The sequence below is a fragment of the Candidatus Amarolinea aalborgensis genome (assembly GCF_900491745.1).
Taxonomy (GTDB): Bacteria; Chloroflexota; Anaerolineae; order SSC4; family Amarolineaceae; genus Amarolinea; species Amarolinea aalborgensis.
In genome coordinates this window covers 287,586-345,256 of sequence record NZ_UETR01000004.1, presented here as the reverse complement: position 1 = coordinate 345,256, position 57,671 = coordinate 287,586, and the positions used below count along the sequence as shown (strand labels likewise).

The window sequence follows — 57,671 nt, the reverse complement described above, 5'->3', positions numbered from 1 at the left end:
TTGCGCCGACCGGCCGCGCGGTTGCCGCGCTGCAGGCCGAAGGCGTACCGGTGGAAGATATTTTTCTCACCGGCAACACGGTAGTGGACGCGCTGCAGTCCATCGCCGCGCAACCGTTCACGCCCGACGCGGCGCTGAGCGCACAACTGCCGCAAGCATCAGGCCGCCGCTTGCTCCTCGTGACCGCGCATCGCCGCGAGAACTTCGGCGCGCCCTTTGAATCAATCTGCCAGGGCCTACGGGCGATCGTCGAACGCAACCCCGATGTTGAATTGGTCTATCCCGTGCACCTCAACCCGAACGTGCGCGAGCCTGTCTTTCGCCTTCTGGCCGGGCGCGCACGCATTCACTTGATTGAGCCGGTCGAGTATCGCACACTCGTCTACCTGCTGAAGCGCTGCACCCTGGTCTTGACCGATTCGGGCGGCATTCAGGAAGAAGCCCCGGTATTGGGCAAACCGGTGTTAGTCCTGCGCCGCGACACCGAGCGACCGGAAGGCATCGAAGCCGGCAACGCGCGGCTTGTGGGCACCGCGCAGGCAGACATCGTGCGCGAAACCGAACGGTTGCTGCACGACGAAGCCGCGTACCGGACGATGTCTCAAGCGGCCAGCCCCTACGGCGATGGATGCGCCGCGCGCCGCATTGTGGACGCCATCGTAACCCGCTTTGGGCTTGCGGCGTCTTCCGAGTAGCCGAGCTGAACATCCCCCCTTTGTACGCCTGTGAGACGAGTCATCATGGAGCTTCCAACCACACCAGTGGCGCGGCCGCGCCCGATGTATGACCTGAGTAAACGCTGTTTCGACGCCGGCGTCAGCGCGCTGCTCCTGGCGCTGTTGGCGCCGCTGTTCTTGCTCATTGCCATGGCGGTCAAGTTGACTTCGGCTGGCCCGGTTTTCTATCGCTGGCAGGTGGTTGGCCTGGGCGGACGACCGTTCACTGGCTACAAGTTCCGCACCATGGTGGTCAACGCGGACGCGTTGAAAGCCCAGCTCTTAGCCGCCAACGAAATGAGCGGGCCGGTTTTCAAGATCAAACGCGACCCACGCATCACGCCAGTGGGGCGATTCTTGCGCAAACTGAGCCTGGACGAACTGCCGCAGTTGTGGAGCGTGCTCAAGGGCGACATGAGCCTGGTCGGGCCGCGGCCGCCTCTGCGCACCGAGTACGTGCAGTTCACGCCCTGGCAGCGCGCCAAGCTCAGCGTCAAGCCAGGCATCACCTGCCTCTGGCAGATTGGTGGGCGCAACCGCGTGAGCAATTTCGATGAATGGGTGCAGCTTGACCTGGACTACATCGCGCAGCGTTCCTTTTGGTTCGATCTGTGGATTCTGCTGCGCACTGTACCTGCGGTCCTGTTCGGGCGCGGCGCGTACTAGCCGCCGATCACAACATAACCCCATGAAAATGTGCTCACTTCAGCTTCCTGTGCTAAAATGAAGGTGGGCATCTACGGACGGGAGAGGATGGCACTCTCTCGTTCTTTTTGCTTGCACGACGGCGACTTGGTGCAATTCGCGGAATTACGATCGAGAAACGGGTGGATACAACGGTCTTGTCTGGGACAGCGCAGCTTCACTCAGTGCGCCAGGAGCAGGAATTCTACGAGGGTGTCTATCGGCAGCAGGATGACCTTTCGGTGCTGTTGGCGGAACCGCTGAGCATACGTGAAGTCTATGCGCTCGATCTCCTGGGCGATTGTCGAGCGCAAATGGTGCTGGATGTAGGCAGCGGCGGCGGCCGTCACGCCGTTGAAATGGCGCGTCGGGGGGCGGTTGTGCTGGCTACTGATGTGGCCGTGAAAGGCCTGCAGCAGGGTCGCGCGCTCGCCAGGCTGGCCGGGCAACTGCAGCAAATCCATGGCGCCAGCATGGACGCCCACCGGTTGGCGCTTGCCGACGGCGCCGTGCACCTGGTTTTTGGCGCCCAGGTGCTGCACCATCTAGATTGCGCACAAGCCGGCGCGGAGATTGGCCGGGTGCTCAAGCCAGGCGGCCGCGCGGTTTTCATTGAGAACTCGGACCGCAACCCGGTGCTCCGATGGGCGCGGCGCCATCTGATGGGTCGTTTTGGTTTTCGCCGCTACGGCTCGGCTGCGGAATCCCCCTTGGACGACGCTGAGATTGACGAATTCTGTCAGTATTTTGGCGGAGCGGTGCAGGTTCACTTCCCGCAGCTCTGCTTGACAGTCTTGTTGGCCCGTCACTGGCTCAATTTTCCGTGGGCCGTGCGCTTTTTCATGACACTCGACCAGTGGCTTGAACGGTGGATCCCTGCCCTGCGGCCCTGGAGCTTTCTGCAGGTGCTAGAATTCACGAAAGCACCATCAAACAACCCGACAGGTGATGAATGAACGTCTTAGTAACAGGCGGGGCCGGCTTCATCGGCTCGCACACCGTTGATCTCTTGTTGACGCAAGGTCACGCGGTGCGCATTTTCGACAACCTGACGCCTCCCGTGCATCTCAATGGGCAGCTGCCTGACTATGTGCCGGCGGCCGCCGAGTTTGTGCTGGGCGACGTGCGTGATCGCAGTGCTCTGAACAAGGCCTTGCAGGGCATGGATGCCGTGATTCACCTGGCGGCATACCAGGACTACTTGCCTGATTTTTCCAAGTTCTTTCATGTCAACACCGTCGGCACAGCCTTATTGTATGAGCTCATTGTCGAACAGCGCTACCCAATCCAAAAAGTCGTTGTGGCGTCATCGCAGGCTGTCTACGGCGAAGGCAAATACCGCTGCCCGCAGCACCAGGTGCAATACCCCGGTCCGCGGCCAGAAGAACAACTGCGCGCCGGCCGCTGGGAGCTGACCTGCCCGGTGTGCGGAGGTCCGCTTGAATGGCAGCGCACCGATGAAACCCATGTCAACCCCCACAACCAATATGCCATTTCCAAATACACCCAGGAAATGATTGCGCTCAACCTGGGTCGCCGCTACCAGATTCCATCCGTTGCCATGCGCTTTTCCATTACCCAGGGGCCGCGCCAATCGTTTCGCAACGCCTATTCCGGCATCTTGCGCCTGTTCACCATGGCCCTATTACATGCGGATGCGCCCGTGGCTTACGAAGATGGTCGCCAGATGCGAGATTATGTCAATGTTTCCGATGTCGCGCGTGCGATCGCACTCGTGCTGCAAGACGCACGCGCAGACTACCGCCCCTTCAACGTCGGCGGCAAGGAGGCCATCTGCGTGATTGATTATGCGGCCGCCGTCGCGCAGATCATCGGCCGCGACCTGGAGCCCCAGATTCCAGGTGAGTTTCGCCTCGGCGATACCCGCCACATCGTGTCCGACATCGGCCAACTGCAGACGCTCGGTTGGCAACCCAACGTGCCCTTACAGCAAACGATTCACGACTACGTCGCCTGGGCGCGGTCGCAGCCCACGTTTGCCAACTATTATCAGGAAGCCAGCCGTATCATGAAAAAACTCGGCACGGTGCGGTCTGTCGCGTGATTACATCCGTTAGCCGCCGCGGCTCTCTGCCCATGACGTCATTGGACGTTGACGTGCAACAACCCGAATATACGCAGCAGCTGCTTCTGTTGGTCAGCCGACGCAGCCTCACGAGCGAAGAAAGCAAGCAGGTGTTGGCGTCCATCGAACGCGGGGTTTCGTGGCCGTTTTTCTTTGAACTGGCGCAGGCGCACGGCCTGTCGCCGCTCGTCTTTCATAACCTGCGCACGCTCAACGCCGCCGGCTCGGTGCCGCTGGCGGTGTGGCGTCAGTTCGAGGCCAGCTACTACAGCACCTTGGGCGACAATCTGCTGCTGGAATCTGAACTCTTCCGAGCCACAGAGCAGCTGCGCAGCCGGCAGATTGATTTTCTGCTCCTCAAGGGCATTGTGCTCGGCGCGCTGCTCTATCCCGACCCGGCCTTGCGCCCCTCTGCTGACCTGGACATCATGGTGCCCACAGCCCAGGTCGAGGGCGCTCGCCAAGCCCTGGAAGAGTTGGGCTACGGGCTGCAGCCCGGTCGCCAGCTCGGCTTCCAGTTGGCGCACAGCTATGATCTCCCCTACGTGTACCAAACCGCCAGCGGCCAAGGCGTACTGATCGAGCTGCACTGGAGCCTGGCCGAACCAGAGCTTTTCAATCTCGACATCGCCGCCCTCTGGCAGCGCGCGCAAACCTTTGCATATAACGGTCACAGCCTGCCCTCCCTATCGCTTGAGGACATCCTCTTTCACCTGACCATTCACATCCGCAAGCACCGCTACGTTGGGTTGCGCTGGTTGGTGGACGTCAGCGAGATGCTGCGCACCTTTGGCGCTGACCTGGACTGGCCCTACCTCGTCAGCCTGGCGCAGCAGGCCGGGGCGCGCACCCTCCTGTACATGACACTGCAGTTGGCGCATGATGTCATGGGCGCGCCCGTGCCGCCCCCCATTCTCGATAGACTGCGCCCCGGTCGCGCGCGCCGTTTTCTCCTCAAACCCTTTGTGGATGCGCAAAACTTGATGCGCATCATCCATGAAGACAGCGCAGAATGGAGTTGGCTCGGTTTGGGCCAGATTCTGCTGCTTGATCGGGGCCGCGCCATGCTGCATGATGTACAGCATCGCTTCGCACCCCCCATCAACATCTTTCCCGGCCACCAACGACATGATCACCCTGGCCTGCTGTATGCGGGCTGGTTCTACGCCAGCCGCCTGGGTCTCATCCTGGGCCGCATGGGTCGCGCCGGAGGTCGGCGGTTGTGGGTTGGGCTGCGCCGGCGATGGGGGCGTGCCTGAGGCGGCGCTATGCTGATTGCTCGTTCACCAGTGCGCATTAGCCTGGCAGGCGGCGGGACCGACCTGCCGGCTTACTATTTGCGCTACGGCGGCGCCGTCATCAACACGGCGATCAACCGCTACTTCTACGTCATCCTCAATGTCAATGACAGCGACACCCTGCAGATCACCTCGTCTGATTACCAAACCTTCTATCGCCACGACCCCGACGCAGAGTTGATGAGCGAAGGTTCTCTCAGTCTGCCGCGCGCGGTGTTGCATCACTTTGGCGTCACCCGCGGCCTCTCGATGTTTCTGGCCTCTGAGGTGCCGCCTGGCACTGGCCTCGGCTCATCCAGCAGCGTCACCGTAGCTCTGGTCAAGGCCGTCAGCGCCGCCTGCGGCTGGACGATGAGCAAGCACGAGATTGCGGCCGAAGCATGTTACATTGAACTGCAGAAACTCGGCATGCCCATCGGCAAACAAGACCAGTACGCCTCTGCGTTCGGCGGCATCAACTATATCGAGTTTCAAGGAGAAAGCGTGCAGGTAACGCCGTTATCCCTGTCCCTGGAAACCTGGCAGCGCCTGCAGCGCAGACTGATGCTCTTTTTCACCGGCAGTTCACGCAACTCAACGGAAATCCTGAGCAAACAAAGCCGTTCCAGCAAACACGACGATGCGCAGGTGATCAGCGCGTTGCACAGCGTGAAGGCCATGACCGCGGAGGTCAAGGTGTGTCTGGAGCAGGGCAAGCTGGACGCATTTGGCGATCTGCTGGATCAAAACTGGCAGGCCAAGAAACGCTTCGCGCCGGGCGTTTCCAACGCCAAAATTGATGAGAGCTATGCGCAGGCGCGCGCCTGCGGAGCCTTGGGCGGGAAGATCACGGGCGCGGGCGGCGGCGGCTTCCTGATGCTCTACTGCGAAGAAGGCCATCAAACGCGCGTCACCGAAGCCCTGAGTGGTTTGGGGCTGCAGCGCATGGATTTCCGCTTCGATCAAAACGGCGCCCAGGTGCTCATGAACAGCGGGCTGCAGCTTCATTCGCCCCTTGCGCACCTGCGCCACCGCGCACGTCTGCACCAAGAGTAACGATCATGTCACGTCGTGAACGTATGCTTCTGGTTCTCATTTTGCTCGCCTTGGATGCGCTAATGATTGGCGCGGCCTTGATGGCGGCCTATTACGTGCGCATTGAAAGCGGCTTGCTGCCCGCGCGCAACTTCAGTCCACCCAACGAATACATGCGTTCCAGCCTACTCTCGATCCCTTTGTGGATTTTCATCTTGGCCCTTCATCGGCTCTACGATGCGCGCTTGCTCCTCGAAGGATTGCAGGAGTATTTCAAGGTGGCCGCGGCCTGTACCTACGGCCTGTTTGCGCTGGTTCTCACGGCCGTGTTCACCAGCCCTGGCTCCGCCTTGCCCGCGCGCGGCTGGCTGCTGCTGGCATGGTTCTTCTCGATCGCCTTCCTTGTCCTGGCGCGCTTCACCGTACGCCGCGTCATCGTGCTCGTGCGCAGCCGCGGTCGCTTCGTCACGCGCGTCCTGATCGTCGGCGCCAATGCTCATGGACAAGCGCTGGCGAGTCAATTCCGCACCGTGCCTGGCGCACGTCTCGAAGTCGTCGGTTTCCTGGACGATTTTTTGCCCCTGGGCGCGCACGTCGGCGAAGGCATCCACGGCGCGACGCTCGAAGTCATCGGAACGCCGGCCATGCTGCACGAAGTGGCCCGGCGTTACGGCGTCAAAGAAGTCATCGTCATTGCCACGGCCGTGGCCTGGGAGACCTTTCAGAACTTGATGCAGCAGGCCGCAGCGCCCAGCGATTTCGAGATTCTGCTCTCGCCCGGCACCTATGACATCCTGGCGACCAGCGTGGAGGTCAGCTACCGCGACTTCGTGCCCCTTCTGCGCGTCAACACAATGCGCCTGACCGGTTTCGATGCATTGTTCAAATCAGCCATGGATATCAGCCTTGGGCTGATCGCCTCGATCATTCTAGCGCCAGCGGCGCTCCTGTTGGCGGTCGCGATTCGCCTGTCTACCCATGAGCCGATCCTGGAGAGTCACGAGGTTTGGGGTGTACGCGGCAGTTCGTTCATGACGTATAAATTTAACACCCGCTTTGGTCGCCCCGGTCTGCGATCTCCAATTCCTGATCCGACCGCCTCGCCGCATCCACTGGCTCGCTTCATGCTGCGCCTGGGGCTTGACAAGTTGCCGCAGTTGATTAATATCATGACCGGACGCATGAGCCTGATCGGCCCTCGCACCATTGCCCGCAGTCGCGACATCCTGGTTGAGCCGACCCTCGCGAACCTGTTGACGATCAAGCCCGGCATCACCGGTCCCTGGGCGGTCGGCGGCGAACGCGGCTTCGATGAAGAGATGCGCCTGACCAATTACTACATTCGCAACTGGACAATCTGGATGGATTTGCAGATCCTGCTGCAGACCGTGGTGCGCATTCTGCGCGGTGAACGCGCCAAAGCTCAACTTCCCCTGTCTGAGGAGGATTACCCAACATGACCGACTTGCACGATGTTCACAACCAGGCTGCACAGTATGTAGCAGATGTTCAAAGTCTCATGCACGAGCTGCCCCTGGCCGCGGTGCCGCCCGTGGTCGAGGCCCTGCTCAACGCGCGCGCGCGCGGACGGCACGTCTTCGTTTGCGGCAACGGCGGCAGCGCAGCCACCGCCTCTCATTTTGTCAACGACTTGAACAAGGGCACAAACGTCGCCGGCAAACGTCGTTTCCGGGCCGTCGGTCTGGTGGACAATACGCCGCTGCTGATGGCCTGGAGCAACGATACGGCCTACGAACACGCGCTGGCCGAGCAGGTGGTCAACTTCGTTGAACCCGGCGACGTGCTCGTGGCGATCAGCGGCAGCGGCAACTCCCCCAACGTCCTGCGCGCAGTCGAAGTGGCGCACGCGCATGGCGCGATCACGGTGGGTATGACTGGCTTCAACGGCGGCCAGTTGAGATCGCTGGTTGACCTGAGCCTTCATGTGCCCAGCCTTTGCATGGAACAGGTGGAGGATGCGCATATGATCCTGTGCCACACCCTCACGGTGACGCTGCGCCGCGCCATCGCCGCTGAGTAAGGATCATGGCCGATCAGAATCGCGCCAATGGCTGCCGTCCGGCCATCTTCCTCGATCGCGATGGCGTCATCAACGAGAACCTTCCCCACTACGTCAAGTCGTGGGATGACGTTCATATCCTGCCCGGCGTCCTCGATGCGCTGCGCACCCTGCGCCAGACGCCATTTGCCGTCGTTGTGGTGACCAACCAGTCGGCGGTCAACCGTGGTTTGCTGACCCTGGCCGTGCTGCACGACATGCACACGCGGCTGCAAGCCGTCATTGCCGAAGCGGGCGGGCAGTTGGACGGGATCTTTTATTGCCCCCATCGCCCGGATGAGGGCTGTGCCTGCCGCAAGCCGCAGCCCGGCCTGCTGTTGCAGGCTGCGACCGCGCTGCACCTTGACCTGGCGCGATCCTACCTGGTCGGCGATGCCATTACCGACCTGGAAGCCGCCCTGGCTGTGGGGGTTCAGCCTCTGCTCGTGCGCACCGGCCGCGGCGCCAATCATGCCGCGCTGCTCGATACACAAACCCGCACCCTCTGTCCTGTGGTCAACGATCTCAGTCAGGCTATTGCCTGGATCCTCGACCGTTCCCGCAACGGCTGATCTCTGCCCCGGCTCCATTACCTCATCAACATCGCCGCCAATCCCGCGGCCGCGCCGCCCATCAGCAGCCAGGTGGCCGGAACCCGCCAGCGAAACAGCAAGAGGGCAGACGCCAGGCCCAGGCCGACGGTGAACCAGTCTGTGAACGCCGCGCGCGCCAATTGCCAGGTCACCGCGGCCATCAAACCGAGCGAGGCCGCATTGGCGCCGTCCAGCAGCGCGCCGGTCCACGGCGACGCGCGCAGTCGGGGAATCAATGGCCCGCTGAGCGCGACAAAGACAAAGGCGGGCAGAAAGATGCCGATCGTGGCCAGGACAGCACCGGGCGCGCCGCCCAGCAGATAGCCAATGAACGTGGCTGTGGTGAAGAGCGGCCCTGGCGTGATTTGTCCCACGGCAATGGCATCAATGAGTTGTTGATCATTGAGCCATCCCAGGCGCAGCACGAAATCTGCACGCACAAAGGCAAACAGCACATAACCGCTGCCGTAAAGCACCGAGCCAATCTTGAGGAACGTCAGAAAGAGCCGTGCAAAGGTAAATGGCACAGGAGCCGCAGCCATCCAGGTCAGCCCCCAGGGAATCGCCAGCGCGCCGAGCGTGCGTGCACCCAGGCGCCAATTGCGAATGAGCATGACGACGAGGATGAGGCCAAAGAGCAGCGCCAGCTCATTGACGCCGAGCAGGGCGAGAAGCAGGGCCAATCCCGCGGCGGCGACCGTTACCCAGTCGCGCAGCGCTTTTTGACCTAGAGACCACAGCGCCTGCGCCACGATCGCGATAATGACTGGTTTGATGCCGATCAGCAGCCAGTTGATCTGGGGCGTGGCGCCAAAACGGACATAGACCGCGGCGAGCGCCATGACCGCCAGCATGGCCGGCAGGATGAATCCGGCTCCGCCGGCGAGCAGCCCCAGCCAGCCCGCGCGCAGGCGTCCAATATGAATCGCCATCTCGGTGGAATTCGGCCCTGGGATCAGGTTGGTGGCGCCAAGGAGATCAAGAAATTCCTGGTCATCCAGCCAGCGGCGGCGGCGGACGATTTCATCATGAAACACACCGACATGTGCAGCCGGGCCGCCAAACGCGGTCAGACCCAACTTGAGAAACACAAGGAACACGTCGCGCAGGCGCAGTGATAAATTCTGCGTGGATGACGGCGTCATTTGTCTGCGATCTCGACCTGCGGCGAACCGGCGCCGCTCATACGTGCAATCCGTTCAAAACGGTCTGCAGATCGGCGGGCAAGGGCGATGTGAACTCGAGATAAGCGCCATCGGATGGGCGGTGAAAACCGAGGATGTGGGCATGCAGGAATTGGCGTGGGCAATCAATGCGCGATTTGCGGTGTCCGTAAACCGCATCAGCCACGAGCGGAAATCCGATGAATTGAAAATGAACACGAATCTGGTGCGTACGGCCTGTGTGCGGCGTGGCTTCCACCAGCGTAAAGCCTTCATAGTAGGCGCGCACACGATAATCGGTGACAGCCGGACGCGACTGCTTGCTCTCCTGGCCGCTGATCACCGCCATGCGCTGGCGATTGCGGGGATCACGGCCAATAGGGGCGTCAATCGAGCCCTGGCGCGGCGTCAGAATACCATCCAACAGGGCCAGGTAAACCTTATGCACGGACCGCTCTTTGAACTGACGCTGCAGTGCGCGGTGCGCCTGGTCATTCTTGGCGACCAGGATGAGGCCTGATGTATCTTTGTCGAGACGGTGAACGATGCCGGGGCGCAGTTCGCCGCCGATGCCAGCCAGATCGGGGACATGGTAGAGAAGCGCGTTGACCAACGTGCCGCTCACGTGACCTGGCGCGGGGTGCACGACCAGGCCAGCCGGCTTGTCTACCACTAACAGGTCGGCGTCTTCATAGACGATAGTGAGCGGAATATCTTCTGGCACCAGGTCTGCAGGGATGAGCAGAGGCATGTCCAATTGGACTACATCGCCAGCCTGCACGCGATAGCTGGCCTTGGCTACGCTGCCGGCGATCGTAACGCGACTTTCGGCGATCCAGCGCTGAATGACAGAGCGCGAGTGCTCGGGCAAAGCACTTGTGAGCCATTTATCGAGGCGCTCACCCGTGCGCTCCACGGTGAGGATCAGCGGCTCAAGTTCATCTTCGACAAGAATATCAATCATTTATTGCTCAGTGCGCGCCTGGCAGCGAAAGCACATGGCGGCGTAAGGCAAGGCTTTCAGGCGGGCAAAATCAATCGGGTCTCCGCAGCGCTCGCAGAATCCATAGGTGCCGGCGGACATGCGAGACAACGCCCGTTCAACCTCCACCAGGGTGCGTTTGTGCGACTCGTTCAGCGTCAGTGCAGCAGCCTGCTCAAACGCTTCTGTGCCATCATCAGCCATGTGATTACCCAGGCCTGGATTGTAACCGCGCGCCGCGACCTCGTAATGAGAGATTTCCTCTTTCAGTCGCTGGCGCTCCATTTCCAGCAGCCGGCGTAGGCGGGCATCATCACGTGTCATAACACCTCCTGGTAGGGGGGAGAAGACGACCACATCGAACGATGGGCATGATTTTACTCGCGCGCCAACTCCCTGTCAACATAACTGTATTGCGCCGGCCATGGTTCGAAATTCACTGTTCGAAAAAAGAAGGGGACGCAGGCAAATGCGTCCCCCTCGTGATCATGCCTCTACCGCGTAAACCGTCAGATGGATGGCTACGCGCTCAAAAACGCTGTTAGGTTCGACGCCGTCGCCCACATGATAGGCAAAATCGGTAATCTCGCCTTCCAAGATGAGGGTTTTGGCTTCGATGGTGAAGACCTGGTTGAGGGCAGCAAGCAGATTATCGCCTTTGTCGGCCAAACGTGCTTGCAGCGCTGGCGTTTGCTGCGCATACTGGCTGGCGAGCACGGTCGTCACGGTGCGAATATCGCTCTTGTCGAAGAGCCACACTTCCAGGGCGGTAGCCTGCGTGGATTCCCGATCGAGAGCGGCTGCAATGCCCATCCCGCATTCGCCGCGATACCCGGCGCCCGCGTCTCCTTCTACGACAAATGCCTCGTCGTAGTCCGTATCGCCGCGGTGATACGTGGCTTCGAACTCGGCCAGTTTCTTGCCAGGAACCAGGATCGAACCAGCCGGTTGTGGCTCAGACCGGGCAGCAGGGGGAGACGGCGCCGCGGTGGGGGGGATGGGGATGTCAGAACCTGGCGGCGGCGGCGCCGGTCGGTAGCCGGTTGCCGCGTTTGCGGCAGGCGCCGCTTGTGGATACGCGCCAATTTCCTCGCCCGCGTCATCCACGAAGTCGTCCGTGAAGTCATCATCGGTTTCGTCTACGGCGTCGTAGGCAAGCGGCGTGGCAGGGCGCATGTCCATCACGGGCAGCGGCTCCTCGGGCGGAAGATTGGCTTCCAGCACAGGGGTCGGCCGGCGGCGCGAAACAATCCACCAGGCCAAGAGACCCAAACCTGCGCCGATGATGGCAACGCCAAGCAGTAAGACAAGCAGCGTGATCAGGCTGCTGTTCGACTCGATGCTTCCCTGCGCCGGGGATGCCGTTGGCGTGACCTGTTTGGTTGGCGCGGCGGCCGGCGCGGCCCGTATCGCCGCCACAAGAGCCTGCACCGTCTGCGCCTGTCGGCCGCGATTTTCAGCTTGATAACGCGCCGCCAGCCGATCAAGCAGGACGCCTGCTTCGTCTGGCTTCCATTCGTTGAGACGTGTTTGAGCCAAACCCAGATCGCCGTTGGCCGCGAAAGAGTCAGCCACGGCCGACAGGTAGTTATTCAGCGCGCCTTCTCGCAAGTCACGCAGGTTGGCGTTTGTCCACTTAACCGGGAACAGTCCCCAGCCCAAGACAAACAGACCGACGAGCAGGCCGGCGATGAATACCGTGAGAAGCGTGAGCCAATGACGATTCGTGGTGAGTCCGTTCATAGGGCGGTGTTTCCTCCTGTTCCTTCCCGGTTCGAACGTAGTTGTGACTGTTGGGCAGAGCATCGGGCGGGCAACTCCGCGACGCGCACGGGTCAGATCACAACCTGCATCAAGACATGGTCAACGCCATAATGGCTTTCTGTGCATGCAGACGGTTTTCGGCTTCGTCATACACCACACTCTGGGGGCCGTCAATCACACTATCGGTCACTTCGATGTTGCGGTCGGCAGGCAGACAGTGCATGTAGATGGCGTCGTCCTTGGCCAAGGCCATACGGCGATCGTCCGTTATCCAGTTCGTATATTTCTTGGCGATTTCGGCCGCCTGCTTGCCGTCTTCCGTGGTCAGCAGACAGCCCCAGCTCTTGGGATAGACCACATCAGCGTCGGTAAAGGCTTCGTCCATGTCGTGCGTGATGCTGAAACTGCCGCCGTAGCGTTTGGCATTGTCCTGCGCCTCTTGCAGCAGATGGGGCATCAACTTGTACTCCGGGGGATGCGCCAGCACCACATCCATACCAAAGCGGCTCATCTGGATGATGAGAGACTGCGGTACGGAGATGGGCTTGACGTAGCTGGCGGCGTAGGCCCATGAGACGGCGATCTTCTTGCGCCGGAGGTCTTTGCCCTTCTTCTCCATAATGGTCATGAGGTCGGCCAGGATTTGGAAGGGATGATAGACATCGCACTGCATGTTGAGCACGGGAGAGCGGCTGGCCGCAGCCACCTCACGGAGGTACTTGTTGCCAAAGTTCCAGTCGCACTGGCGGATGGCAATGCCGTCGAAGTAGCGGCCGTAGATTTCGCCAATCTCCTTGGCCGTGTCGCCGTGGCTGATCTGCGTCGTCTGCGACTCGATGAAGGCCGCATGGCCCCCCAACTGCGCCATGCCGGCCTCGAAAGAGCCGCGCGTGCGCGTGCTGGTAAAGAAGAAGAGCATCGCCAACACCTTGTCGCGCAAATAGGCATGGGGCAGGTTCAAAGCCCGCATTCGCTTCAAGTCAAACGCCACATCAAGCGCCGTCTCGATCTCTTCGCGCGTCCAGTCGGTGTCGCCGATGAAGTCGCGTCCACGTAAGTTCGTTTGCATAAACTCGCAATCTCCTGTTAGGTAGTTGCCACTGACGAGTGTTCTCGCTGTGCAGGAGATGGGCCTGCACCACCGCTATTCTTAGCATCTACTGGTGTTGCCTCATAGTCAACGACCGTTTCTGGGACGTTGGTCTTGGACAGAGATTGCCAGGTCATAACGTCAGATGTTAGGTACCTGGTCAAAGAAGCTTCGCTCAGCAATACAAAATCCGTGATGGGGCGATGACCGTCGTTTGTGCCCACGATCTGCACTTTTGTGTCGGCCAGATCGAACAATGAAGGCGTAGCCTGTTGTGGGGCTTTCTTGTCTGTGCCGTTAACGCCCGTCCGCAGGCTGACGAAATCTCCCATGCGCTCAGAACCTGTGGTAAACCGGCGCAGAGTTGTGGCGATAGCTTCGCGGCTGTTGTCAATGCCAATCCAGCGTCGCTCCAACTGACTCGCTACAGCCAACGTTGTACCTGAGCCAGCGAAACAGTCGAGCACTAGATCGCCCGGATTGGAGGAAGCTTCGATGATGAGACTGAGCAAGTTGGGGTTTTTTTCTGTTGGGTAGCCGGTAACCTCGATATTCTGATTATGAGCGTCGCGGAAGTCTAGCCAGATGTCTTGCACTGGCACGCCATCGCTTTCGTCAAGATAGACCTTACGGCGCGGGTTGCCTGTTGGCGACCAGTAGATCTCACCCCGCGCATCCATTTCTTCGAGCGTTTTAGGCGTATACTGCCAGTGCTTACCCGGCGGCGGTGACATCCCACGCCAGACCTGTCCAGTCTCGCCGTTACGAACGCCTGGCGCATGGATGGGGACTTTTTTATAGCGACGGCCGCTCCGTTCCTCGACATACTGATATTCTTTGGCAGATCTTTCCGGCGTCCATCCCTCTAGAGGGCGATGCCACACGTACGAATCAGTCTTGGTGTAGAAAAGGAGAAAGTCAGCCACATTCCCGAATGTCTTACGGGTGTAGTTTTTGGGGTTGCACTTCTTGCGCGTAATCCAATTGCGGAAATTGCTGACGCCAAAGACCTCGTCCATCAACACCTTGACGTAGAACGCCATATTGTCATCCAGGTGGACATAGATCGAACCATTGTCGGCCAGCAACTCGCGCAACAAAATGAGCCGTTGACGGACGAATTCGAGATAACTGGCGCCCGTAAGCAGATCAGCATACGCATCTACCTGATTGCGGGATTGGAATACCCCGCTGGTAGCATAGGGGGGGTCAATATAGACCAGTCGCACGTGACCGCGTACCGTTGGATCGCGTAACAGAGAGGCAAGGATTGGCAGATTGTCCCCGAAATAGAGGCGATTGTGGGATGTGGCTGCCTGAGATCCGGTTTCAGGCCATAGTGGAATCAACTCACTTGGCGGAGTCAACAAGATGTCGTGTGTAGGCAGTTTACCAGGATAGGCCAGCATCACATTCCCACCCTCAGGAGGTCGGATGGCATGTTGTTGCGCTATTGAACTCTGACGAGCCTTTGATATTGCGGTAGCCATGATAACGCGTTTATTCCGCCTCTAGCCAATCACGTGTGATGCGTTCGGGTACCATACGCAAAGTCAGGACACGCACCTTACCTGGCCAGCGATCTTCGAGTGCTGCATAATCGTCCCACATCGAACCCAAGAGCAATCCAGGGCCATCATTGATGAAAATGACCTTGGTTTTCATGAATCTGGCTCGTGCATACGTAAGAATCTCGTCTGCGCAATTCTTATACCCGCCTGTTCGATCATCTTCCTGACCGCCGCCGCGATCCGAATCGTAGTGTGCCAGGCCGATAGCCAGAACCTCGTCTTGATCTTTGATCAGAAAGTCCACAGGGCGTTGGGGATTGGGATAATCTTTATAGACACTCCCCAGCCTGATGTCTTTGCCTGCTCGTTCCGGTCCGTAGATCGTAAAATACGGGAACGTGGAGCGGAAAAGGGAAAAAATTCGTTCGGTGAGATCGTAGCCTCTCTTGCCCCGATCCTTGTATTCCCACAGCAGGGCACACAGGGCCTCATCCGGCAAAGGACGACTGTTGAAGGCAGCCTGAACTTCCTGAATCGGGCGAAACCCTTTGCCAAATCGGTCGCAAATTTCCTGCACCTTCGTTTTTTTCTTGAGCATCTCCACTGGCGTCTCGGGGCTGACGTATTTCCGAAACACGCGAGCCAGTTGAACACGCATCCAACTATCTGACACTCCTGCAATGGTGGTCAAGAGCCTGACAGACGACTCTGAAGATCGAACGATCTGCCCAAACAGGGTCAAAACTGGCGTATACAGGGTGCAGGCATCCTGCAAGATGTCTGGATAGAACTCGCCAGTTGCCAGCGTAATCCAGTTGTGACCCTCACGTTTGTAATCGGAAAAGCTGGCTCCCGGTTGCATGTTCTCACTTGTTCTCGCATCCCGAATCGAACGTATTATAGCAGTATCGGCAACAGAGCATAGAATTCTGTGGCCTTGACTACGTCAGCGAAGCTGTTGCTGTCGTTGACGGTGTGTGCGGTGGTCTCATCGCCAGGGCCAAAGCCGATGCTCGGAATGTTGGCCTTGCCCATCCAGTAGACGCCGTTGGTGCTGAAGTCCCACTTGCTGGTGGGCGCGGCGGGCAGCCCAAGCGCGGTGCGCGCGGCCTGACCGGCCTGCACCAGGACATGGTTCTCATCTAGCGCCCAGGCCGGATAGTACTTGTCCACGGGATAAACGAAACCGGTGTAACTGGGAATGTCGTAGTAGAGCATCTCCACCTTGATGTCGCCCGCGGCCTGGTTGGCGGCTGGGATCAAACGCTGAACCTGCGCAATCGCTTCGTCCTTTGACTCGCCAAAGGTGACGCGCCGATCAATAAAGATAGTCGCCTCATCGGGCACCGCGTTCAGGCTGGCCGTCTGCACCCTGATGTCTGAAACCGTGATCTTCCCATGTCCCAGGAACGGATCATCGCCTAATTCCGGCTCCAGGTCGCGGATGGCGGCAATGACCGGCAGCAGTTTGTAGATGGCGTTGTCGCCCAGGTGATTGGAAGCCGCGTGCGCGCTGCGGCCCTTAGCCACGACCTTCATTTCCACGCGGCCCTTGTGCCCGCGGTAAACCAGCATCTTGGTTGGCTCGCCAATCACGACAAAATCGGGGCGGACTTTGGGGTCCACCTCGACGAAGGTATTGGGAGCAATGCCATCGCAGTCTTCTTCCATATTGCCGAACATATAACAGGTGAATCCGTCGAGCAGGCCGAGGTCGCGGGCAATAGCCAGGCCATAGACCATACCGGGCGTGGAGCCTTTTTCGTCGCCGGCGCCGCGGGCAAAAAGAACGCCATCTTCCACCTTGCCCTGGAAGGGGTCCCATTGCCAGGCGTCAGGATCGGCAATGCCCACGGTGTCAATGTGGGTGTCATAGACAATCACACGCGGGCCATTGCCGATGCGGCCCATGATGTTGCCCATCTTGTCGAAGCGCACTTCATCATAGCCCAGCTTTTCCATTTCCTGGGCGATGCGTTTGCCGACCGCTTCGATCTGCCCAGCGATGCTGGGAATCGCGCAGATCGCACGAAAGAAGGTCCTGATGGATTCCTGCTGCGCGGCCACGCGCTTTTGAATTTCCGTCACCGTCGTTGGTGAAGGCTGCTGCACCATAGTCGTAATCCTCACTTCCGAAGTGTTCATGAGCAGAGGGATTGTACAAACAACGCACAACGTGCGCTGCTTTTACAGACATATGATACATTGTAGCACGAAGCGCGCAGGCGGTCAAAGAAGATTGAGGATAAGGGCTAGACCAGGATGACGGTGGTCGGGAGAACCATACTGCAAGTAAGTGCACGCGAACAAAAGAGCCAGCCGTGGAAGGCTGGCTCTCTGGCTGGCGGGGAGGGCGGGATTTGAACCCGCGACACCCTTGCGGGTGTACCCACTTAGCAGGCGGGCGCACTAGACCGTGCTATGCGACCTCCCCAGATTTGCGCCTGGCGGAGGGAGAGGGATTCGAACCCCCGGTGACGCTGAGCGCCACAACGGTTTTCAAGACCGCCGCCATCAACCGCTCGGCCATCCCTCCAGACGCCTCTCGTCAAGCCCAACCAGTATACCATTGCACTGGGTCACTGTCAAAAATTCCGGCCGTTCGGTCAGCGACCATGCCATGACTACCGAATCACCTCGGCGCCGCCCATGTAGGGGAGAAGGACGTCTGGCACCACGACCGAACCGTCAGCCTGCTGGTAGTTTTCCAGCACGGCGATGAGCACACGCGGCAGCGCCAGCCCCGACCCGTTCAGGGTGTAGACGTGCCGCGGTTTGCTGTTGACGTCCGGCCGGTAGCGGATATTGGCGCGGCGCGCCTGAAAGTCGGTGAAGAGCGAGCAGGAGCTGACCTCCAGCCATTCGTTGACGCCTGGCGCCCACAACTCGACATCGTATTTGGCGGCGGCCGAAAAGGCCAGGTCGCCCGTGCACATCTGAATGATGCGATGCGGAATCTGCAAGCGGCGGGCAATATCTTCAGCGTTATCTATCAGCTTCTGCAGCTCGGCCTCGCCCTGCTCTGGCTCGACAAATTTCACCATTTCCACCTTGTCGAACTGATGACCGCGCTTGATGCCGCGCACATCGCGACCCGCGCTCATCTTCTCACGGCGGAAGCAGGGCGTGTAAGCCACGTGGTAGATGGGCAGCGCGCCTGGCGGCAGGATTTCATCGCGATAGAGGTTGGTCACCGGCACCTCAGCCGTGGGGATGAGCCAGTAGTCTTCCTCCGCATCATGATACAGGTTGTCGGCAAACTTGGGCAGATTTCCGGTGCCCACCAGGCACTCAGCTTTCACCATGTAGGGCGGATAGATCTCGGTATAACCGTGATCCATGATGTGCACGTCAAGCATCCACGTAATCAGTGCGCGCTGCAAACGGGCGCCGAGGCCTTTGAGCACGTAGAAGCGTGAACCAGACAACTTGACGCCGCGCTCGAAGTCTAAGATGCCCAACGCTTCGCCAATTTCCCAATGCGGCCGAGGCGTGAAATCAAACGCGCGCGGCTGCCCCTCCACACGCGAGACCAGGTTCTCGCTGTCGTCCTTGCCCACCGGCACCTGGGGCAGCGGCAGGTTGGGGATGCGCAGCAGGGCATCGCGCAGCGCCGGGTCCACCTGCGCCAGGCGCTCTTCCAGCGCTTTGATGCCATTAGGCAGGTCGGCCAGCTCGGCCTTGAGGGCCGCGGCCGCCTCAGGCTGTCCCTCGCGCAGCAGTTGCCCGATGCGCCGACTGTCGGTGTTGCGGCGTGCGCGCAGGTTCTCCAGTTCGACGAGAATCTCGCGCCGCTCATCGTCCAGCGCCAACGCCCTGTCCACGGGTGCGTCAAACGCCTGCAGGTCTTGCATGGCCTGCTTGACCATTTCCAGGTTGTCACGAATGAATCTGATGTCTAGCATTGCTTTCCTCTTTCCTTCCATCACCCCACGCCAGCCAGGCCGTCCGGCACGTTGGCTACGCGGCGATGCGCGCCTGGCCCCACGCGCCCATTGCCTCCCTGCGACGGGCGCATGTCAGCCTGACCGGCGGGCAAAATAGGACGCGCACCTCATCCTGCCAGGACGAGGTGCGCGTTCGTGGTGCCACCTGGATTTGCTGCGCCGCAGCGCAGCCTCTGCGCATCAGCTGCCTGATGCCGGCCCGCTAACGTGGGCGATTCCGCTCATGCGTACTCTGCCGCCGCGCATGGCCCGGCATTTCTGATGAGAGCCTGGGAGGGCTTTTCACCGTGCATGTGCCATCGCCTCACACCTACCGGCGATTCTCTGTGGGTCACAACGCAGGCTAATCGTCTCCGTCTTCGCTGTTATGCCATTGTTGGCTTGATTTTAACAAGAGTTGTCCGCTCTGTCAAGGCAACGCCCAGCCAAAACAGGCGCTGACCAACTGCACATCGTCAATGTCCACCGTACCGTCGTGATTGGTATCTGCCGCGGCGACGTAGCATGCGTCCCCGCTGCTGCATGACCAGGCGTTGGCTGCGGGCACGATGTCGCCCGTCACATCCACGTGGTGGTTGCCGTCAATATCGGCTACACTGCACAAATACTGCGTGCTGGCGGTCTTCTGCAGCGGATTATCCAGGTTGCTGCGAATGGGCGCGCCGATCGGGCCAGCCGTCGGCGGCTGAATGACGCCAGCAAAGACAATGCCCAACATTCCCGTAGGGTTGGTGATTTCCGTGCCGGACTCGCCGTAGGAACCGCTGGAACCTGGATCGGCGCCTTCGGTGCATGTTCCCGCCGTGCTGTTGTCACGGTAATAATGCGCTCGGGTCCCGCCAGTTGCCGTCAAGCTGTCCAGGATCACCACGCTGCCCTGGCTGCCGCTGTACTGCACCCAACTGCGCGGCGCGCCAGTGATGGCGGCGCCAGGCGGCGACCCATTCACCGGATCGGTGCTGCCCGCGGAGTCATAGTAAGTCGCGGGCGCAAACGCGCTCTGGTTCGGATCACGCAGATCAAAGGTCACCCGCATATAGGTGATGCTGCACACATTGGGGTCGCTCGCCAGCGCGCTCAGATCAAGGCTTGACGAGACATACAGGCTGCTGCGATAGAACAACGTGGGCGTCACGGGGCCGCCGCCCACGATGCGCACCGGGCCATCCTTCGTGGGCTCCAGATCGAAGTCGGGCGGCAGATATTGTGCAAGCTGCTCTTCACACAGGTACTGCGCAGGAAAACAAATGCCCAAGATGCGCGGCCGGATGCCAATACGGATATGTGTGCGATCCAGAATGTCCTGCGGAGTCGGCGTATATTTCTTGATGCGCAGCTTTTCCAGCCCTGGATGCCAGCCGCTGCTGCCAGGCGCCAGCGGCGACAGGCCCGCCAGGTAATCCGAGGTGTCGAAGGTCTTGTCTACCGTGGAATAGGCCACATAGTCGGCCGGCGCCAGCGCCAGGGCATCCTGACTGCGCACGATATAGGCATACGCCGCGTTGGCGGGATTAGCCGGATCAGCCACCTTGACCTCGACCCGCGGCAGCGTCAGACGATCGCTGGTCAACAGCCAGGCCCACGCTGGCGCTTGATCGCCGAGGTCACTAACCATGAAGGCGATCTCGTCATTCGCGTCGAAGGTCGGAATCTGGTCTGTGGTGGTGTAGTAACCAGACGCATCCACTTCATCCACCTGGAACGGAATGATCGCCCAGGTGGTGGTGGCCGCATGGTAAACATAGACAAACAGGTCGTTGACATCCGCGCCGACCAGGGCGCTGGCCTGACTGCCGTTCACCGCCACGCCCTCATACGAATCGGGCGCGACGCGTGCGTTGGGGGAGCTGGCAAGCACGCCGCTAACCGCCAGCAGGAGGAGCAGCAGAACCGCAGCAGGCAGCCAGAGCCTTATGCGGCGTGGCCGATTGCGCAGCGCAGACGGGGGCGACTGAGGTTGGAGCATCGTCATCATCATCTCGGATTCCTTTCTGCCTCTAATGATCGGCCTGCAGCGATTGATTCAAGTTCGCCCAGGCATCTGCAAATGATTGATTAGCCAATTTGTCCAGGTCCACGCGCTGGCGTTCCGCGCGAATAGCGGCGGCCAGCGGACTGGCGGGATCAGCCTTCTCAAAGCCGTTCAAAACTGCCTGCAGGTGACCAATGGCAGCCGGCGAGATGGTCAAACGAGCCGCGCGCTCATTCTTGGCGGCCAGCGCCTCCAGGCCAGGCGTCACCTCGACCAGAAAGGCCGCCATCTCGTGACGCAGGGATGGGTCTTGCGCCAACAGGCGCGCCATGGCAGCTGTGTGCTGATAGTATAGGTCAATCAGATGCTCGCCGGCCGGGGCGCCGCGCAGCACCTGTTCGCGCGTGCGGTACATGATGATCGCCGTGCGAATGGCGTCGGCCGGCGATTTGAATGCAGCCTCGTCGGCCACAGTCGTCTGCACCGCGCAGCCGCCGCTGGAGCACGGCACGGCCGTGGTCATCTCCACAGCCAGCACCGCTTCGTTGACCTGCGTGCAATCTGCGCTGGTGATGCCGTAACTGCCGATCAAATCGCGGCACGATTGGTTCAGCGCGTTGGCATTGTCCACGAACGTGGCCGCTTGGGTCAGGTATTCAGTCAACGCCCGGTACTGAACCCGGCCCATCTTCTCGATCCCAATGCCGGTCACCGTGTGGCCGTTGAAGGCGCCGCCAACCGCCATCAGGTAGGCAGCCTTGTTGGGAATGCCGCTGTTGGTGTGGACCCCGCCATTGTCCGCGCTGGTGCAGTTGTAGCTGGAGACTTTGTCGGGGTCGCCGTAGAGCGGGGGATCGGCCATGCTGCGAATCGCGCCAATGCCCGGCAGGTCTTCGCCCATCAGCCAGGCCACCGGCGGCGTGTCATTGCCGGCGCCGTTGGTCATATCAATGATTTCGCCGAAGATGTCGGAGAACGATTCGTTCAGCGCGCCCGATTGATTCTGGTAAATCAGGTTCGCTTCGTTTTCCGTCACCGCATGGGTCATCTCATGCGCAGTGACATCGTCAATGGGAAAGCCATCGCCAAACACCATCTGCGCGCCGTTCCAGAAGGCATTCTGGTAGTTGGTGCCGTAGTGCACCGTTGCCTTCATCGCCGCGCCAGCCGCATTGTAGCTGTCGCGGGCAAAACGACTGAAGTAATAGTCGTAGGTGTCGCCAAGAAAGCGGTAGGCCTGGTCTGCATCGGCATCGCCAGTGGCCGCCCCGCCCTCGCTGCGCACCAGGGCGCCGGGCAGCGTCTGTGAATGGTTTGCGGTGTAAATCTGGCGATTGCGCACCGTATCCAGCTCGTTGTACGAGGTCAGAATCGCGCCCGTATGTGCGTCTACGACATAGAGCATGCGCGCGGGCGTCTGTTCTGCGTAGAGCCGCACCAACCACACCAGGTGATTGCCGCTGACAGCCGGGTCAATCGCAGACGTGTAAACGCGCAATTCCGGCTTGGCCCAAACCAGGGCCTGCGGGTCAAGCGAACGCGCCAGCGCCAGGGCGGCCTCCGCATCCTCGGTCGGCGTGACATTGACTGCCACCCCTGGCACATAATGGCCGTTGAGGGCGAGAACCATCTGTGCGTCCGCACTGAAGTGAACGACGAGCTGCGCGCCGAAGACGGGCACGCCCTGGTAGACCTGCTGCAGGCGCACATGGGTCATGCCGAATTCATCGCGTTTCAACGCAGCCAGCTCGGTTTGCTTACCCACGTCCGGCATGCCCAGGGCAGCTTCATGCCGGGTCAAGAATGCGCGCGCCGCGCCGGCGGCATCCGCGCGCAAAGAGTTGGCGTCTGCGCCGCTGACAAGTCCGCCGTCGGCGCGCACAAACGTGGCCGCGCCAGTCGTCGAATCGCGCGTGATGGTCAATGCGCCGCGCGCGGCGCGGCTCAAGCTGTCAGGGGTGGGAGGCGCCCCGTTGACCGGCAGTGCGCCGACAAGCAGCGCAGCCAAAAGGATCAGAACGATGAGTGGACGAAACACCTTTGTCATACAGACCCTCCTATCGTAGAAATGAGCGTTGCCCCAGTCGGTCACCCCTCGCTGGAGATCGGCCCCACATAGAGCGGCCCGCGCGTCGCCGCCAGGTTGCCGGTCCAGTTGAGGCGACGGATCTGCGCCTGGCGCGCGGCGTAGGTGGCCTCGTTCATCTCCGCGCTGAGATAGTTCAGGCGGGTGAGCGCCAGCGCTTCCAAAGTGGCAGGTCCCGGCATTCCCGCAAACCCGTGGTGACTCAACAAAACGTGCCGCAAATGCAGCGCCAGGTCTGGCGCGAAGTCGGGAATCTGCGCCAGGCGTTCGCTCAGCCAGGCATCAGCCAGGGCCTGGTGTCCAATCAAGGACCCCACAGGAAAGCGCGGCGCGTCACGGCCTGCGCCGGCTTCCAGCACTCGGCCCACGTCATGCAGCAAAATCGCAGCGGTCAGCAGATCGCCGTCCACGGCCGGGAAGAGAGCAAGCAGCGGGCGCGAAAGCACCAGCATCTCGACCGTGTGTTCCAAAAGACCGCCGACGTAAGCATGGTGCAGCGGGCTGGCGCGTGCGTGGCAAAAATCGGCCATGAAGTCGGCATCGCCAAAGATGCTGTCGAGCAGGCGGCGGAGGTCAAGGCGCCCCACGGTGCGGATGGCATCGCGTAGGACGCCGAGCAGCGCGTCCATGTTACGCTCGCTGCTAACCCCGGCAGACGCAGCGGCCACATCCTCCGGGTTGATTTCGTCGGGCCGCGCGCGGCGAATTTGCCGAATCGCAATGTAGATGCCGTCTTGATACGCGCGCACCTTGCCTTGAACCTTGACCACGTCGCCGGCGTTCAGGTTGGCCGCCGCCTGCTCGGCCTTTTCCCACACGCGCGCGCTCACCTGGCCAGAACGGTCACTCAAGATCAGCGACAAGAATGAGCCAGAGTTGGAGTCTTTGAACGGAACAAGGCGCGCGCGCTTAATCTGGAAATAGCTGAGCACCGTGTCGCCCACCTTGAGATCGGCGATCATCTGCAACTTGCCTGGCATAAAGACACCTCGTCCGACCACGCCAGAAAAAGGAGGCCGGGATTTGGGATTTTACGTTTTCGCCCTATAATCACAGCATGGCATCTGAAAGCAAACTCTGCTCGGCAACACACACGGCGCGGGCCGCGGTCATTGCGGCGCTCTCGCTCTTGGTTTGGCTGAGCGCCTGCGGGCAAATCATCACCCGGCCCACCGCCACGCCGATGCCGCCAACCTCCGTGCCTGCGTTGACCCCTGCGGCGACGCAGAGACCTACGTCAACGCCCGCGCCCTACACGCCAGAGCCAACCGCAACGCCCACCGTAACGCCAACGCCGGTCATCTATGCGATCCGCAGCGGCGACACACTGCTGGGGATCGCGAATCGCTTTGGCGTCAGCGTCGCGGCGATCCAGGAAAGTAACGGTATTCTTGACCCACGCAGCCTGCGTGTCGGCCAGGAGTTGATCATTCCAACCGCTGGCGACGACACGGAAGCGGGCGCGGAGCCAACAGCTACGTCTACACCGCTGCCCTACACGATTGAAAATATCTTCTTTGCCGAGACCCCTTTGGGCGGACTCTGGTGTTTTGGCGAAGTTGTCAATCGCGCCGGGCAACCACTCGAAGGGGTCAACCTGGCGATCAGTCTGCTTGACGCAGATAACCAGGTTCTGAGCCGCAAAGAAGGAGCCCCAGTGGCCGATCTGGTGGATACCAACGACCGTGCGCCTTTTGCGTTGCTCTTCGCCTCGGCGCCTGCCAGTTTCGCCAGCTACCTGGCAGAGCCGTTGACCGCCATCCCAGCCTACCTCGGCAGTTATTACCGTGACCTGGAAGTACGCGCCGATGAAGGCAGCGGCGCCAACTTCGGCATCTACCAGGTCAGCGGTCAGGTCTTCAATGTCGGGCCAGAGGACGCCGTGGAAGTCACACTGGTTGTCACCCTGTACGACGCGGTAGGGCGCGTGATGGGCGTGCGACGCGCCGAACCTGAACACAACGTCATTCCGCGCGGCGGTCATACCGAGTTCGATATTGACCTCGTACCGGCCAGCGGACCGGTCGTAAGCTACCGAATTATACCACAAGCGCGACGGAATCACCCATGAGCAACCTCACCGCCCCACCATTCCCGCTTGGCTATCGCATCGTCCGCAGCATTTTGCGCTTTCTCTTTTGGCTCCTGAGCGATTTCAAGGCGGAAGGCATCGAGAACATCCCGCTGAGCGGCGCGGCCATGCTGCTGGCCAACCACCTCAATATCCTGGATGCGCCGGCGATCTTCACCATCTTGCCGCGCCAGGCGACGGTGTTTGCCGCGGACAAATACGATCGGCGCTTCTCATTTCTTGGGTGGCTGCTGCGCACCTTTGCCAATGCCATTTGGGTTGCCCGCGGCGAAGCGGATCGCAAAGCGATACGCGCGGCGCTGGCCGCGCTGGCCCGGGGCGAGATGTTGACGATTGCGCCGGAGGGCACGCGCAGCAAGACAGGCGCACTGCAGAAAGGACACGATGGCGCGGCCTACCTGGCGGCGCGCACCGGCGTCGTGATGGTGCCCGTGGTCGCCTGGGGGCAAGAAAAGGTGTGGTCAGAGCTGGCGCATCTGCGTCGCGCGCACGTACGCGTGGTCGTGGGCCAACCGTTCAGCCTGCCGCCCGAGGCGGCGCGCGCACACAGCCCGGAGCTGGCTGTCTACACTGATCAGATCATGCGCCGCCTGGCGAGCATGCTGCCGCCAAGCTATCGCGGCGTTTACGCAGACCTGTCTGCGGATGGAGAACGATCGTGACAAGAACAACCTCTCTACGTCTGTCCGGCAGCCTGCTGATTGTGGCTGGCGCGCTGCTGTTCGGATTGGCCGGTTGGACCTGGGTGCGGGACAACTGGCTGCCCCCGCCGCTGCCCGCCAGCCCGCAAGACGCGTCACTCGCTGCCTCGGCGCTCGAAGCGCCTGCGCTGCTGCTGCCAGACAACAGCGGCCCCGCGCGCGGCGACGCACCCGCCGCGGTGGATCCTACGCCGTTCCGAACGACAACAGCCGCCACATTCCCCGCGGCGACGTTGACGGCGGTCGCTGACGATGTACCACGCGGGCGCGATCGGCCCAAGCCCACACCTTCATCCACGCCCACGGCCACGCCCGCGGCCAAACAGGCGGTGAGCGGCGCGCCAACCCATCTCGTCATCCCAAGCATCGGCGTGGACGCAGCGGTGATACCGATTGGCTGGAAGTCAGTCACGCGCAATGGACAAACCGCGCTGGAGTGGGAAGTCGCAGATTACGCAGCCGGCTGGCACGAGAATTCGGCGCGGCCCGGTGACGTAGGCAACGTGGTGTTGTCTGGGCACAACAACATCAAGGGCATGGTGTTCCGCCGCCTGTCCGAGGTGAACATCGGCGACGCAATTCAATTGCGCGTGGGCGACCAGGTGTTCAGCTATGCGGTTGTAGATCGCTTCATCGTGAAGGAGAAAGGGGAACCGTTAGCCGTACGCCAGGCCAACGCGCGTTGGATTGGCCCCTTTGCGGACACCCGCCTGACCCTGGTGAGCTGTTGGCCTTTTACCAACAATACGCACCGCGTGATCGTAATTGCCAAGCCGCAGAAAGCTGAATGACCCGGCAGGCCGCGGCCCCAGCAAAATTCACCGCTTGGGTGTTTGCGCGGGTGGGCCATCTATCCCGCAGCTGATAGGGCTGCGCACAAATCGCCCCATTCGGCCAGGCTGAGGGTCTCGGCGCGACGCCTGCCATCGAGGCCAGCCTGGCGCAAGGCATCGGCAATGACGTCTGGCGCTTGCCCCAGTCCGGCCGTCAGGCTGTTGTGCAGCTGCTTGCGCTTCTGTCCAAACCCCGCGCGCACGACATTGAAGAAAGCAGGCACGGCCGCGGGGGTCAACGCGGCCGCGAGCGCGCTGCGCCGGCGCAGGCGCAGGATGGCCGAATCTACCTGCGGCGGTGGATAGAAAGCGCCAGCCGGAATTTTGCCAACGATCTCGACCTCGCAAAAAAGCTGCACGCTGACCGCCAACAGGCTCATGTCCGGCGGCCGCGCCACGGCGCGCTGCGCCACCTCGCGCTGAACCGTCAGTACGGTCAGCGCCGGCGGACAGGCGTTCTCCAGCAGATGGCGCAAAATGGCCGACGTGATGTAATACGGTACGTTTGCCGCCACTTTGTACAGAGGATGCGCCAGCCCGCACGGATCGAATTGCAGAATATCCTGATGTACGATCTCGACGTGCGGCTGCGCCGCAAAGGTCTGCCGCAGCAAAGCCACCAGGCGACCGTCCGTCTCAACGGCAACCACACGACCGGCCTGCGCGGCCAACAGGGCCGTCAACGGGCCGGGGCCAGGGCCGATTTCCAGCACGGTGTCAGCCGCCGTCAGATCGGCCGCGGCTGCGATGCGCGCCAGGTGCGTCTCATCTACCAGGAAATGCTGCCCCAATGCCTTGCGCGGCTCGATGCCGGCCGTGCGCAGTTGCTGCACCAGTGAGTTTCCCATCTTTATAAACATCTCCCTTGGGCCCAGGCGTCCGCCAGTCCCGTCAGGTCAGCAATGTCAATGTCGGAATCCCTGTCCAGATCATACTGCGCGAGGAAGCCGGCCAGGGCGCTCGTCCAACCCCACTGCCCCGCGGCCGCAGTCAGGTCGGTGAGCGCGACCGGTGTGCAGGCAGATGCCGGAGTAAATGCCACACGCAAACGGACGCGGAGGGTTGGCGTGGATGGCTCATCCCAGGCGAAGAAGTCGAGATAGGCGTTGTCGGTCAGGTTCACGGGGTCGCTTTCGACGAGCAGCGCCAGCGCCTGACCAGCCGTCCAGCCAGGCCGGTCAACCACCTCTTGCACCACGTTGGCAAGGCCGTCCATCGTCAGCCATTGGTTGAGCGTGAGGCTGGCAGCCTGCCAGGTGGTCTGCGCCGCCGTACGCGGCCGCTGTGAGGCCAGCGGCTGGCTGTCGCTGAACGGAACGGCATCATCCGCGGCTTCGGCGTAGAGGTGCAGCCGCGGCAGACCGTTGTTCCAAAACATGAAGCCTTCCAAAGTCGCGCTGATCACCCTGGCGCCGGCTGGAATGTCCAAACCGGGAAAGCGCAGCCCGCCAAAGTACGATCCGCCCAGGCGGATATTGGCCGCCGTTGGGTAGTTGACGCCAGTGGTGGTTTTGACATGCGTGTCATCGGCCGAGGCCGCAACGGCCTGCACCACACTCGTCGGTTGTGCGCCCGTCGGCGTCTTGGTTGGCGTGGCTGTGGGCGTCGGCGTTCTGGTTGGCGTGGCCGTGGACGTTGGTGTCCTGGTTGGCGTGGCTGTGGGCGTTGGTGTGAGCGTGGACGTTGGCGTGAGCGTGGGCGTTGTCGGCGGAACCGTCAGTGTGGGCGTGGTGTTCGGCGGCGCATAATGCAAGATGCTGCCATCTTCGGCCACAGCCCAGCCTTCGTTGGGATTCACAAAGCTCAGGCTGCGGATCGTTGCGGTGATCGAGCTGCCCTGCTGCACCCAGGTCAAGCCGCCATTGCTGGTGTGTACGATGCGGCCGTTGGCGCCGGCCGCCCAGCCAAAGCTGCCGTCCACCATCGCCAGGGTCCAAAGATCGTCGCTGACGCCGCTGGCTTGGGCGGTAAAGTTGACGCCGCCATCGGTGCTGCGCAGGATGCTGCCTCCGCTGCCGACTGCCCAGCCGCTGAGGCTGTTGACGAAGGCCAGCGCGTTGACGTGACTGGCGGCGGCGATCTCAACAGCCTGCCAGGTCACGCCGTTGTCGCCGCTGCGCTGCACGGTCGCGCCGCCGTTGCTGATCCACAGCCAACCATCCCGGGCCTCGATATCCCACACCGGGCCGCTGAATCCGACCGTATTTTGCTGCCAAAGGCCGCCGCTGTCGCTGGTTTGCCACATCTTCCCTTGCGAGCCGCCAAACCAGCCATGCAATTCATCGTCCATCTTGATGCTGTACAGAAACTGCCAGTATTCGGCCGACTTGGGCTGCGGACGCCACGATCGGCCGCCATCGCGCGTGGCAAGGATGGTGCCAAAGCGTCCCACCAGCCAACCGCTGGTGAGGGACACGAAGTCCAGGTCGTGGATGAAGCCCAGGGCGCCGCTGTCGGCCAGTTCCCAGGACGCGCCGCCGTCCTCGGTGAGCAGCAGGATGCCGGGGCAGTCAGGGTTAGGGCAGTTCTGCACCGTCGTGCGACCGCCAGCCGCCCAGCCGTGCGCTGCGTCCACGAAATCAAGGGCCAGCAGCGGTTGGCTGGCGACCGTTTGTCGCGTCCAGTAGCCCTCCTCCACCGGTCCAACGGGCGTAGCCGTGGGCGCCGGGGTGTGCGTGGGCGTCGGCGTGCGCGTGGCGGTCGGGGTGGGTGTGCGCGTGGGGGTGGCGGTTGGTCCCGTGCTGGTAGACGTGGGGGTCGAGGTGGGTAACGATGTCGGCCGCGGGGTAGCCGTTGGCAGCAAGTCAGATGCGGGCTGCACATCTACCAGGTGAAACCATTCGTCGTCGCTGTCGAAGCTGTCCAGGTAGAAATCGGATGCGCCGGTGAGACTGTTCATGAAACGCGCAGTGGTGAGCACGAACTGCGCCTGTTGCCACGTGTGGGTGTTTTGCTTTTGCACATAGGGGCTGCTGCCGCCCACGGGTGTAGCGGCGGCAGCGACGCCGCCCGGGCCATCGTAGAGCAAGCGCCAGCGGCCAGTCCCCACATCGGCGTACGTCACCGACACCGTGATGGCGTGACCGGCTGTGCCATACAGATAGCCATCGTCCACCTTGAAGAACATGAAAGGATTGCCCGTGCTGCGATCGGTGCGACGCGTGACCCAGCCCTCTCTTCCAGGTGGTATGGCGGCCTGATAAGCCGATGTATTGCAAACCGGCCGGCCGGTCACCGGCGGGCACCAGCCCAGGCCGCTGGTGACGCTGGCGTCATTAGTCTCAGCCACGGTGCGGCCGCCGGCCACGTTGTCATCCTGTTCCATGAAGTAGTCAAAATTACCCAGCTGCGGATACCAGGACGCTTCGTTGATCAGACCGCCGCAGTAGTTCAACGGCACGCGGTGTTCGCGCAGCGCGACCCACGCGCTGGGCGCATTTTGGCGCGTCGCGCCAATGTACGGTTTGAAGCGATTGAGGAGCGCGATGTTTTCGACCTTATCATACAGCCAGTTGTAGTTGGGATCTGTCTGATACAGCAGGGTGTAGTCCACGCGGAAAAAATCTACATGCTTGTCGAGGCCGTTGAGGATCCCCCAGTAGAGGGCCTGCTCGTCGCACAGCATGTAATCGTAAGTCTCGAACGCGATGGGCACCTGGCTGTTCCAGTTGACGATGTGGTCATGCTGGCCGCAGTAAGGGCAGCCCGACTGGTTGCCCACGATCGAGAAATTGGAATCAGGGTACAGGCCGTTGTTCGACAGTCCAACGCCTTTGGGCGCCAGATAGTTTGCCAGGTCACGGCGTTCAGTCTCGCTGAAAGTGTATGAGGCGTTTTGCACGAGCAGGCTCTTCTTGAGCTGACCGTTTTCTGAGAACGCGGCAATATACCAGTCAGCGATGGCCTTCGTAGTCGAGAGCCACAGGCTGCTGTTCAGGCCGGCGTTGGCAACCGCCGTACGGTCATACCAGTTGTACCACGGTTTATCGGGGTCAGTCGCGTGCAGCTCGCCAAAGGTGCCGAGGCCGATGGCGACCCATTCCAGGCGTGGATCGTTGCGGTAACGCTGCCCAAGGGCCGTGATAAACGTATGGTAGGGCGTCAGGTAATCGTTGTGCCAGTAACGCGGGATGTGCCACGGAGTGCATGAACCAGTCAGGTAGCTGCAAACATTGAAGGTGGCATTCGGGTAGACTTGCGTCACCCAGGCGGGCATTTCGAGGTAGTTCGTGCAGCAGCGCCCGTTGTAGGTGGTGATGCCAACCCCCGCCACTTTTCCCTGCGAGGCGATATTGTTCAGCCATGCTTCGAATGCGTCCCATTTGTAGTTGCCCAGGCTGTCGTAGAATTCGCCCCAACCCCAGGTGCGTAGGCTGCCGACATTGCCGTAGCGCTGCGGATCAATCAGGCCGGAGTAGTCGCTGGCGACGTAGATGCCGGGGTGCGTGACGGGGAACGAAGGGAAATCAGGAGAGGGGGGGATTGCGGCCGCTGTTTGTGCACGAGGTTGGGACAACTCAACGACGGAATCCGTTGGGCCAACCGCCGCTGGCGTTGGCGGCGCCGGCAGCAACCTTGCGCTTGTCGGGCGCCCGAAGCCCAGCAGCGCGGCCAGCACAGCGCATCCGGTCACGGCCAGGCGCGCAAGATGGCGAGACCACGGCTGTTGCGGCGATGTTGAGAGTAGGTGAAGCCAGGTCATACGATTTCCTCCCCAGGACGGAAAGCAGAAGTGACGGCAAGTATAACCGAAAACCAGGCTGTTTGCCATTTAGCCCAGCGAGGGAAACGCCGTTCACGCACGGGCCTCGCCGACACATCAATTGCCACATCTAACATTAACCGATCATGAGATTGTAATGACAAACACTGTGCAAACCATAAACTATGTATAAACTTTGCATCAAGTTAGTTAATGGTTTGTAAGAGAAGTTTCTTACAGGCGTAGCACAACAGCAGATTTAAGAGGAGATTACAGTCATGAAGTTCAGTCGTTTGTTCAAAGGTGTTGCAGCATTTGCTGTGATGGGATCACTACTGGTTTCGACGTTCAGCGCCTATGCGGCTGGCCCTCGCGTCCGTGTGGTTCATGCCTCCCCAGATGCGCCCGCGGTTGATGTTTGGGTGGATGGCGCCAAGGCGTTCACCAATGCGCCGTTCAAGGGCATCACGCAGTATGCCGGCCTGACCGCTGGCGACCACAAGGTGCAGGTGGTTCCCACGGGCAAGACCGAGCCGGCAGTCATTTCGGCGACGCTGACCCTCGATAATGACAAGGATTACACGGTTGTGGCTGTCGGCAAGGTGGCCAATATCGAGCCGCTGGTTTTGGTAGACAACAACAGCGCCCCGGCTGCCGGTAAGGCTCACGTACGTTTCGTTCATGCGTCTCCGGATGCGCCGGCCGTTGATGTGGCTGTCAAGGGCGGCCCCGTGATCTTCAGCAATGTTGCTTTCAAGGGCGTCGGCGACTACACGCCGGTTGATGCTGGCACCTACGACCTGGAAGTGCGCCTGGCGGGAACGAACACGGTCGCGCTCTCCGTTCCTGGCGTCAAGCTGGATGACGGCACGGTCTACACCGTGTTTGCGATGGGTCTTGCCAGCGGCGAGCCGACCCTGATGGCCGTGCCGAGCGTTGATTCGACGCACAAGGCGGCGAGCGCGCCGACAACACTGCCGACGACCGGTGGTGAGAGCTTCCTGATGTTGGCCCTGGTGGCTGGCGCCCTGCTCCTGATGGCTGGCGGTGGTCTGCGCATGGTCGGACAGCGCAATCGCTAACGGTTGGCGTCGAACCGGATGATGGAGCGCCAGACGGGATAGAAAAGTGTTGTCCAGATTCGTGGGGCATGTGAAGAAGACATTGAAGCGCAAGCGTCATCCGTAAGGTGCGTATTGTTACTCAAGCAGGGGCCGGTGGTCAACACCGGCTCCTTTTCGTTGGCCCAGGAGAACAAGCCCGCGCGTTTTGGCGAACAGCCCCAAATCAACGACAATAGACAGCGCCGCTAACCGCGTCACGCATGCGCAAACGGCGTGCGCGTACGTGGTCAGTTAGCGGGGATGGAGGACGAGATCACCATGGCAACAACAGAAAACGCAAAAAACAACGGGACGAATGACGCCGGCGCCTTGGCGCACGCCGGTCAATGGTACGTAGCAGCTTTCAGCGAAGAGTTGAAACCGGGGCGCACCTTGCTGAAGACCGTCGCCGACCAGGAGATCGTCTTCTGGCGCAGCGCCGTCGCGCCCTTTGCCGTACAGGCGGCCTCGGCTGTCTGCCCGCATTGGGGCGGACCTTTGGGCGAAGGCAAAGTCAGCGCGGATGGCGGCCTGACCTGCCCCTGGCACGGCTGGCGCTTCAAGGACGGTCAATGCCTGCAGCGGCCGCGCCTGCAGCTCCCGCGTTACCTGGCCGCGGATGATGGCATTGCCCTGTGGGTGCGGCTGCCGCACGATCTGGCCGACGTCACGACGCCGCCCGTGCAAGCTCGACCGGCCGGCGCGCATCGCTTCTGGTTTGACATCACGATCGAGTCGGATGTCTATCACGTGCAGGAGAACTATCTCGATTTTCTGCACCCGTCCGAGTACCACACCGGCGTCTTCAACCAGTGTCGCTATCTGGGCAAAGAGGGCGAGGTCAACCTGGTCGAACTAGGCTACCGGGCGCCGCTGGGGCGCACGCTGTTGACCCGCACGCGTGTCTGGGGGCCGACGCCCTACCAGGTGCGCAACGAGGTCTACGACGGCTTTGGCAAGGGCATGGTGATCGAGAGTCATATCACGCCCATCAGCGCCGCACGGTCCATCATCCACGAGATCTACCACGTGCCGCAAACCGTCATTCCTGCGCAGGGCTGGTGGATGATGCGCGCTTTCCTCAAACGTTCCGCGCAGCAGATTCGGCGCGAGGATGCTCTCTTCTCGCGCCGCCGCTTCAACTTGCGTCAGCAGGGCTTTGTAGACGGCCGCGGTCTGCCGATCAACGGCAAGGTCGCGCCCTACCTGGACGAGTGGGAAGATTCGGACGCGGCCGAAGCGGCCGCGAGCAAGCTCAGCAACTTAGTTGGGAAAAAAGCGCCGAGCCACTGGTGAAAGCTGCTCGACGACGAACTGTCACGGCTTGACATTGGCGCGCGGCGACGTGTCGCCTCCTTGACGACAGGTCGTCAAGGAGAGCGCTGCCACTTGCCGGCTGATCTTTCGTGCCGCCAGCCTGCGCAAGGGGATCCCCCTCGCAGGGCTGCGGCCAGATGGCAACCTCAGAGGCGCACAACGCCGCCACAAGCCGGCGCACTGATGTCCACGCACCCCTGCGAGGGTTGGCAAGGGAAAAATCAGCCAACCTTGCGCAGGCTCGCCGCGTAAGAGCCCCACATCGCAAAGAGCGATGTCGGCTTGCCCGGCGATTTGTGGTGCAACCAGCCTGCGCAAGGGGATCCCCCTCGCAGGGCTGCGGCAAGATGGCAACCTCAGAGGCGCGCGATGCAGCCACAAGCCGGCGCACTGATGTCCACGCAGCCCTGCGAGGGTTGGCAAGGGAAAAATCAGCCAACCTTGCGCAGGCTCGCCGCGTAAGAGCCCCACATCGCAAAGAGCGATGTCGGCTTGCCCGGCGATTTGTGGGGCAGCCAGCCTGCGCAAGGGGATCCCCCTCGCAGGGCTGCGGCAAGATGGCAACCTCAGAGGCGCACAACGCCGCCACAAGCCGACGCACTGATGTCCACGCAGCCCTGCGAGGGTTGGCAAGGGAAAAATCAGCCAACCTTGCGCAGGCTCGCCGCGTAAGAGCCCCACATCGCAAAGAGCGATGTCGGCTTGCCCGGCGATTTGTGGTGCAGCCAGCCTGCGCAAGGGGATCCCCCTCGCAGGGCTGCGGCAAGATGGCAACCTCAGAGGCGCGCGATGCAGCCACAAGCCAACGCACTGATGTCCACGCACCCCTGCGAGGGTTGGCGGCCAGCCTGCGCAAGGGGGTTGACAGGGCCGATGAGGCGGTGTTATACTGACAATGTGAGACGCAGCAGCCGTCTGCACTGGTTGACTGTCAAACCCATGAACACTTCGAGGAGGATTTCATGGCCCCTAACCCACCACGTGAAACACGCAGTGCATGGCCGCTACTGGCGCTCGCCCTTGTCAGCGGACTGATCACCATGGCGCTCTCTGTGCCGTCCAGCGACGCCACCCGTGAGGCCGGCGACATGAGCCGGCTGCTCTTCAACTCGCCCATCCAGACGCCCCGGCCGATCGGCGTCATCACCGATGAGGCCCTGGCCCGCGTGCTGGGCGAGCGCCGCTATGCATACCCCAAGCCGACACGTATTGGTACTCTCACATCCACCCCGCAGAGGACTGCCACCGTTACACGAACACCTGACGGTATTCGTACGATTACGCCACCATCTGCGGTGATCTTGTCGCTGCCACAGACAACTCACCTCACTTATCTTCCACATGTCAACGTTTTCTATGGCTGGAAAGGGGTTGGCAATGCCCTTGACGAAGGCTACGCATGGCCGAATACCTCCCATTTGAATAATTTCAATCTAGGTTGGTGGTATGATTGGGGATACAACAACGATTATGGCGAGTATGATCACCTCGGCGGCGTGCATATCCATGTTTACCCTTACACTGGTAGTACAACGTGTGACAATAGCTCGCCAGTGAGTGTTGTCTTTCATGATTGCCTTGCAAGCAATCTCATCGCCTATTGGAACGATGTTCATCAGCCGAGCCCAGAGACTGAAGGAAAGCCCCTGTGGATAACAGAATGAACTTGGTTCGCAGCTCGCTTTGGTACATCGGCGGGGTTGTGGTGATGCTGTGGACAATCGGCGCCGCAAGCGTGAACACAATGGCCGATGTCAGAAGCACTCATGCGTATTCCTCAGAAATCGCGCCTCTCTTACCCGCCTGTCCGCACCCATCTTCATACGGCGAGATCATACCATCGCCTTTGTATGACCGGGATCATACCCTCTTTTTTCGCTATAGCCAGGGCTCTGTTTTGTGGTCTACCGCCGATGATGGTCACTGTTGGAGACGCGTCTACGAAGCGCCCCACCCATCCGGCCGGATAACCCAGTTGAGCATTCCACCGCTAGCGGACAGTTCTGCGCTTTGGCTTTATGTGGTTTATGCTTATGATTTCCCTGATCCGAGAACTACCAAAATGATCGTTCGTAGCACAGACGGCGGCAACACATGGCAGTTACGCTCCTCGTGCGACCCCAACTGCATTACCGTGGTGACCACCGATTGGCCAGAGACGATTTTCGCCGGCCGATCAGAGCCTTACTATGTGTTTGAACCAGGAAGGGGGGTGTTGCGCTCAGACGACGGTGGCCTGACCTGGGAGACGCAATGGAATCAGGCAAGTATATGGGGAATTCACGTATCACCCGCATTTGTGGACGATCGGACTATCTTCGTACGCACCTGGTCATGGCATGAACCGCCTGTCTCCTGGCTGATCGCTTCGACCGATGGCGGCAATACCTGGACGCCGCGCGATAGCGGACTTGGCAGTAGTCCGGTAGAAGAATTGGTGTTTTCGTCGGCGTTTGCCCGAGATCATACCCTCTTTGCCACCATTGGCCGTGCATTATTTCGGAGCGAGAATGCAGGCCTGACCTGGGAGACAGTCGTTACGTTAGGCGATGATTCGATCATGGACTTTGCCATATCGCCGAACTATTCCGAAGATCATACGTTTTTCATGGCAACGCAAAGCAAAGTATTAGTCTCCTACAATGCGGGCGATAATTGGAATGTTCTTATCTCCGAGCGATTTCGATACAGCCTTACGATCAGCGGCCGTTCAACCTCGAGGATGCCTCCCGCCCTCACGGTATCCATTCCAACGACTATGGAATCGGAGTCGCCTCGACTTTTCCTGCCCCTGGTCGGTGGCATGGGACCACGGCCGCTGCCACTCACACTGTTTCTCTCGGCAACGGTGCCGGGGCAGCAGACAACATTTTACCGATCCGAGAACGGTGGATTGACCTGGAACTGCCTTTCCTTGCCGCCAGTTGAGAACTGAAAAGGAGTTGTGCAACTCTGTGATGTCAAACGCAAGTCTCCGTCTGCTGATCACCATTGTTTCGACTATCACTGTCTGGCTGCCTCCTCAGATGGCTGGGCAATTGCCATCGTTGAGCCAGCATCAATTGATCATGACGGCCGAGTTGAAAGGAAATGTGTCGGCGGTGGCTTTGATGGCTCCCTACGCCTACATTGGTCTCGAACAGAACGTCGTTGTCTTCGATGTCGGCCATGCGGCCATGCCGCTCATGCTTGGACGGTCGCCATCATTACCAGGCACCGTACACAATATTGCTATTCTGAATGGATATCCTTCTCACTATCTTTACGCACTTGCCGGGGTCAATCTCGTCATTCTGGACATTAGTGATCCGATCCGCCCACTACCGATAAGTCATCGCGTGTTGCCGGCCATGGGAGAAGAGATCTCCGTCTACCAGGTACAGGGCGGGCAAGTCTATGCGGCTATTGCGGCCGGAGAGTCTGGTTTACGGCTCATCAATGTGACCGATTCGTTGCACCCTGTCGAGACTAGCTTCCTTGACACACCTGGATACGCCTGGCGTTTGGCTGTGGATATGATGATGGCTTCCGGCCGTATCTACGCCTATGTCGTTGACCGATTGAGCATCATGACCATCATAGACATCACAGATGCCGCCCGCCCTGACCAGACCGCTGTTTATGGTAGTTTCAATAACCGCCTCAAAGGAGGCGGAGTCGCCGTCGCGAACGGGTTCGCTTTTGTGGGCGACCTGGATAGATTGGAAATCCTTGACATAGCCAATCCTGCTCAGCCTCAGAAGGTCTATGAGACTTACATCTATGTGGGTATTTTGGACAGACTGCGAGTGGCCGATCATGTCTTGCTGATCTTCGGACAATTTGGTCGGTTGGCCCTGCGGAGCGCAACACCGCCATGGGGATTGTATCAACCATCAGGTTTGTACGATACCGTTGGCGAACCATACGCTGTTGCCGCTTTACCGCGTATGCCTGGTCAGGAGATTCCACTGATCGTGGCCGCTTGCGGTAGCCGCGGTTTGCAGATTGTCTCCTGGACCGACCTCACTCACCCCACTGCCTTGTTCAGCTACGACTTGCCGGGTAATGCGTATGGTGTGACCATAGACGTCAGGCCGCAAAGCGCCTATGCTTATGTTACCGATCGTGCCGGTGGCGTGCATGTTGTTGATATCATGACCCCCACCAACCCGATTCAACTAGACGCCCATGACACCCACGGTATGCCCTGGAATGTGGCTCTCGCTGGCACACTGGCTTATGTGGCTACTGGAAGCCCTGGCCTTCACATTGTGGATGTGGCTGATCCATCCCAGCCACAAAATGTGGGTATCTTCGATCCTCTTCGTTGGGGCGTTGACGATTTTGCTCGGGATGTGGCAGTAGAGGGGACGACCGCTTACGTCAGCGACCGCGCCGCAAGAGCGTTACGCCTGGTAGATATCGGTGACCCAACGCAGCCGGTGGAACTTGGTCGGTTCTACACCCCGGGGGGAGCGTATGCGGTGGCCGCGGCGCCGGACTTGCCCCTGGTCTATCTGGCCGATGGGGCGGCAGGGCTGCGCATCGTGGATGTCTCCAAGCCCGATAGCCCGTTCGAGGTCGGCTTCTGGCAGACGCCCGGGGTGGCGGTGGAGGTAGCCATCAGCGGCACGCTGGCCTTCGTGGCCGGCCGCGAGGAAGGGCTGCACATCGTGGATGTCCACGATCCCGCGCGGCCGCAGCTCGTGGCGACCTACGACACGCCGGGCCTGGTGTGGGGTGTGGCCGTGGAGGGCGCGTGGGTCTACCTGGCGGATGGCCCCGCCGGCGTGCGCCTGCTGGACGTGAGTGACCCCGCGCGGCCACGCGAAGCGGCGGCCTATGTCACCCCTGGCTATGCCTGGAATGTGGCGGGGGACCAGGTGTACGTGGCTGCAGAGAGCGGCGGCTTGGTCATCCTGCGCCATGCCGTGCTGCTGCCCTTGTACCTGCCGCTCGTGCGGTAGCCCACCGAATGAATTCGGTGTCTGATAGGTGAAACCCGCTCAAGCGGGTTGCGCTGGTGGGAACTGGTCTTGTCAGGTCGCGGTGGTTGGGGTGGTGAATTCGTTCTCCACAAGTCTTACGAATTCAGCCGTCGCACCCAACACCAACCTGCTTTAGCAGGTTTTGGTGTATCAGACCGTGAATGAATTCACGGGGGTGTATCAGACCGTGAATTCATTCACGGGGCTCGATTTTCCGTGGCCCCTGCGAGGGTTGCCAGCCGAGAAGGTCCAACCTTGCGCAGGCTTGCCGGATAAGGAGCTTGCGCCGCGGCGGGCGCTGTCGGCTTGCCCGGCGATTTGTGGGGCAGCCAGCCTACGCAAGGGGAGGATGGCAACCAACCTTGCGCAGGCTCGCCGGGTAAGGAGCTTGCGCCGCGGCGGGCGCTGTCAGCTTGCCCGGCGATTCGAGCGGCAGCCAGCCTGCGCAAGGGGATCCCCCTCGCAGGGCTGCGGCAAGATGGCAACCTCAGAGGCGCACAACGCCGCCACAAGTCAACGCACTGATGTCCACGCACCCCTGCGAGGGTTGGCGGCCAGCCTGCGCAAGGGGGTTGACAGGGCCGATGAGGCGGTGTTATACTGACAATGTGAGACGCAGCAGCCGTCTGCACTGGTTGACAGTCAAGCCCATGCACACTTCGAGGAGGATTTCATGGCCCCTAACCCACCAGGCAAACCACGCGGTGTATGGCCGCTGCTGGTACTTGCCCGTGTCAGCGGACTGATCACCATGGCGCTCTCTGCGCCGAGTAGCGACGCCACCCGCGAGGCCGGCGACATGAGCCGGCTGCTCTTCAACTCGCCCATCCAGACGCCCCGGCCGATCGGCGTCATCACCGATGAGGCCCTGGCCCGCGTGCTGGGCGAGCGCCGCTATGCATACCCCAAGCCGACACGTATTGGTACTCTCACATCCACCCCGCAGAGGACTGCCACCGCTACACGAACACCTGACGATGTTCGAGCGATTACGCCACCATCTGTGGTGATCTTGTCGCTGCCACAGACTTCTCAGCTCACTTATCTTCCATATGTCAACGTTCTCTATGGCTGGAAGGGGGTGGGAAATGCCCGAGAATCCTGGTTATCTCCGCCTTGCCTGGTTCAGTGTGGCTGATGGTGATGCGCGAACGCGCTTGATGGAACCAGAGGCGACTGGCACGCCGCCTTATCGGTTGACGATCTTAGGAAACGAATGGGCCAGTTACGATCCCGGGTGGCCGCCGACGCCGACAGTGACGCCAACGCCGTAAGGAGAAGCGTACAATGAGGCCCGTCAAGCTGCTTATCACGATATGTCAATGTATTGTTGTTTGTTGTACGGTCAGCGCGGGGCTGGTCGGGGCCGATGGCGCTCTACCGGCGACCCTCGAGCACAAGTCAGGCCAGATCCCTCTGTCCTTTTCATCCTTCTCGTCACTTGACTCTACAGCTACGGCCAGAAGAGGTGATATCGTTCCATCGCCGGTCTACGAGAATGACCATACGATATTCTTCAACCCTTACTATGGCCACACGCCGCTGGTCTGGCGCAGCAGGGACGACGGCGCACACTGGCGAGTCATCTATCAAGCGCCGTTCAAAGATGGAAATGTCAATGCTCTTGTGGCTGTGGGCTCGCCCGGCGCGTCTGAGCTGACGGTGTATGTGCGCTATTGGCATTTTTGGTACGATATCTATGGGCTGGTGCGCAGCACCGACGGGGGCGACACGTGGGATGAACGCACGACGTGCGATTGGTATTGCCAGGAGATATTCACGACCAATCGACCAGAAACGATCTTTGCCGTGCGGGTGGAGCCCTATTACCCCACCCATTCTGGGATGGGGATTCTGCGTTCAGACGACGGTGGTCTGAGTTGGCAGGAGGTGTGGGGTGAGAGCAATGCGTATCATCTCTACATCTCGCCTGCGTTCGACGAGGATGCCTTGCTCTATGCCCTGGTTGATAGCGGCATGATCCGTTCGTCAGATGGGGGGATGAGTTGGCAGCGGCCAACCGAGGAACCGCGGCCGGATGCGCCCATGGTGTATTCACCGGACTTTGCCCGCGATCGCACGGTGTTTGGGGGGCGAGGGCGCACCTTGTACAAGAGCGAGGATGGTGGGTTGAGCTGGCAAGCCGTGTTGATCCTGAGTGAGGATGAAGGGATTAAAGACCTGGAGATCTCGCCCGATTTTGGCGAGGATGGCACGCTGTTCATCGGCACGTCCCGCAGTGTCCTGGTCTCGTATGATGATGGCGTCAATTGGTCGGTGGTGTTCAGCGGTCAGGAAGAGCTGATAGACCTCGATGTGAGACGACGCGCGGGTGATACGCCTTCTGCAAGCGACCAGAATGACAGCCGGGTCAGGTATCGGCCGCTGAGCCTGTTTGTTACCACGGTTGGTTACGGAGGAAATCACCATCCTTATTCGAGTGATGGGGGACTGACCTGGCGTAACATGAACCCGCCGCCAGAGCGGTAGGATCATACGCCTCGCTTCGTTTTGTTGCCCTGTGCGGCGGGTGAAGGGGAGAAGTGATGTTCCAACGTTGGGGATGGTTGCTGGCGCTGTTGCTCATGCTACCTCTGGTTGTGTGGGTCGGCCGTAAGGAGGAGGGGAGGGCGCCGACGCTGCCTCCGGAGGGGTTGGTGATAGTGGGGCAACTTACGGGGGATGTCACCGCGGTGGCGGTGGAGGGGGAGAGGGCTGCCATCGGGTTGGGGCGCGCCGTGCGTGCGCTGGACATCACGCACCCTGCAAATCCGGCGCTGCTGGGGCAACCGCTGGAGTTTCCAGGCGTAGTCAGCGCCCTGGCCTTTGCGACGACAGCGCCGGGGCAGGCCCAACGACCGCCCGCATTCCTGTACGTCGTGGCAGATGCGACGCTGTTCGTGGTGGATTTCAGCAATCCAGCGCTGCCAGCGATGGTTGGTTCCTGTGCGCTGGCGGGAGCAGGGAAGGATATGGCGGTGACGGCCATGCCTGCGGAGACAGGGGGCTGGTTGATCTCCGCGTATGTGGCAGCCGGAGAGGCAGGGCTGCGCATCATCGAGGTCAGCGATCCAGCGCAGCCACGGGAGGTGGGTTACTACGACACGCCGTGGTTCACCTGGCGAGTGGCGACCGACTTGACGAGCAGACCCGGCGAGATCTATGCACATGTGATAGACAAGCTCGGCTCTTTGCGTATTGTTCGGGTGACCGATGCCGCGCACCCGGTGTTGGTAGCCACACACGCCGGCGTTTATGGCGATGTGGCCGTGACCGAAGGGTATGCTTATGTCAGTGGTGATGGCGGGATCACCATCCTCGATCTCAGCGATATCACCCAGCCACGGCAGGTAAGCTCTAGCAGCGCCGGCGGATGGGTGAATTTCATACCCAGGCTGGCGATTGCCCAGAATCGAGCGTTCGTTGTTGGCGAAAGCGGCAACATGGCGATGGCTGACGTGGCCGATCCGCGGCGTCCGTTCTTCCATGCCGCGCGCTTTTGGGCACGCACTGCGCCGGCAGAAGTGATTGCTCTGCCGACCTTACCGGGACAGGAAAATGCCCTGGTCTACGTGGCCAGCGGACGGCATGGCTTGCAGATCATAAGCTGGGCCGACGTCACCCATCCGGAGCGCATCGGCTCGCTGGATCCGCCGGGGAATACTCACGCAGTGACGATAGCAGCGACAGCCGATAGCACGTTGGCCTATGTGAGCGATCGCGATGGCGATTTGCACATCGTGGATGTGAACCAGTCTGAAAATCCGCATCAACTCGGATCGTATGACAGCACAGGCATGACCTGGAGCGTGGCGCTGGCGGGGGATGTGGCGTATGTGGCGGCCGGTGAGCAGGGATTGCACATGGTGGATATGCACGATCGAGCGCGGCCGCAGAAGCTTGGTTCCTTCAGCCCCTTTGACAGCTTCATCCGTGATGTGGTGGTGATGGGTCATTATGCGTACGCGAGCGATCACCGGCACGGGCGTTTGTTCGTGCTCGACGTGGCGGATCCAGAGCGGCCGCGGCTGGCCAAGATTTTTGACTCGCCGGGAGGAGCGTATGCGGTCGCGGCGGTGGAGAACCTAATTTACCTGGCAGATGGGATGGGGGGGCTGCGCATCGTGGACGTTTCCAAGCCCGACAGCCCGGCCGAGGTCGGCTCCTGGCAGTCGCCGGGGGTGGCGACGGATGTGGTGGTGAGCGGGACACTGGCCTATGTGGCAGGGCACAACAAGGGGCTGCACATTGTGGATGTCTCCAACCCGGCGCAGCCGCGACTCGTGGCGACCTACGATACGCCGGGCCTCGTGTGGGGCGTCGCCGTGGAGGGCGCGTGGGTCTACCTGGCGGATGGCCCCGCCGGCGTGCGCCTGCTGGAGGTAAGCGACCCGGCGCGGCCACGCGAGGCGGCGGCGTATGTCACCCCTGGCTACGCCTGGAATGTGGCGGTGGCGGGGGATCAGGTGTATGTGGCTGCAGAGAGCGGCGGCCTGGTCATCCTGCGCCATGCCGTGCTGCAGCCCCGGTATCTGCCGCTCGTGCGGTAGCCCACCGAATGAATTCGGTGTCTGATAGGTGAAACCCGCTCAAGCGGGTTGCGCTGGTGGGAACTGGTCTTGTCAGGTCGCATTGGTTTGGGTTGTGAATTCGTTCTCCACAAGTCTTACGAATTCAGCCGTCGCACCCAACACCAACCTGCTTTAGCAGGTTTTGGTGTATCAGACCGTGAATTCATTCACTGCGATGTCCATTGGCCCCTGCGAGGGTTGGCGGCCGAGAAATCGTCCAACCTTGCGCAGGCCCGCCGGGTAAGGAACTTGCGCCGCGGCGGGCGCTGTCAGCTTGCCCGGCGATTCGAGCGGCAGCCAGCCTGCGCAAGTGGATCCCCCTCGCAGGGCTGCGATCGGGCCACGCACTCAGAGTCACACAACATCGTCACCGGCCGGCTTTGCGATGTCCATTGGCCCCTGCGAGGGTTGGCGGCCGAGAAATCGTCCAACCTTGCGCAGGCTCGCCGAGTAAGGAGCCTGTACCGGCGAGGGCGATTTCGGCTTGCCCGGCGCTGTGTGGTGCAGCCAGCCTGCGCAAGGGGAGGATGGCAACCAACCTTGCGCAGGCTCGCCGGGTAAGTGGCCTGTGTCGGCGAGGACGATTTCGGCTTGCCCGGCGATTTTGTGGTACAGCCAGCCTGCGCAAGGGGAGGGTGGCGACCAACCTTGCGCAGGCCCGCCGGGTAAGGAGCCTGTGTCGGCGAGGACGATTTCGGCTTGCCCGGCGCGGCGTAGGGCAGCCAGCCGGCGCAAGGGGAGGGTGGCGACCAACCTTGCGCAGGCCCGCCGGGTAAGGGGCCTGTGCCGGCGAGGACGATTGCGGCTTGCCCGGCGATTCGTGCGGCAGCCAGCCTGCGCAAGGGGATTTCATGCGTCCTGCGCAAAAAGGGGATTGACAGGGCCGATGAGGGGTGTTATGCTGATGATGTGAGACGCATCAGCCGTCTGCACTGGTTGACAGTCAAGCCCATGCACACTTCGAGGAGGATGTCATGGCCCCTAACCCACCAGGCAAACCACGCGGTGTATGGCCGCTGCTGGTACTTGCCCGTGTCAGCGGACTGATTACCATTACCCTCTCTGCGCCGAACAGCGACGCCACCCGTGAGGCCGGCGCCGACGACGACATGAGCCGGCTGCTCTTCAACTCGCCCATCCAGACGCCCCGGCCGATCGGCGTCATCACCGATGAGGCCCTGGCCCGCGTATTGGACGAGCGCCGCCATGCGTATCCCCAGCCGACACGCACTGATACCCCTACATCCACCCCACAGCGGACTGCCACCGTTACTCGAACACCTGACGATGTTCGTACGATTACGCCACCAGTTGCGGTGATACTGTCGCTGCCACAGACAACTCAGTTCACTTATCTTCCACATGTCAACGTTTTCTATGGCTGGAAAGGGGTTGGTAATGCCCTTGATGAGGACTACACATGGCCCAATACCTCCCATTTGAATAATTTCAATCTGGGTTGGTGGTACGATTGGGGATACAACAACGATTATGGCGAGTATGATCACCTTGGCTTCGTGCCGATGGTGTGGTGCGGATTCTTCGGGAATTCCACTGACCCCTTGCGCGCGCTTGTTGCGCAGCATCCGGGACGCACCTGGTTGGTTTTCAATGAGCCGGATCACCCTGCGATCAAGCTGCGTGCGACGCCGATTCCAAGCGTTACGCCAGGCGTTACGCCCACAGCCTATTTCGTCTACCGACAATGTGCAGAAGTTTTCTGTGCCAATACGTCTGATGTAACTTGTCAGTGGGGCGAGAATGTAACACCCGCACCTGACCTAAACGCGCAGACGCAAAAGCTGGCGGTGAAAGCCGCGCAAGAATACGCCAGGGTGTATATGGCGATCAAGGAAGTAGACCCTACGGCTCGCGTTCTGTGCTGTGGGCAATATCATGCTGATCGAACCAACTGGTGGGTAGCGTTCATCACTGAACTGCGACGACTGCGAGATGGAGACGCCACGACTACTCCAACGCCATCGCTGGGCCTCGATGGCATCCATCTGCACGTCTACCCCTATACAGGCAGTACTGAATGCAATTCGGGACCGCTTAACGAGGTGGTTGACTCGTGCTTGCGAACCAAACTTCCAACTTATGTGGCGGCTTTTCGGGCGACTGAAACCGTTGAGGTCGGAGATAGACCGTTTTGGATTACAGAGTATGGCTATTTGTATGGTCCTCCATCAGTTACCGGAACTCCTACTCCCACTCCTTCGCGACCAGATGTGCGAGACTACCTGATGAAACCGATGGCCGGATTCATGGGGTCATCTGAGAATCCTGGTTATCGCCGCCTTGCCTGGTTCAGTGTGGCTGATGGTGATGCGCGGACGCGCCTGATGGAACCAGAGGCGACTGGCACGCCGCCGTATCGGTTGACGATCTTGGGAAACGAATGGGCCAGCTACGACCCGGCGTGGCCGCCAACACCGACGATCACGCCAACGTATACGCCAACACCGTGAAGGGAGGGGCCAATGCGGCGAATCAGGCCGTTGATGATAATACTTCAATGGATCACGGTTGCATTCCTCATGATTTCTAACAGCGGGGTAGATGGGGCGTTGTCCGGCGCAGAGCCAGACGGCGCGCATTCTACGTTGCCGTTGTGTTCGTCTGTTCCATATTTGTATTGGAGCAATCTCGTGCCTTCTCCAGTTTACGAGGAAGATCGCACGCTCTTTTTTGTCTACTCTCCACAACTCTGGCGCAGTCGGGACAACGGGACTACCTGGCAAATGATCTATCGTGCATCAGTCATTGGCGAAGAAGCCTCCGACCTGGCTGTCGTTCGTGCGTCTGAAGACGCAGACGTAACGCTTTACATTCGACATTGGCATTACCGGCGCAAAATCTATGGGATTGCGCGCAGTACGAACGCAGGCATCACCTGGCAAGAACGTACAGCCTGTGATCCGAATTGCCTAGGCATGTTTACTACGGATCGTGCAGAAACGATCTTTGCGGTTCGCGCTGAGCCATTGTTCCCCACTGAATCCGGTTTGGGTATTTTGCGCTCCGACGACGGCGGTTTGAGTTGGCAGGCGGTGTGGGACGAGACCAACGCCTATTTCTTGTATGTGTCGCCAACTTTCACCGAAGACAGCACTCTGTATGGCCTGGCGGATTATCTGATAAGATCTACGGATGGCGGCATGACTTGGCAGCGGCCTGAAGGAGAACCAGGGCCAGGCTACCTGATCATGTTTTCGCCGAACTTCGCCCGCGATCACACGGTATTTGGGGCGCAGGTGCAGACCTTGTTCAAGAGTCAGGACGGCGGGGTGACTTGGCAACCGGTGTTTAGTCTTGGCGGCGAAGCTCATATAGCAGACCTGGATCTTTCACCCAATTTTGTCGAAGATCGCACGCTGTTCATTGCGACCGAAAATGCTGTGCTGGTATCCTACGATGATGGCGCGAACTGGTCGGTCATCGCGAGCGGTGTGCAGAAACCACGCCTCGATGTCAGGAGGCGGGTCGGTGATTCCAACCAGGTTGCACCGGGTATTGGCGATCTGCGCCAGGAGAGGAATAGCCCGGAAGGTATCGCGTCGCCTGCGGTCCGTGCAACGCTCAATCACCAGACGTACTTGCCGCTGGCTGGTAAGACCGGGCTCCGTACCCGGCCGTTGAGTCTGTTTCTCTCGACCCAGGCTGGCAGCAATCTTCACTACTATCATTCAGACGACGGCGGGTTGACGTGGAACTGCCTGAATGCGCCGCCGGTGTCTTGACAGAAACCCGTTTTCTTGGAGAAAACAGGTTTCTCCAAGAAAACGGGTTTCTCCAAGAAAACGGGTTTCTACTGACGGGGTCAAAGGATCAACAACGATGTTCAAACATTGGATATGGCTGCTCTTGCTCCCGGTTCTCTTGCGTACCAGCGGCCTGGTGCCAGACGGCGCCCCCACGGTCTGGCCGCAGGAGAACCTCATCCTGACAGCCCAGGTTGCTGGGGATGTCTCGAGCGTGGCGCTGACTGGCTCCTACGCGGCAATCGGCCTGGGCCATACGGTGACAGTGCTGGACATCGCTCGCCCCACGATGCCCGTCCTGGTCGGGCGATCGTTGGCGCTCTCGGCCCCCGTGGATGCCATGGCGTTTGCCGCGGTCGCACCTGCGCACGTCAACCGGCGCGACCAGCCGCCTGCCTTTCTCTACCTAGTGACCGGCGCGACTCTCTCCATCGTGGATTTCACCGATCCACTCTTGCCCACGCTTGCAGGTTCCTTCGCACTTCCGGCGGCGGCTGAGGACATTGCCGCGGCGGCGGTCCCCACCCCGGCTGGCTCCTGGTCGGTCTATGTGTACGTGCCGGTGGGCGAGGCTGGTCTGCGCATCGTGGATGTCAGCGACCCAACCCAACCGCGGGAGACCGGCTTCTACGATACGCCGGGCCATGCCTGGCGCGTGGCCGCCGACCTGACCAGCGTGCCGGGCCAGGTGTTCGCCCATGTCACCGATGAACACCGTTATTACTACATCGTCAATGTCACTGACCCCGACCAGCCGGTGTTGACGGCCAGTTACAGTGGCTACATGGGGATGATGCAAAGCGGTGATGTCTCGCTGGCAGGCAGCTACGCCTACATTGGCGGTGATGGCGGGGTGGACATCATGGACCTCAGCGACATCACCCAACCACGTCGCGTGGTGGGAGCTTCGATGGGATACATCGGATTCATCTCCAGGCTGGCAGCGGCGGAGCGTCGCGTGTTCGTTCTTGCAGATAGCGGAATCGTGAAGACTGTCAACGTCGCCAATCCACAACGCCCGCTGGTCAGTTGGCGCTATTACGACACGCTGGGAGGGGCGGGTGAGGTGGCGCTCGCAATCCTCCCAGGGCAGGAAACACCCCTGGCATTCGTTGCCAGCGGCAGCCGGGGTCTGCAGGTCATCAGCGGCGCCGATCCCACCGCCCCCATGCGCGTGGGCTGGTTCAACCTGCCGGGGCGTGCGTATGGGGTCAGCCTGGCGTCGCAGTCGGTGTGTGAGGCTGGTAGCTGTACCCCCCAGGTGTTGGCCTATGTGGCGGATCATGATGGCAGCATGCACATCGTGGATGTCAGCCAACCCGACCAGCCGGCGCAGATGGCCGCATACGACAGCACGGGTATGGCCTGGAACATCACCCTGGACGAGCAGATCGCTTACGTGGCGGCCGGGCCAAAAGGGATGCGCATCGTGGATGTGCAGGACCCCGGCCAACCGTGGGAACTGAGTTTCTTTCAACCCTACGATACCTTTATCCGGGATGTTGCGATTGCGGGACGCTATGCCTATGCGGTCGATCGCATGCACGGCCGTGTGTACTCACTGGACATGAGCGACCCGGTTCATCCGGCGGAGATTGGCCTCTTCGACTCGCCAGGGGGTGCGTATACGGTTGCCGCCTCACCGGACTTACCACTGGTCTACCTAGCCGACGGGGCGGCCGGGCTGCGCATCGTGGATGTCTCCAAGCCCGATAGCCCATTCGAGGCAGGCGCGTGGCAGACGCCCGGAGTGGCCGTGGAAGTAGCCATCAGCGGCACGTTGGCCTTCGTGGCGGGCCGCGAGGAAGGGCTGCACATCGTGGATGTTCACGACCCGGCGCAACCGCAGTTGGTGGCGACCTTTGACACGTCGGGCCTGGTGTGGGGCGTGGCCGTGGAGGGCACGTGGGTCTATCTGGCCGACGGGCCGGCCGGTGTGCGCCTGCTGGACGTGAGCGACCCGGCGCGGCCGCGGGAGGTGGCGGCGTATGTCACCCCAGGCTATGCCTGGAATGTGGCGGTGGCGGGGGACCAGGTGTACGTGGCTGCGGAGAGCGGCGGCTTGGTCATCCTGCGCCATGCCGTGCTGCGGCCCCGGTACCTGCCGCTCGTGCAGCAGAGGCGTTAGCCTGCGCCTCTCCCCTCGCAGGGCTGCGACCAGATGACGCACTCAGAGACACGCAGCGCCGCCATAAGCCAACGTTGCGATGTCCACGCACCCCTGCGAGGGTTGATCGCAAGACACCAACCTTGCGCAGGCTCGCCGGGTAAGGGGCCTGTGTCGGCGAGGACGATTTCGGCTTGCCCGGCGCTGTGTGGGGCAGCCAGCCTGCGCAAGGGGATCCCCCTCGCAGGGCTGCGACCAGATGACGCACTCAGAGACACGCAGCGCCGCCATAAGCCAACGTTGCGATGTCCACGCACCCCTGCGAGGGTTGATCGCAAGACACCAACCTTGCGCAGGCTCGTCGGGTAAGGGGCCTGTGTCGGCGAGGACGATTTCGGCTTGCCCGGCGCTGTGTGGGGCAGCCAGCCTGCGCAAGGGGAGGACGGAGTACCTGATGCTCACTCGATTCTTTCGATTCGACACGCTGTGGCGCCTGCGTGGACTGGCGCTGATCATGATGCTCGCACTGCTGGTCGTCTTGCCGGCCGGCGCGGCGCCCCTGGCGCCTGGCGGCGGCGATCATTTCGTGCGCATCCCTGGCTTTGCCGTCAGTGATGTGACTGCCCTCGGCCTATCCCCCCAGGCAGCCATCAACTATGGCAGTTTCCGGTGGCTGGAGCTGAACACAACCGATTTCGCCCGACTTCGCGCCAGCGGCCTGCCCTTCACTGTGGACGCAAATGCCGGCCAGGTACAGGTGCGTGATTTCGTCTTTGATCCCGTGGTCGCAGGAGAACCTGATCTGCCGGAGAACATGCGGGCCCTGGATACCGGCCCTGCCCTGCGCCTGGTGCAGTTCGTCGGCCCTATCCAGGATGCCTGGCTAGCGGAACTGACTGCGGCTGGATTGAAGCCGCTGCAGTACTACCCCTCCAACACTTACCTGGTCTGGGGCGCGTTGGCGCAGGCGCAGACCGCCGCCGTGTCCGACGCGGTGCGCTGGCAGGGCGCCTTTCATCCGGCCTACAAGCTCAACGCAGACCTGCACAACCACCGCGGCCGCATCGAACATGTGGACGTGATGTTCTACAACGACGGCCAGCCCGACCAGACTCTGGCGGCGCTGGCAAAGCTTGGCGCTCAGCTTCTGCAGGTTTTTCCCTCGCAGCCGGACCGGGCCTTCTTCGACGCCATCGTCACGTTGGACGCCGACGCACTGACTGCTGTCAGCCAACTCGGCGCAGTCCTGGCTGTGGCCTATGCCAGCCCGCAGCCGCAGGTGCAGGATGAAGCGGCCGATCAGATCCTGGCCGGCAACTACGCAGCCGGCCGGCCGTTTCCGGGCTATCGCGCCTGGCTGGCGGACCTGGGCTTCGATGGCCGCGGCGTCACCTGGGCCACGATTGATACCGGGGTGGATTACGACCATCCTGATTTCGCTGGCCGCATCGTGGGCGGGGCTGATTTTCCCGGCGCGTGCAGCATCCCCGGCCAACCGGGCAGCGACTGCGCGGGCGGCGGTCATGGCACGCACGTCGCCGGCGCCATCGCCAGCAGCGGCACCGGCGGCTTTGGCAATGAGCAGGGCTTTCTCTACGGCCTGGGCATCGCCCCCGGCGTCAACATCTTCGCCATGAATCCGCTCTCGGGTAACGCCTGGCCGCCGGCCGGCGGTTGGCAGGAAATGAGCCGGCGCGCCATCCTGGGCGGGGCAGTCGGCGGCAACAGCGCCTGGACCAGCGGCGAAGGGATCAATCATGGCTATCAAGCCACGGAGCGTACGCACGATTTCATCGTTCTGGACGGTAACTTCGACACCCCCACCATCGCCGAGCCGTTCATCGAGGTCTTCTCGGCCGGCAACGCCGGCTACCTTGCCAGTACGCTGACCGCGCCCGCCGAGGCCAAGAACCTGATCGTTGCCGCCAGCAGCACAAATATACGCTCCGGCTGGACTAATAACATAGATGCCATTTCTGACTTCAGCAGCCGTGGGCCGACGGTGGATGGCCGCTATGGGCCAACACTTGCCGCGCCGGGCGAAAACATCGCATCCACGCGCAACCACCTGGGCGGCGATTGCAGCACGGCCATCGCCGGCGCCCACAATCTCTACGCCTACTGCTCTGGCACCAGCATGGCCGCCGGCCACACCTCCGGCGCCCTGGCCCTGATCACGCAGTGGTGGCGCAGCTTCAACGCCGGCGCCAATCCCAGTCCGGCCATGGCCAAAGCGCTGCTCGTCAACGGCGCCGTGGACATGGGCAGCGGCGACATCCCTAACATTCTGCAAGGATGGGGGCGCATCAACCTGACCAACGTCATCAGCAGCGGCCTGGCCATGGTCTATCGTGATCAGTCCACCGTGCTGCACGACACAGGCGAATTCTGGGAAGTCACGGTGGGCGTGCCCGACCCCACCCGGCCGCTCAAAGTGACGCTGGCCTGGAGCGACGCGCCGGGCGCGGTCGGCGCCAATCCAGCGCTCGTCAATAACCTGGACCTGACGGTGACCGATGGCGCAGTGACCTACAAAGGCAATGTCTTCAGCCGCGGCTGGTCAACCAGCGGCGGCGCGGCCGACGCCAGGAACAACCTGGAAAACGTCTATCTGCGCACGCACGGCGACACTGCCACCATCCGCTAGAGGCCGCCAACCTGCCGGGCGATGCGGTGTTGTACAACCAGGATCCGACGGATCAGAGCTTTGCCCTGATCTGCGCCAACTGCACCCTACGGCCGGACTTCACCTTGACGGCCATGCCGGCCAGCCGGCCGTGTGCGCCAGCCAGCGCCATCTACACCCTGACCATTGGCGCCATCCTGGGCTACAACCAGCCGGTGAGCCTGAGCGCGACTGGCGGCCTGCCGGGTCATGATCGGGTTTAGCGGCAATCCCGTCCGCCGCCTATAACCCCACATTGACCCTCGGCAACACAGCCGCAGCACACCGGGAGCGTACGCGATCAATGTGATCGGCGTAACCGTCAGCGATACACACGACCACCGTTGGTTGGATATTTTCAAAGCGGCCCGGCCGCGCGCCTGGTCACACCAGCCGACGACGCGCGGCGGCAGCCGCGGCGTCCAACCTTCACCTGGGAGACGGCCAGCCAGGCGCAAACCTACGCCATCGAGATTGCAACGGATGCCAGTTTCAGCGCCATCGTGACGTCGGCGAGCGGCCTGACCGGCGCCAGCTTCACCGAGCAGCGACCTGCCCACGAGCACGCTACTACTGGTGCGTCAGGGCGTCCAACGCATGCAGCGTGGGCGCGTGTCGGCCGTGTTCAGCTTCACGACCCTGAGCGCGCGGCCTGCGAGTCAGGCGCCGCCGATCGTAATCTACAAGAGCAACTTCGATGGGCCGCAAGCCGCTGATGGTTGGACCGCCACCACGGTGATAGGGCCTAATCAGTGGGTGCTGGCAACCAACTATTGGCACAGTCCGCCGCAACACTGGCACGCCAGCGATCCGGCTGCGGTGAGCGAGGCGCACCTGGGTTTCGCCGGCCATCAGCCCTACCAGCGGTAAGCAGAACCGCTGACGCTCCCGTTTTACAGGATCGTCTTATTTGGATTGCCTCATTGTTCGAGGGCGGCAACTTGGCAGCCGGCTGTTACGATGGCGCCCGCCATCCTGGAGATCACCGCCACCCGACAGCGGGTGCATGGGCAGGCGCCCAACATGACATCCTGCGATGACCAACCCTCCCATGCCCGACGGCGTCACTGCCCCCGCACTGCGATAACCCAGCACGCGCTCGGCCTGATGTCCACTGACCCCTGCGAGGGTTGGCAGGGAGAAATCGGCCAACCTTGCGCAGGCTCGCAGCGTAAGAGCCCCACATCGCAAAGAGCGATGTCGGCTTGCCCGGCGATTTGTGGTGCAGCCAGCCTGCGCAAGGGGATCCCCCTCGCAGGACTGCGGCAAGATGGCAACCTCAGAGGCGCACGACGCGCTCACAAGCCAACGCACTGATGTCCACTGACCCCTGCGAGGGTTGGCATGGGAGAAATTGGCCAACCTTGCGCAGGCCTGCCGGATAAGGAGCCTACATCGCAAAGAGCGAAATCGGCTTGTCCGACGGTCTATCGTGCAGCCAGCCTTCGCAAGGGGATCCCCCTCGCAGGGCTGCGGCAAGATGGCAACCTCAGAGGCGCACGACGCGCTCACAAGCCAACGCACTGATGTCCACTGACCCCTGCGAGGGTTGGCAGCCGAAAAACCGCCCAACCTTGCGCAGGCCTGCCGGGTAAGGAGCCTGCACCGGCGAGGACGTCGCCGGTTTGCCCGCCGTAGGACCGCGCAGCCAGTAGGTCCGGCCTCCTGGCCGGACAACGTCGTCACAGAAAAGCGAACGCTGCGGTTGACGACGTTGTCACGCCGGAGGCGTGACCTACCTGGGGAGCTAGCCTGCGCAAGGGGATTTCACTTCTCAGCCACGCCGCAGCACGCCGCCGCGGGCCACCAGGCGCTCGATGTACGGCTGCGGCGGGATGTGCGTTTCGGGCAGCAGCACGCCGGGCGCGCGGATTTCTCCGTGCAGCACCATGGCCGCGGCAATGCCTGTGGCCCAACCCACGGCCTTGACCGTGGACGGGGCGTAGAAGCAAATCGTTTCACGCCCACCCCCGTCCGCGCGGGAGGCGATGTCAATCCGAATGCCCAGCGCATCGCCGACCCAGCGATCCACCTTGTGCACGTAGGGCACCATAAATTCGGCCGAGCGATCGAGGAACGCGGTGTTTTGCCGGTACTCGACCGGCGCTAACGCCAGCGCCAGCGTGGCCCAGTTCCACAGCTCGGGGATGGAGCCAAAGCGGCTGGTGATGGTCTGCAACTGCGGGAAAACCTGGGCCAGGCTCCAGATCTCAGGCACCTCGAAGTGGTAGACCGGCCGCCGGCCCAGGGGGAGGCCAAAGTCCACCACACGCCGGCCGCGGTAGGACGGCGTCTCTTGCCAGCGCCCCTCGATGCGCTGTTCGAAGGGCCGGCTGACGGCCAGGAAGGTCGTTTGCAGGACGCCAAAACCGCCGCCGCCCGAACCCGCGCAAACGAACGACAGGTGCAGCGTATCGGCCTGCGGCAAGCGCGCCAGCGCCTCCGCCACCAGGACGTTGTCAATCCCAGGGAAGGTGCCGGTGTCAATCAGCGCGGTGACGCCGGCCGCCTTGGCCGCGGCGTCCATCTGCAAGCGCTGCTGCGTGCCGCCGCGGTCGTCGCACACATCCACGTAGTTGACGCCAGCCGCAATGGCGGCCTGCAGCAGGGTGGGCGGCCGCGAACGAAAAGGCCCCACACACTGCAACACCAGGTCCATGCCAGCCACCTGCTGGCGCAGATCATCCACGCTGGCCCGATCGAGATCCAGCGCGACGAAGCGCGCACGTCTGCCAAACGGCTGCGCTGCGGCCTCGCCGTTGGCTCGATGGCGGCCCGCCAGGATCAGCTCGGCGTCGGTGAAGGACGCCAGGTCGCGCACGACGGCTTGCCCAATTTTGCCAGCGCCGCCGACGATCAAGATGCGTTGTGACATGGTGGTGTTCGCTCACTCAATCTGGAGATTCGCCCATGATGGCGTTGGCGCATCTTAACATGGCAACCACATGAAGTCAATCCAACTGTTTGCGCAATGAACTTGAAAGAAGGCCGCGAATGACCACGGATCGCCACAGATTGCCTGTTGCCATTGAGGGTTGCGCCCACGGGACATGGATAACTGACATGCATTCGCCGCAGTAATCTTGACATCTCACAAGTCTTTGTGTAAGATAAATGAAGTTTGATTCCTCTGGTCAACACGGCCGCAGCCGGTCAGGCGACCGGCGAGAAGCGTGATGGCTTGCACCTTCCCCGGCCGGCCTGGCGCGATGATTGGATGCGTTAACGCGAATTCACCGACACAAGGGGAAGCGACATGGACTTCGTTCTCAACGGGCAGCCCAAACAATTCGCTGGCGATGCCGACTTGCCGCTGTTGACCTATCTGCGTGAGCACGAAGGCATCATTTCGCCCAAGGATGGCTGTTCACCCCAGGCCGCCTGCGGCTGCTGCGCGGTTGACCTCAACGGCAAGGCGGTGCTCTCCTGCGTCACGCCCATGAAAAAAGTGGCTGGCGGCCAAGTGACCACGACCGAAGGGCTGGGCGAGTTCCGCCAGCGCGTCTTTTCCCACGCCTTTGTCGCGGCCGGCGGCATCCAGTGCGGCTTTTGTATCCCTGGCATTGTCATGCAGGCCAACGCGCTCATCAACCGCCAGCCAGCGCCGGGCCGGCGCGAGATCGAGCAGGCGTTGACGCCGCACCTGTGCCGCTGCACCGGTTACAAGAAGATCGTGGACGCCATCGAGGTCGCGGCCGGCGCCATTTTGCACGAGGAAGAAGTGCCGCAACCGGCCACCGCGGCCCAGGTGGGCGATCGCCATCCCAAGTATGATTCCTTCGGCGCCGTGTTAGGCCAGCGTCCCTACGTGGACGACATCCGCATCGCCGGTCTGCTGCACGGCGCGCTGCACTTCAGCGATCATCCGCGCGCGCGCGTGCTGCGCATTGACACCGCGGCCGCAGCGGCAGTTCCCGGCGTGGTGCACATCTTCACGGCCGCGGATGTGCCTGGGCGGCGCATGGTGGGTCTGATCCAGCAAGATTGGCCGCTGATGGTGGCTGTGGGCGAGGAAACGCGCTATGTGGGCGATGTCCTGGCCCTAGTCGTCGCGCAGACCGAGCAGGCCGCGCGCGCGGCCGCAGCCAAAATCGAAGTGGATTACGAAGTCCTGGAGCCGCTGACCGACCCCTTCGCGGCGCTGCTGCCTGGCGCGCCCAAGCTGCACCCAGACGGCAATGTCCTGGCGAGCACCGTCATCAAGCGCGGCGATCTGCAGGCCGCGGAGGCGGCTTCGGCCTTTATCTCCGCCGGCCGCTATGAGACGCAGCGCATCGAGCACGGCTACATGGAGCCAGAGGCGGCGATCGCCTATCCCGCCGCGGATGACGGGCTCGCAGTCGAGGTGCTGTCACAGAGCCAGGGCGTCTACGAAGACCGCGTCCAGATTGCCGCGCTGCTCGGCTTGCCCGAAGAGCAGGTGCGCGTCATTTTGGTGCCTAACGGCGGCGGCTTTGGCGGCAAGGAAGACCTGTCGGTGCAAGGCCATGCCGCTGTGGCGGCTTACCTGCTGCGACAGCCGGTCAAGGTGAAGCTGACGCGGGATGAGTCCATTCGTATGCACCCCAAACGCCATCCGATGTGGCTCGATTACCGCGTGGGCTGCGACGCCGCCGGCAAGTTGACCTTTGTGCACGCGCGCATCGTCGGCGATTCAGGCGCGTACGCGTCGGTCGGCGCTAAGGTGCTGGAGCGCGCGGCCGGTCATGCCACCGGCGCATACCATGCGCCTGCGGCCGACATCGAAGCCGTGGCCGTCTACACCAACAATGTGCCCTGCGGCGCGATGCGCGGCTTTGGCGTCAACCAGTCTGCCTTTGCCATCGAGAGCTGCCTGGACGATCTGTGCCAGCAGGGCGGTTTTGACCGCTGGCAATTCCGCTACGACAACGCCATCACCGAGGGGAGCATGACCGCCACCGGCCAGATCATCGAGGGCGGAGCCGGGCTGCGCGCCACCCTGCTGGCGGTCAAGGACCAATTCTACGCGGCGCAGAACGCCGGGGGCGTCGCCGGATTGGCATGCGGCATCAAGAATACCGGCATTGGCAACGGCGTGCCTGACGCCTCGCGCGTACGTATCCGCGTCGAGGCAGCAGACAAGATCGTGGTGGATCACGGCTGGACCGAGATGGGCCAGGGCGTCCACACCGTGGCCCTGCAAGCGTTGTGCACCGAGACCGGTATTGACCCCACGATCGTTGAGATGCGCGTGGACACCGCGTCCGGCCAATATGCCGGCATGACCACGGCCTCGCGCGCCACCTCGCTGGTGGGCAATGCGACCATAGATGCGGCTAGGAAACTGGCTGCGGATCTGAAGGTTCACGCGTTGGCAGAGCTTGTGGGTCGTCAGTACGAAGGCAGTTGGGTCTGCGACTGGACGACGAAGCCAGAGGCCGTGACCGACACGCCTGTGACGCACTACTCGTACAGCTACGCGACGCAGCTCGTCATCCTGGACAAGGACGGCCAGATTGCCCGGATCGTGGCTGCGCACGACGCAGGCAAAATCTTCAACCCCACACTGTTCGAGGGCCAGGTCGAAGGGTCGCTGCACATGGGATTGGGCTACGCCATCAGCGAGGATCTGCCGATGGAAGGCGGTCGCTTCAAGAGCACGCGCCTGCGCCAGTGCGGCATCCTGCGCGCCAAGGAAATGCCCGCGATCGAGGTGATTGGCGTTGAGGTGGCCGACCCCTACGGCCCATATGGCGCCAAAGGCGTCGGCGAAATCGGGCTGGTGCCGACGGCCGGCGCCGTGGCGAACGCGCTGCGTCAGTTTGACGGCGTGCGGCGCACCAAACTGCCCATGGCGCTGCCCAAGCGTGCACGATCGAGTTGAGTGAGCACCCCGGGCGCGGATTCTGGCCGCGGCCTG

42 protein-coding genes and 2 tRNA genes (1 of these 44 only partly in view) are annotated in these 57,671 nt (G+C 61.5%); 27 read left to right on the top strand and 17 right to left on the bottom strand.

What is annotated here, in order from left to right; translation table 11 throughout:
- The 9 genes from wecB to gmhB all read left to right on the top strand — a co-directional run.
- Window positions 1–695, top strand: the 3' portion of a protein-coding gene (gene wecB, locus ACPQ6D_RS07995; RefSeq protein ID WP_423223781.1) for a non-hydrolyzing UDP-N-acetylglucosamine 2-epimerase. Its footprint begins 472 nt before the window's first position; only the last 695 of its 1,167 coding nucleotides appear in the window; the start codon falls outside the window, past its left edge; it ends in the stop codon at window positions 693–695.
- Between the two features lie 45 nt (window positions 696–740).
- A complete protein-coding gene (locus ACPQ6D_RS07990; protein WP_423223780.1) occupies window positions 741–1,382 on the top strand; it encodes a sugar transferase in 642 nt (213 codons plus the stop codon).
- A 161-nt stretch (window positions 1,383–1,543) separates the two neighbouring features.
- A complete protein-coding gene (locus ACPQ6D_RS07985; RefSeq protein ID WP_423223779.1) occupies window positions 1,544–2,356 on the top strand; it encodes a class I SAM-dependent methyltransferase in 813 nt (270 codons plus the stop codon).
- Window positions 2,353–3,465, top strand: coding sequence for an NAD-dependent epimerase/dehydratase family protein (locus ACPQ6D_RS07980; RefSeq protein WP_423223778.1), 1,113 nt, complete (start codon window positions 2,353–2,355; stop codon window positions 3,463–3,465). The genes ACPQ6D_RS07985 and ACPQ6D_RS07980 overlap by 4 nt, the downstream gene beginning before the upstream one ends.
- A 53-nt stretch (window positions 3,466–3,518) precedes the next feature.
- Entirely contained in the window at window positions 3,519–4,745 is a 1,227-nt protein-coding gene (locus tag ACPQ6D_RS07975; RefSeq protein WP_423223777.1) for a nucleotidyltransferase domain-containing protein, read from the top strand.
- 9 nt (window positions 4,746–4,754) lie between these two features.
- A complete protein-coding gene (locus ACPQ6D_RS07970) occupies window positions 4,755–5,819 on the top strand; it encodes a GHMP family kinase ATP-binding protein (RefSeq protein ID WP_423223776.1) in 1,065 nt (354 codons plus the stop codon).
- A 5-nt stretch (window positions 5,820–5,824) separates the two neighbouring features.
- Window positions 5,825–7,258, top strand: a complete 1,434-nt coding sequence (locus tag ACPQ6D_RS07965) for a sugar transferase (RefSeq protein ID WP_423223775.1) — start codon at window positions 5,825–5,827, stop codon at window positions 7,256–7,258.
- A complete protein-coding gene (locus ACPQ6D_RS07960; protein ID WP_423223774.1) occupies window positions 7,255–7,839 on the top strand; it encodes an SIS domain-containing protein in 585 nt (194 codons plus the stop codon). Before ACPQ6D_RS07965 ends, ACPQ6D_RS07960 begins: the two co-directional genes overlap by 4 nt.
- A gap of 5 nt (window positions 7,840–7,844) precedes the next feature.
- On the top strand, window positions 7,845–8,429 hold the full coding sequence (gmhB, locus tag ACPQ6D_RS07955) for a D-glycero-beta-D-manno-heptose 1,7-bisphosphate 7-phosphatase (RefSeq protein WP_423223773.1): 585 nt from the start codon (window positions 7,845–7,847) through the stop codon (window positions 8,427–8,429).
- A gap of 17 nt (window positions 8,430–8,446) precedes the next feature.
- Here the strand turns inward: gmhB and chrA are convergent, their stop codons facing one another.
- The 14 genes from chrA to ACPQ6D_RS07885 all read right to left on the bottom strand — a co-directional run bounded on the left by chrA (window position 8,447) and on the right by ACPQ6D_RS07885 (window position 23,945).
- Window positions 8,447–9,595: a chromate efflux transporter gene (gene chrA / locus ACPQ6D_RS07950; RefSeq protein ID WP_423223772.1), complete on the bottom strand. Its 1,149-nt coding sequence runs from the start codon at window positions 9,593–9,595 to the stop codon at window positions 8,447–8,449.
- 37 nt (window positions 9,596–9,632) lie between these two features.
- Window positions 9,633–10,577 (bottom strand): RluA family pseudouridine synthase, encoded by a 945-nt coding sequence (locus tag ACPQ6D_RS07945; RefSeq protein ID WP_423223771.1) that lies wholly within the window; start codon window positions 10,575–10,577, stop codon window positions 9,633–9,635.
- Window positions 10,578–10,919: a TraR/DksA family transcriptional regulator gene (locus tag ACPQ6D_RS07940; RefSeq protein WP_423223770.1), complete on the bottom strand. Its 342-nt coding sequence runs from the start codon at window positions 10,917–10,919 to the stop codon at window positions 10,578–10,580. It lies immediately after the preceding gene.
- 162 nt (window positions 10,920–11,081) lie between these two features.
- Window positions 11,082–12,338 carry a hypothetical protein gene (locus ACPQ6D_RS07935; RefSeq protein ID WP_423223769.1) on the bottom strand — a complete coding sequence of 419 codons (1,257 nt, stop codon included), beginning with the start codon at window positions 12,336–12,338 and terminating at the stop codon, window positions 11,082–11,084.
- 109 nt (window positions 12,339–12,447) lie between these two features.
- Complete coding sequence (locus ACPQ6D_RS07930) at window positions 12,448–13,428, bottom strand: ornithine carbamoyltransferase (RefSeq protein WP_423223768.1); 981 nt, start codon at window positions 13,426–13,428, stop codon at window positions 12,448–12,450.
- Between the two features lie 17 nt (window positions 13,429–13,445).
- Window positions 13,446–14,939 carry a site-specific DNA-methyltransferase gene (locus ACPQ6D_RS07925; protein WP_423223767.1) on the bottom strand — a complete coding sequence of 498 codons (1,494 nt, stop codon included), beginning with the start codon at window positions 14,937–14,939 and terminating at the stop codon, window positions 13,446–13,448.
- 10 nt (window positions 14,940–14,949) lie between these two features.
- The gene (locus tag ACPQ6D_RS07920) at window positions 14,950–15,822 is read right to left on the bottom strand and encodes a bstEII (RefSeq protein WP_423223766.1); all 873 of its coding nucleotides are present in this window, start codon (window positions 15,820–15,822) and stop codon (window positions 14,950–14,952) included.
- A 35-nt stretch (window positions 15,823–15,857) separates the two neighbouring features.
- The gene (locus tag ACPQ6D_RS07915) at window positions 15,858–17,075 is read right to left on the bottom strand and encodes a YgeY family selenium metabolism-linked hydrolase (protein ID WP_423223765.1); all 1,218 of its coding nucleotides are present in this window, start codon (window positions 17,073–17,075) and stop codon (window positions 15,858–15,860) included.
- Window positions 17,076–17,302: 227 nt separating this feature from the next.
- Window positions 17,303–17,394 (bottom strand) — tRNA-Ser (locus tag ACPQ6D_RS07910).
- Window positions 17,395–17,405: 11 nt separating this feature from the next.
- Window positions 17,406–17,496: transfer RNA gene (locus ACPQ6D_RS07905), tRNA-Ser, on the bottom strand.
- A gap of 88 nt (window positions 17,497–17,584) precedes the next feature.
- Window positions 17,585–18,865: a serine--tRNA ligase gene (gene serS / locus ACPQ6D_RS07900; RefSeq protein WP_423223764.1), complete on the bottom strand. Its 1,281-nt coding sequence runs from the start codon at window positions 18,863–18,865 to the stop codon at window positions 17,585–17,587.
- A gap of 451 nt (window positions 18,866–19,316) precedes the next feature.
- A complete protein-coding gene (locus tag ACPQ6D_RS07895) occupies window positions 19,317–20,885 on the bottom strand; it encodes a hypothetical protein (protein WP_423223763.1) in 1,569 nt (522 codons plus the stop codon).
- 19 nt (window positions 20,886–20,904) lie between these two features.
- A complete protein-coding gene (locus tag ACPQ6D_RS07890; protein ID WP_423223762.1) occupies window positions 20,905–22,926 on the bottom strand; it encodes a M4 family metallopeptidase in 2,022 nt (673 codons plus the stop codon).
- Between the two features lie 41 nt (window positions 22,927–22,967).
- Entirely contained in the window at window positions 22,968–23,945 is a 978-nt protein-coding gene (locus ACPQ6D_RS07885) for an OB-fold nucleic acid binding domain-containing protein (RefSeq protein WP_423223761.1), read from the bottom strand.
- Between the two features lie 77 nt (window positions 23,946–24,022).
- Between ACPQ6D_RS07885 and ACPQ6D_RS07880 the strand changes: the two genes are divergently transcribed.
- Genes ACPQ6D_RS07880 through ACPQ6D_RS07870 form a run of 3 tightly spaced genes read left to right on the top strand, consistent with a single transcriptional unit; the run spans window position 24,023 to window position 26,549 of the window.
- Window positions 24,023–25,036, top strand: coding sequence for a LysM peptidoglycan-binding domain-containing protein (locus tag ACPQ6D_RS07880; protein WP_423223760.1), 1,014 nt, complete (start codon window positions 24,023–24,025; stop codon window positions 25,034–25,036).
- Complete coding sequence (locus tag ACPQ6D_RS07875; RefSeq protein ID WP_423223759.1) at window positions 25,033–25,719, top strand: lysophospholipid acyltransferase family protein; 687 nt, start codon at window positions 25,033–25,035, stop codon at window positions 25,717–25,719. The genes ACPQ6D_RS07880 and ACPQ6D_RS07875 overlap by 4 nt, the downstream gene beginning before the upstream one ends.
- Window positions 25,716–26,549: a sortase gene (locus ACPQ6D_RS07870; protein WP_423223758.1), complete on the top strand. Its 834-nt coding sequence runs from the start codon at window positions 25,716–25,718 to the stop codon at window positions 26,547–26,549. Before ACPQ6D_RS07875 ends, ACPQ6D_RS07870 begins: the two co-directional genes overlap by 4 nt.
- Window positions 26,550–26,608: 59 nt before the next feature.
- Here ACPQ6D_RS07870 and rsmA read toward each other — a convergent pair whose 3' ends face one another.
- Window positions 26,609–27,439, bottom strand: a complete 831-nt coding sequence (rsmA, locus tag ACPQ6D_RS07865; protein WP_423223757.1) for a 16S rRNA (adenine(1518)-N(6)/adenine(1519)-N(6))-dimethyltransferase RsmA — start codon at window positions 27,437–27,439, stop codon at window positions 26,609–26,611.
- 2 nt (window positions 27,440–27,441) lie between these two features.
- Window positions 27,442–31,293 carry a WD40/YVTN/BNR-like repeat-containing protein gene (locus ACPQ6D_RS07860; RefSeq protein WP_423223756.1) on the bottom strand — a complete coding sequence of 1,284 codons (3,852 nt, stop codon included), beginning with the start codon at window positions 31,291–31,293 and terminating at the stop codon, window positions 27,442–27,444.
- A gap of 278 nt (window positions 31,294–31,571) precedes the next feature.
- Here ACPQ6D_RS07860 and ACPQ6D_RS07855 point away from each other — a divergent pair, with 278 nt between their 5' ends.
- The 14 genes from ACPQ6D_RS07855 to ACPQ6D_RS07790 all read left to right on the top strand — a co-directional run bounded on the left by ACPQ6D_RS07855 (window position 31,572) and on the right by ACPQ6D_RS07790 (window position 52,660).
- Window positions 31,572–32,375: a DUF4397 domain-containing protein gene (locus tag ACPQ6D_RS07855; RefSeq protein WP_423223755.1), complete on the top strand. Its 804-nt coding sequence runs from the start codon at window positions 31,572–31,574 to the stop codon at window positions 32,373–32,375.
- A 300-nt stretch (window positions 32,376–32,675) separates the two neighbouring features.
- Window positions 32,676–33,692: a Rieske (2Fe-2S) protein gene (locus ACPQ6D_RS07850; protein ID WP_423223754.1), complete on the top strand. Its 1,017-nt coding sequence runs from the start codon at window positions 32,676–32,678 to the stop codon at window positions 33,690–33,692.
- A gap of 983 nt (window positions 33,693–34,675) precedes the next feature.
- Window positions 34,676–35,377 (top strand): hypothetical protein, encoded by a 702-nt coding sequence (locus ACPQ6D_RS07845; protein WP_423223753.1) that lies wholly within the window; start codon window positions 34,676–34,678, stop codon window positions 35,375–35,377.
- Window positions 35,362–36,648 carry a WD40/YVTN/BNR-like repeat-containing protein gene (locus ACPQ6D_RS07840; RefSeq protein WP_423223752.1) on the top strand — a complete coding sequence of 429 codons (1,287 nt, stop codon included), beginning with the start codon at window positions 35,362–35,364 and terminating at the stop codon, window positions 36,646–36,648. The genes ACPQ6D_RS07845 and ACPQ6D_RS07840 overlap by 16 nt, the downstream gene beginning before the upstream one ends.
- A gap of 22 nt (window positions 36,649–36,670) precedes the next feature.
- Window positions 36,671–38,662, top strand: coding sequence for an LVIVD repeat-containing protein (locus ACPQ6D_RS07835; protein ID WP_423223822.1), 1,992 nt, complete (start codon window positions 36,671–36,673; stop codon window positions 38,660–38,662).
- A 694-nt stretch (window positions 38,663–39,356) separates the two neighbouring features.
- Window positions 39,357–39,821 carry a hypothetical protein gene (locus ACPQ6D_RS07830; RefSeq protein WP_423223751.1) on the top strand — a complete coding sequence of 155 codons (465 nt, stop codon included), beginning with the start codon at window positions 39,357–39,359 and terminating at the stop codon, window positions 39,819–39,821.
- 488 nt (window positions 39,822–40,309) lie between these two features.
- Window positions 40,310–41,173 carry a WD40/YVTN/BNR-like repeat-containing protein gene (locus ACPQ6D_RS07825; protein WP_423223750.1) on the top strand — a complete coding sequence of 288 codons (864 nt, stop codon included), beginning with the start codon at window positions 40,310–40,312 and terminating at the stop codon, window positions 41,171–41,173.
- A gap of 56 nt (window positions 41,174–41,229) precedes the next feature.
- Window positions 41,230–43,233, top strand: coding sequence for an LVIVD repeat-containing protein (locus ACPQ6D_RS07820; RefSeq protein WP_423223749.1), 2,004 nt, complete (start codon window positions 41,230–41,232; stop codon window positions 43,231–43,233).
- 995 nt (window positions 43,234–44,228) lie between these two features.
- Window positions 44,229–45,725 (top strand): glycosyl hydrolase, encoded by a 1,497-nt coding sequence (locus tag ACPQ6D_RS07815; protein WP_423223748.1) that lies wholly within the window; start codon window positions 44,229–44,231, stop codon window positions 45,723–45,725.
- Window positions 45,726–45,737: 12 nt separating this feature from the next.
- A complete protein-coding gene (locus tag ACPQ6D_RS07810; RefSeq protein WP_423223747.1) occupies window positions 45,738–46,997 on the top strand; it encodes a WD40/YVTN/BNR-like repeat-containing protein in 1,260 nt (419 codons plus the stop codon).
- A 97-nt stretch (window positions 46,998–47,094) separates the two neighbouring features.
- Entirely contained in the window at window positions 47,095–49,146 is a 2,052-nt protein-coding gene (locus tag ACPQ6D_RS07805; RefSeq protein WP_423223746.1) for an LVIVD repeat-containing protein, read from the top strand.
- Between the two features lie 433 nt (window positions 49,147–49,579).
- Window positions 49,580–51,772: a S8 family serine peptidase gene (locus ACPQ6D_RS07800; RefSeq protein WP_423223745.1), complete on the top strand. Its 2,193-nt coding sequence runs from the start codon at window positions 49,580–49,582 to the stop codon at window positions 51,770–51,772.
- A 26-nt stretch (window positions 51,773–51,798) separates the two neighbouring features.
- The gene (locus ACPQ6D_RS07795; RefSeq protein ID WP_423223744.1) at window positions 51,799–52,014 is read left to right on the top strand and encodes a hypothetical protein; all 216 of its coding nucleotides are present in this window, start codon (window positions 51,799–51,801) and stop codon (window positions 52,012–52,014) included.
- 373 nt (window positions 52,015–52,387) lie between these two features.
- Entirely contained in the window at window positions 52,388–52,660 is a 273-nt protein-coding gene (locus ACPQ6D_RS07790) for a hypothetical protein (RefSeq protein ID WP_423223743.1), read from the top strand.
- A gap of 904 nt (window positions 52,661–53,564) precedes the next feature.
- On the opposite strand, the gene ACPQ6D_RS07785 is transcribed toward ACPQ6D_RS07790, so the two are convergent.
- Window positions 53,565–54,665: a saccharopine dehydrogenase family protein gene (locus tag ACPQ6D_RS07785; RefSeq protein ID WP_423223742.1), complete on the bottom strand. Its 1,101-nt coding sequence runs from the start codon at window positions 54,663–54,665 to the stop codon at window positions 53,565–53,567.
- A gap of 381 nt (window positions 54,666–55,046) precedes the next feature.
- Between ACPQ6D_RS07785 and xdh the strand changes: the two genes are divergently transcribed.
- Entirely contained in the window at window positions 55,047–57,635 is a 2,589-nt protein-coding gene (gene xdh / locus ACPQ6D_RS07780; protein WP_423223741.1) for a selenium-dependent xanthine dehydrogenase, read from the top strand.
- Window positions 57,636–57,671: the final 36 nt, after the last annotated feature.

Bases quoted from the DNA above. Each gene is read 5' to 3' on its own strand.
- ACPQ6D_RS07810 (WP_423223747.1), top strand. From the start codon at position 45,738: ATGCGGCGAATCAGGCCGTTGATGATAATACTTCAATGGATCACGGTT.
- ACPQ6D_RS07845 (WP_423223753.1), top strand. From the start codon at position 34,676: ATGGCCCCTAACCCACCACGTGAAACACGCAGTGCATGGCCGCTACTG.
- gmhB (WP_423223773.1), top strand. From the start codon at position 7,845: ATGGCCGATCAGAATCGCGCCAATGGCTGCCGTCCGGCCATCTTCCTC.
- ACPQ6D_RS07820 (WP_423223749.1), top strand. From the start codon at position 41,230: ATGTTCCAACGTTGGGGATGGTTGCTGGCGCTGTTGCTCATGCTACCT.
- ACPQ6D_RS07890 (WP_423223762.1), bottom strand. From the start codon at position 22,926: ATGACAAAGGTGTTTCGTCCACTCATCGTTCTGATCCTTTTGGCTGCG.
- ACPQ6D_RS07805 (WP_423223746.1), top strand. From the start codon at position 47,095: ATGTTCAAACATTGGATATGGCTGCTCTTGCTCCCGGTTCTCTTGCGT.
- ACPQ6D_RS07885 (WP_423223761.1), bottom strand. From the start codon at position 23,945: ATGCCAGGCAAGTTGCAGATGATCGCCGATCTCAAGGTGGGCGACACG.
- ACPQ6D_RS07785 (WP_423223742.1), bottom strand. From the start codon at position 54,665: ATGTCACAACGCATCTTGATCGTCGGCGGCGCTGGCAAAATTGGGCAA.
- ACPQ6D_RS07930 (WP_423223768.1), bottom strand. From the start codon at position 13,428: ATGCAAACGAACTTACGTGGACGCGACTTCATCGGCGACACCGACTGG.
- ACPQ6D_RS07960 (WP_423223774.1), top strand. From the start codon at position 7,255: ATGACCGACTTGCACGATGTTCACAACCAGGCTGCACAGTATGTAGCA.
- ACPQ6D_RS07815 (WP_423223748.1), top strand. From the start codon at position 44,229: ATGGCCCCTAACCCACCAGGCAAACCACGCGGTGTATGGCCGCTGCTG.
- ACPQ6D_RS07860 (WP_423223756.1), bottom strand. From the start codon at position 31,293: ATGACCTGGCTTCACCTACTCTCAACATCGCCGCAACAGCCGTGGTCT.
- ACPQ6D_RS07800 (WP_423223745.1), top strand. From the start codon at position 49,580: ATGCTCACTCGATTCTTTCGATTCGACACGCTGTGGCGCCTGCGTGGA.
- chrA (WP_423223772.1), bottom strand. From the start codon at position 9,595: ATGACGCCGTCATCCACGCAGAATTTATCACTGCGCCTGCGCGACGTG.
- ACPQ6D_RS07970 (WP_423223776.1), top strand. From the start codon at position 4,755: ATGCTGATTGCTCGTTCACCAGTGCGCATTAGCCTGGCAGGCGGCGGG.
- ACPQ6D_RS07940 (WP_423223770.1), bottom strand. From the start codon at position 10,919: ATGACACGTGATGATGCCCGCCTACGCCGGCTGCTGGAAATGGAGCGC.
- ACPQ6D_RS07925 (WP_423223767.1), bottom strand. From the start codon at position 14,939: ATGGCTACCGCAATATCAAAGGCTCGTCAGAGTTCAATAGCGCAACAA.
- ACPQ6D_RS07875 (WP_423223759.1), top strand. From the start codon at position 25,033: ATGAGCAACCTCACCGCCCCACCATTCCCGCTTGGCTATCGCATCGTC.
- ACPQ6D_RS07835 (WP_423223822.1), top strand. From the start codon at position 36,671: ATGTCAAACGCAAGTCTCCGTCTGCTGATCACCATTGTTTCGACTATC.
- ACPQ6D_RS07945 (WP_423223771.1), bottom strand. From the start codon at position 10,577: ATGATTGATATTCTTGTCGAAGATGAACTTGAGCCGCTGATCCTCACC.
- ACPQ6D_RS07880 (WP_423223760.1), top strand. From the start codon at position 24,023: ATGGCATCTGAAAGCAAACTCTGCTCGGCAACACACACGGCGCGGGCC.
- serS (WP_423223764.1), bottom strand. From the start codon at position 18,865: ATGCTAGACATCAGATTCATTCGTGACAACCTGGAAATGGTCAAGCAG.
- ACPQ6D_RS07855 (WP_423223755.1), top strand. From the start codon at position 31,572: ATGAAGTTCAGTCGTTTGTTCAAAGGTGTTGCAGCATTTGCTGTGATG.
- ACPQ6D_RS07965 (WP_423223775.1), top strand. From the start codon at position 5,825: ATGTCACGTCGTGAACGTATGCTTCTGGTTCTCATTTTGCTCGCCTTG.
- ACPQ6D_RS07850 (WP_423223754.1), top strand. From the start codon at position 32,676: ATGGCAACAACAGAAAACGCAAAAAACAACGGGACGAATGACGCCGGC.
- ACPQ6D_RS07915 (WP_423223765.1), bottom strand. From the start codon at position 17,075: ATGGTGCAGCAGCCTTCACCAACGACGGTGACGGAAATTCAAAAGCGC.
- ACPQ6D_RS07790 (WP_423223743.1), top strand. From the start codon at position 52,388: ATGCAGCGTGGGCGCGTGTCGGCCGTGTTCAGCTTCACGACCCTGAGC.
- ACPQ6D_RS07990 (WP_423223780.1), top strand. From the start codon at position 741: ATGGAGCTTCCAACCACACCAGTGGCGCGGCCGCGCCCGATGTATGAC.
- ACPQ6D_RS07980 (WP_423223778.1), top strand. From the start codon at position 2,353: ATGAACGTCTTAGTAACAGGCGGGGCCGGCTTCATCGGCTCGCACACC.
- ACPQ6D_RS07935 (WP_423223769.1), bottom strand. From the start codon at position 12,338: ATGAACGGACTCACCACGAATCGTCATTGGCTCACGCTTCTCACGGTA.
- ACPQ6D_RS07830 (WP_423223751.1), top strand. From the start codon at position 39,357: ATGGCCCCTAACCCACCAGGCAAACCACGCGGTGTATGGCCGCTGCTG.
- ACPQ6D_RS07920 (WP_423223766.1), bottom strand. From the start codon at position 15,822: ATGCAACCGGGAGCCAGCTTTTCCGATTACAAACGTGAGGGTCACAAC.
- rsmA (WP_423223757.1), bottom strand. From the start codon at position 27,439: ATGGGAAACTCACTGGTGCAGCAACTGCGCACGGCCGGCATCGAGCCG.
- ACPQ6D_RS07895 (WP_423223763.1), bottom strand. From the start codon at position 20,885: ATGATGATGACGATGCTCCAACCTCAGTCGCCCCCGTCTGCGCTGCGC.
- xdh (WP_423223741.1), top strand. From the start codon at position 55,047: ATGGACTTCGTTCTCAACGGGCAGCCCAAACAATTCGCTGGCGATGCC.